Source organism: Enterobacter cloacae complex sp. P12RS (genome assembly GCF_014895875.1).
Taxonomy (GTDB): Bacteria; Pseudomonadota; Gammaproteobacteria; order Enterobacterales; family Enterobacteriaceae; genus Enterobacter; species Enterobacter bugandensis.
Genome location: NZ_JADBQO010000019.1, coordinates 55745 through 108235, shown reverse-complemented (window position 1 = coordinate 108235; position 52491 = coordinate 55745). Strand labels below are relative to the sequence as shown.

48 protein-coding genes and 1 pseudogene (1 of these 49 running past the window's edge) are annotated in these 52491 nt (G+C 57.5%); 34 read left to right on the top strand and 15 right to left on the bottom strand.

Translation table 11 applies throughout. The features are described from left to right. Positions 1-269 precede the first annotated feature (269 nt). On the top strand, positions 270-1223 hold the full coding sequence (locus IM284_RS13470) for a nickel/cobalt transporter (RefSeq protein WP_047366883.1): 954 nt from the start codon (positions 270-272) through the stop codon (positions 1221-1223). A 33-nt stretch (positions 1224-1256) separates the two neighbouring features. Here IM284_RS13470 and proP read toward each other — a convergent pair whose 3' ends face one another. Then, positions 1257-2759 carry a glycine betaine/L-proline transporter ProP gene (proP, locus tag IM284_RS13465; protein ID WP_041911505.1) on the bottom strand — a complete coding sequence of 501 codons (1503 nt, stop codon included), beginning with the start codon at positions 2757-2759 and terminating at the stop codon, positions 1257-1259. A gap of 649 nt (positions 2760-3408) precedes the next feature. Here proP and kdgT point away from each other — a divergent pair. Continuing rightward, on the top strand, positions 3409-4401 hold the full coding sequence (gene kdgT / locus IM284_RS13460) for a 2-keto-3-deoxygluconate transporter (RefSeq protein WP_028015220.1): 993 nt from the start codon (positions 3409-3411) through the stop codon (positions 4399-4401). Positions 4402-4456: 55 nt separating this feature from the next. Here kdgT and IM284_RS13455 read toward each other — a convergent pair whose 3' ends face one another. Beyond that, the gene (locus IM284_RS13455) at positions 4457-5332 is read right to left on the bottom strand and encodes a diguanylate cyclase regulator RdcB family protein (RefSeq protein WP_028015219.1); all 876 of its coding nucleotides are present in this window, start codon (positions 5330-5332) and stop codon (positions 4457-4459) included. Further along, a complete protein-coding gene (gene crfC / locus IM284_RS13450) occupies positions 5329-7683 on the bottom strand; it encodes a clamp-binding protein CrfC (protein ID WP_047366882.1) in 2355 nt (784 codons plus the stop codon). Before crfC ends, IM284_RS13455 begins: the two co-directional genes overlap by 4 nt. Before the next feature lie 593 nt (positions 7684-8276). On the opposite strand from crfC, the gene IM284_RS13445 reads away from it, so the two are divergent. The 16 genes and pseudogenes from IM284_RS13445 to phnP all read left to right on the top strand — a co-directional run bounded on the left by IM284_RS13445 (position 8277) and on the right by phnP (position 19928). After that, entirely contained in the window at positions 8277-8612 is a 336-nt protein-coding gene (locus IM284_RS13445; protein WP_047366881.1) for a zinc ribbon domain-containing protein YjdM, read from the top strand. Positions 8613-8693: 81 nt separating this feature from the next. Continuing rightward, positions 8694-9131 (top strand): VOC family metalloprotein YjdN, encoded by a 438-nt coding sequence (yjdN, locus tag IM284_RS13440; RefSeq protein WP_028015216.1) that lies wholly within the window; start codon positions 8694-8696, stop codon positions 9129-9131. Between the two features lie 136 nt (positions 9132-9267). Further along, positions 9268-10056: a phosphonate ABC transporter ATP-binding protein gene (gene phnC / locus IM284_RS13435; protein WP_047366880.1), complete on the top strand. Its 789-nt coding sequence runs from the start codon at positions 9268-9270 to the stop codon at positions 10054-10056. 23 nt (positions 10057-10079) lie between these two features. After that, positions 10080-11097 (top strand): annotated as a pseudogene (gene phnD / locus IM284_RS13430) (phosphonate ABC transporter substrate-binding protein). Between the two features lie 51 nt (positions 11098-11148). Continuing rightward, a complete protein-coding gene (gene phnE / locus IM284_RS13425; protein WP_028015213.1) occupies positions 11149-11928 on the top strand; it encodes a phosphonate ABC transporter, permease protein PhnE in 780 nt (259 codons plus the stop codon). A gap of 20 nt (positions 11929-11948) precedes the next feature. Continuing rightward, the gene (gene phnF / locus IM284_RS13420; RefSeq protein ID WP_047366878.1) at positions 11949-12674 is read left to right on the top strand and encodes a phosphonate metabolism transcriptional regulator PhnF; all 726 of its coding nucleotides are present in this window, start codon (positions 11949-11951) and stop codon (positions 12672-12674) included. Next, the gene (gene phnG, locus IM284_RS13415; RefSeq protein WP_028015211.1) at positions 12675-13127 is read left to right on the top strand and encodes a phosphonate C-P lyase system protein PhnG; all 453 of its coding nucleotides are present in this window, start codon (positions 12675-12677) and stop codon (positions 13125-13127) included. Further along, a complete protein-coding gene (gene phnH, locus IM284_RS13410) occupies positions 13124-13708 on the top strand; it encodes a phosphonate C-P lyase system protein PhnH (protein WP_193055826.1) in 585 nt (194 codons plus the stop codon). Before phnG ends, phnH begins: the two co-directional genes overlap by 4 nt. Then, complete coding sequence (locus IM284_RS13405) at positions 13708-14772, top strand: carbon-phosphorus lyase complex subunit PhnI (protein WP_047366877.1); 1065 nt, start codon at positions 13708-13710, stop codon at positions 14770-14772. Before phnH ends, IM284_RS13405 begins: the two co-directional genes overlap by 1 nt. Then, entirely contained in the window at positions 14765-15610 is an 846-nt protein-coding gene (gene phnJ, locus IM284_RS13400) for an alpha-D-ribose 1-methylphosphonate 5-phosphate C-P-lyase PhnJ (protein ID WP_041911512.1), read from the top strand. Before IM284_RS13405 ends, phnJ begins: the two co-directional genes overlap by 8 nt. Further along, a complete protein-coding gene (gene phnK / locus IM284_RS13395) occupies positions 15607-16362 on the top strand; it encodes a phosphonate C-P lyase system protein PhnK (protein ID WP_045261067.1) in 756 nt (251 codons plus the stop codon). Before phnJ ends, phnK begins: the two co-directional genes overlap by 4 nt. A gap of 9 nt (positions 16363-16371) precedes the next feature. Continuing rightward, complete coding sequence (gene phnL / locus IM284_RS13390; protein ID WP_047366876.1) at positions 16372-17052, top strand: phosphonate C-P lyase system protein PhnL; 681 nt, start codon at positions 16372-16374, stop codon at positions 17050-17052. Then, positions 17049-18185: an alpha-D-ribose 1-methylphosphonate 5-triphosphate diphosphatase gene (gene phnM / locus IM284_RS13385; protein WP_047366875.1), complete on the top strand. Its 1137-nt coding sequence runs from the start codon at positions 17049-17051 to the stop codon at positions 18183-18185. Before phnL ends, phnM begins: the two co-directional genes overlap by 4 nt. After that, on the top strand, positions 18182-18733 hold the full coding sequence (gene phnN, locus IM284_RS13380; protein ID WP_120247327.1) for a ribose 1,5-bisphosphokinase: 552 nt from the start codon (positions 18182-18184) through the stop codon (positions 18731-18733). Before phnM ends, phnN begins: the two co-directional genes overlap by 4 nt. Next, on the top strand, positions 18726-19160 hold the full coding sequence (gene phnO / locus IM284_RS13375; RefSeq protein WP_193055825.1) for an aminoalkylphosphonate N-acetyltransferase: 435 nt from the start codon (positions 18726-18728) through the stop codon (positions 19158-19160). The genes phnN and phnO overlap by 8 nt, the downstream gene beginning before the upstream one ends. Positions 19161-19169: 9 nt before the next feature. Then, the gene (gene phnP / locus IM284_RS13370; RefSeq protein ID WP_047366872.1) at positions 19170-19928 is read left to right on the top strand and encodes a phosphonate metabolism protein PhnP; all 759 of its coding nucleotides are present in this window, start codon (positions 19170-19172) and stop codon (positions 19926-19928) included. Positions 19929-19980: 52 nt separating this feature from the next. On the opposite strand, the gene yjdP is transcribed toward phnP, so the two are convergent. Both yjdP and IM284_RS13360 read right to left on the bottom strand, forming a co-directional pair. Further along, a complete protein-coding gene (gene yjdP, locus IM284_RS13365; RefSeq protein WP_028015201.1) occupies positions 19981-20304 on the bottom strand; it encodes a DDRRRQL repeat protein YjdP in 324 nt (107 codons plus the stop codon). A 69-nt stretch (positions 20305-20373) separates the two neighbouring features. Next, positions 20374-22653, bottom strand: a complete 2280-nt coding sequence (locus tag IM284_RS13360) for an ATP-binding protein (RefSeq protein WP_047366871.1) — start codon at positions 22651-22653, stop codon at positions 20374-20376. A gap of 125 nt (positions 22654-22778) precedes the next feature. On the opposite strand from IM284_RS13360, the gene IM284_RS13355 reads away from it, so the two are divergent. The 6 genes from IM284_RS13355 to IM284_RS13330 are packed head-to-tail and all read left to right on the top strand — an operon-like array spanning position 22779 to position 28874. Continuing rightward, positions 22779-24299: a sugar ABC transporter ATP-binding protein gene (locus IM284_RS13355; RefSeq protein WP_028015199.1), complete on the top strand. Its 1521-nt coding sequence runs from the start codon at positions 22779-22781 to the stop codon at positions 24297-24299. Beyond that, positions 24296-25291 (top strand): ribose ABC transporter permease, encoded by a 996-nt coding sequence (locus tag IM284_RS13350; RefSeq protein WP_047366870.1) that lies wholly within the window; start codon positions 24296-24298, stop codon positions 25289-25291. The genes IM284_RS13355 and IM284_RS13350 overlap by 4 nt, the downstream gene beginning before the upstream one ends. 30 nt (positions 25292-25321) lie before the next feature. Continuing rightward, complete coding sequence (locus IM284_RS13345) at positions 25322-26263, top strand: ABC transporter substrate-binding protein (protein ID WP_047366869.1); 942 nt, start codon at positions 25322-25324, stop codon at positions 26261-26263. Positions 26264-26312: 49 nt separating this feature from the next. Next, a complete protein-coding gene (locus IM284_RS13340; RefSeq protein ID WP_047366868.1) occupies positions 26313-26999 on the top strand; it encodes a D-lyxose/D-mannose family sugar isomerase in 687 nt (228 codons plus the stop codon). Between the two features lie 10 nt (positions 27000-27009). Further along, the gene (locus IM284_RS13335; RefSeq protein ID WP_047366867.1) at positions 27010-27870 is read left to right on the top strand and encodes a ketose 1,6-bisphosphate aldolase; all 861 of its coding nucleotides are present in this window, start codon (positions 27010-27012) and stop codon (positions 27868-27870) included. Beyond that, positions 27870-28874 carry a carbohydrate kinase family protein gene (locus IM284_RS13330; protein WP_047366866.1) on the top strand — a complete coding sequence of 335 codons (1005 nt, stop codon included), beginning with the start codon at positions 27870-27872 and terminating at the stop codon, positions 28872-28874. The genes IM284_RS13335 and IM284_RS13330 overlap by 1 nt, the downstream gene beginning before the upstream one ends. On the opposite strand, the gene IM284_RS13325 is transcribed toward IM284_RS13330, so the two are convergent. Then, positions 28871-29602: a response regulator gene (locus IM284_RS13325; RefSeq protein WP_048960190.1), complete on the bottom strand. Its 732-nt coding sequence runs from the start codon at positions 29600-29602 to the stop codon at positions 28871-28873. The genes IM284_RS13330 and IM284_RS13325 overlap by 4 nt on opposite strands. Before the next feature lie 257 nt (positions 29603-29859). Between IM284_RS13325 and fdhF the strand changes: the two genes are divergently transcribed. The 3 genes from fdhF (at position 29860) to IM284_RS13310 (ending at position 33276) form a co-directional block, all read left to right on the top strand. Beyond that, the gene (fdhF, locus tag IM284_RS13320; RefSeq protein WP_080350978.1) at positions 29860-32007 is read left to right on the top strand and encodes a formate dehydrogenase subunit alpha; all 2148 of its coding nucleotides are present in this window, start codon (positions 29860-29862) and stop codon (positions 32005-32007) included. Between the two features lie 320 nt (positions 32008-32327). Then, complete coding sequence (locus tag IM284_RS13315) at positions 32328-32480, top strand: Hok/Gef family protein (RefSeq protein WP_047366864.1); 153 nt, start codon at positions 32328-32330, stop codon at positions 32478-32480. Positions 32481-32601: 121 nt separating this feature from the next. After that, a complete protein-coding gene (locus IM284_RS13310; protein WP_045261055.1) occupies positions 32602-33276 on the top strand; it encodes a tetratricopeptide repeat protein in 675 nt (224 codons plus the stop codon). An 80-nt stretch (positions 33277-33356) separates the two neighbouring features. Here IM284_RS13310 and gltP read toward each other — a convergent pair whose 3' ends face one another. After that, positions 33357-34670 (bottom strand): glutamate/aspartate:proton symporter GltP, encoded by a 1314-nt coding sequence (gene gltP, locus IM284_RS13305; RefSeq protein ID WP_028015187.1) that lies wholly within the window; start codon positions 34668-34670, stop codon positions 33357-33359. A gap of 423 nt (positions 34671-35093) precedes the next feature. On the opposite strand from gltP, the gene acs reads away from it, so the two are divergent. The 3 genes from acs (at position 35094) to actP (ending at position 39147) form a co-directional block, all read left to right on the top strand. After that, positions 35094-37052, top strand: a complete 1959-nt coding sequence (acs, locus tag IM284_RS13300; RefSeq protein ID WP_047366863.1) for an acetate--CoA ligase — start codon at positions 35094-35096, stop codon at positions 37050-37052. A gap of 134 nt (positions 37053-37186) precedes the next feature. Continuing rightward, complete coding sequence (locus IM284_RS13295) at positions 37187-37501, top strand: DUF485 domain-containing protein (protein ID WP_028015185.1); 315 nt, start codon at positions 37187-37189, stop codon at positions 37499-37501. Then, complete coding sequence (actP, locus tag IM284_RS13290) at positions 37498-39147, top strand: cation/acetate symporter ActP (protein ID WP_047366862.1); 1650 nt, start codon at positions 37498-37500, stop codon at positions 39145-39147. Before IM284_RS13295 ends, actP begins: the two co-directional genes overlap by 4 nt. A gap of 32 nt (positions 39148-39179) precedes the next feature. Here actP and IM284_RS13285 read toward each other — a convergent pair whose 3' ends face one another. Continuing rightward, positions 39180-39869, bottom strand: a complete 690-nt coding sequence (locus IM284_RS13285) for an LrgB family protein (RefSeq protein ID WP_045630755.1) — start codon at positions 39867-39869, stop codon at positions 39180-39182. Beyond that, entirely contained in the window at positions 39862-40272 is a 411-nt protein-coding gene (locus IM284_RS13280) for a CidA/LrgA family protein (protein WP_047366861.1), read from the bottom strand. Before IM284_RS13280 ends, IM284_RS13285 begins: the two co-directional genes overlap by 8 nt. Before the next feature lie 102 nt (positions 40273-40374). On the opposite strand from IM284_RS13280, the gene IM284_RS13275 reads away from it, so the two are divergent. Next, a complete protein-coding gene (locus IM284_RS13275; RefSeq protein WP_041911529.1) occupies positions 40375-41262 on the top strand; it encodes a LysR family transcriptional regulator in 888 nt (295 codons plus the stop codon). A gap of 81 nt (positions 41263-41343) precedes the next feature. On the opposite strand, the gene IM284_RS13270 is transcribed toward IM284_RS13275, so the two are convergent. The 4 genes from IM284_RS13270 to soxR all read right to left on the bottom strand — a co-directional run bounded on the left by IM284_RS13270 (position 41344) and on the right by soxR (position 46208). Beyond that, positions 41344-42990 (bottom strand): Na+/H+ antiporter, encoded by a 1647-nt coding sequence (locus IM284_RS13270; protein ID WP_028015180.1) that lies wholly within the window; start codon positions 42988-42990, stop codon positions 41344-41346. A 153-nt stretch (positions 42991-43143) separates the two neighbouring features. Then, positions 43144-44493 carry a guanine/hypoxanthine transporter GhxP gene (gene ghxP / locus IM284_RS13265; RefSeq protein WP_028015179.1) on the bottom strand — a complete coding sequence of 450 codons (1350 nt, stop codon included), beginning with the start codon at positions 44491-44493 and terminating at the stop codon, positions 43144-43146. Positions 44494-44790: 297 nt separating this feature from the next. Continuing rightward, entirely contained in the window at positions 44791-45462 is a 672-nt protein-coding gene (locus IM284_RS13260) for a glutathione S-transferase family protein (RefSeq protein WP_028015178.1), read from the bottom strand. Positions 45463-45749: 287 nt separating this feature from the next. Then, positions 45750-46208, bottom strand: a complete 459-nt coding sequence (soxR, locus tag IM284_RS13255; RefSeq protein WP_023331806.1) for a redox-sensitive transcriptional activator SoxR — start codon at positions 46206-46208, stop codon at positions 45750-45752. Positions 46209-46306: 98 nt separating this feature from the next. On the opposite strand from soxR, the gene soxS reads away from it, so the two are divergent. Continuing rightward, positions 46307-46633, top strand: a complete 327-nt coding sequence (gene soxS, locus IM284_RS13250) for a superoxide response transcriptional regulator SoxS (protein WP_008503387.1) — start codon at positions 46307-46309, stop codon at positions 46631-46633. Positions 46634-46639: 6 nt separating this feature from the next. Here the strand turns inward: soxS and IM284_RS13245 are convergent, their stop codons facing one another. Then, entirely contained in the window at positions 46640-48205 is a 1566-nt protein-coding gene (locus IM284_RS13245) for an EAL domain-containing protein (RefSeq protein WP_028015177.1), read from the bottom strand. Positions 48206-48861: 656 nt separating this feature from the next. On the opposite strand from IM284_RS13245, the gene IM284_RS13240 reads away from it, so the two are divergent. Next, on the top strand, positions 48862-49143 hold the full coding sequence (locus tag IM284_RS13240; RefSeq protein WP_028015176.1) for a YjcB family protein: 282 nt from the start codon (positions 48862-48864) through the stop codon (positions 49141-49143). Positions 49144-49203: 60 nt separating this feature from the next. Here IM284_RS13240 and ssb1 read toward each other — a convergent pair whose 3' ends face one another. Next, positions 49204-49734 (bottom strand): single-stranded DNA-binding protein SSB1, encoded by a 531-nt coding sequence (gene ssb1, locus IM284_RS13235; RefSeq protein ID WP_006810470.1) that lies wholly within the window; start codon positions 49732-49734, stop codon positions 49204-49206. 251 nt (positions 49735-49985) lie between these two features. Between ssb1 and uvrA the strand changes: the two genes are divergently transcribed. After that, positions 49986-52491: the 5' portion of an excinuclease ABC subunit UvrA gene (uvrA, locus tag IM284_RS13230; protein WP_041911534.1), read on the top strand. The gene runs 317 nt beyond the window's last position; 2506 of the gene's 2823 nt are visible here — the first part of the coding sequence; it begins with the start codon at positions 49986-49988; its stop codon lies off the right edge, out of view.

Genomic DNA, 52491 nt, shown 5'->3' with positions numbered 1-52491 from the left:
TTTTTCTCTTCAACCGACCGGGTTAACTGTGAAGTGATTCACATCCGCCGTGTCGATGGAGGCGCATTATAGGGAGTTCTCCGCAGCCCGCAACAGAAAAGTTGCAAAAAAATGACTGACTGCTGCATTCCCCAGCAAAACCCCGCCTTATACCCTTTTACGCACAGACTTATCCACAATTACAGCAAGATCCTGATGCGATCCTGCGAACTGAAAGAGAAGATCAACTATACTAGCGGCAAATATTCTTCTCCGCAGAGCTCCCCCTGATGAATACACAACGCCTGCCTCGCGACTGGCGCCTCCCTACGGCCGGATTGATGCTGCTGGCCATCCTCTTCGCCGCTTTTACGCTGCATACGCACTGGAACGCCTTTATCCAGTGGTGCCTTGCCACGCAGATTACGCTGCACCGTTATCTGGTGATGTATCTACTGCAGCTTAATAACAACCAGTACAGCGGTGGATTATGGCTCTTAACAGGCGCTTTCTTTTATGGCGTCCTTCACGCCATCGGGCCGGGGCACGGGAAGTTCATCGTGACAACCTACCTGAGCACAAATAAGGAGAGCGAACTGGCCGCACGCACCGTTCCCTTTCTTGGCAGCCTGATGCAGGGCATCAGCGCCATTCTGTTTGTCTTTATTCTGGCAGTAGGATTTAACCTCGCGTCAGGGGATATCAGCACCAGCCGCTGGTATGTCGAGAAGATAAGCGCCGTGCTGATTGGCGCATTTGGTGCTTTCATCATTTACCAGGCGCTGAAAAGCCTGCGGCCTCAAAGAATGAGGATCTCAGCCATCACTCCCCTTCATCAGCACGATGAACACTGTGGCTGTGGTCATCACGGCGTGGGCGCAGATCTGACACAAGGTGACTGGAAAACGCGTCTGGGCGTCATTCTGGCGATTGGCGCACGTCCGTGCAGCGGTGCGATCATGATTCTGATGTTTTCGAACGCGCTGGGCATTGTCACCTGGGGAATGGCGGCCGTTATGACCATGTCTTTAGGAACGGCACTCTCTATTATGGGGCTATCACTGGCGGTTCGTTATGCCCGTGAACGCACGGTGGCATGGTTCGGGGGAGATAGCGCGTTCAGATGGCTGGTGCCGGCAGTTAAAATTGCCGGAGGTATCATCCTGATCCTGTTCGCGACCGTCCTGTTCCTGACAGTCATCCCCATTAGCGCCAACGGCGACTACATCGCCGCCGGATGCTAATAAAAGAAAACCCGCCGTTGGCGGGTTTCTTTATTACTCGTTAATGCGTGGATGTTGATCAACAAGACGGGAGCGTTTCTTCTGCAGCTCTTCAATCTCTGCGTCGATATCCTCAATTTTTTGCTCAACGTTATCGTAGTGCTCGCGCAGGATTTCTTTCGCTTCCTGAATATCAGATGCCGCAGGTGTCGCCCCTTTCAGAGGACGGTTCGCCGTCTCCTTCATGGTCAGGCCGGTCGCCAGGCCGACTACCGCAATAACCATCAGGTAGTAGGCTGGCATCATCAGGTTCTGCGTGCTTTCCACCAGAGAGGCGGCAAGCGTAGGCGTCAGGCCGGCAATCAGAACGGAGATGTTGAACGCCGCCGCCAGCGCACTATAACGAATGTGCGTCGGGAACATCGCAGGTAATGTGGATGCCATCACCCCGATAAAGCAGTTCAGGATCACCGCCAGCATCAGCAGACCCGCGAAAATCAGACCCAGCACGTTACTGTTGATCAGAATAAACGCCGGGATCGCCAGCGCGAACAGCGCTACGCTACCCAGAATGATAAACGGTCGGCGGCCAAAGCGGTCACTCAGCAGACCCATAATCGGCTGTACAAACAGCATACCCACCATGATGGCGATAATAATCAGCACGCCGTGATCTTCCGAGTAGTGCAGGTTATGCGACAGATAGCTCGGCATGTAGGTCAGCAGCATGTAGTAAGTGACGTTGGTGGAAATCACCAGACCAATACAGGTCAGCAGGCTGCGCCAGTGCTTTGTCGCGATCTCTTTAAAGGACACTTTCGGGCCGTCCTGCAGCCCTTCGCGGTCGCCCTGCTCCAGTTTCTCAACGTGCTGCTGGAACGCAGGTGTCTCTTCCAGCGCATGTCGCAGATAAAGACCGATAATACCCAGCGGGAGCGCGATAAAGAACGGAATACGCCAGCCCCAGTCGAGGAAGTTCTCCTCACCGACCACGGTTGAAATCAGAACCACGACGCCCGCACCCATCACAAACCCGGCAATCGAACCGAAGTCCAGCCAGCTGCCCATAAAGCCGCGCTTACGGTCAGGGGAATACTCCGCGACGAAGATCGACGCCCCGGTATACTCGCCCCCGACGGAGAAGCCCTGCGCCATCTTACAGAGCAACAGCAGAATAGGTGCCCAGATGCCGATCGTGGCATAGGACGGTATTAGGCCGATACAGAACGTACTGATCGACATAATGACAATGGTGATAGCGAGTATTTTCTGGCGACCGTATTTGTCACCTAGCATACCGAAGAACAGACCACCCAGCGGGCGGATCAGGAAAGGAACGGAGAATGTACCCAGCGCGGCAATCATCTGCAGGCTTGGGTCAGCACCGGGGAAGAACACTTTACCTAATGCATAGGCAACAAAGCCGTAGACACCGAAATCGAACCATTCCATCGCATTACCGAGCGAGGCGGCGGTGATCGCTTTACGCAGTTTAGCGTCATCAATAATGGTGACGTCGCGAAGCGTAATGGGTTTAACCTTTTTCCTTCTTAGCATAGCTTTCCTCGTAGACTTAGCCCTGTCCGTTCCACAGCCAACTCGCACTCTGTGAACCCGAGATCCGCTCCGTGCGAACCTCCATCTTCAAGCGTAGCAGGTTTACTTACATTGACGTTTACCGTCGATACAACCGAACCTGTTGACGCCTGTCTGGGCAGTTAATGACCTTTTTACCCTACCAGCGTTTATATTTGTGATCAACTTCACACATATATTTATACTGCGTCAGGTGAAGACAGTTTTTGTCAACTAACGCAAATAAGTACTTTCTCAACCTTCCAGAGTCCCCATTTTCGCCCTCATCCTTTTTCTTTTCCCAACAAAATAAAAAGCCATATTTTTTACAAGAGATTTACATAAATTTTCAGCTCTCACAACGCGCCGTAAAGTTTACATTCAATATGTGATGAAGATAACTAAAACACCGTTTTATTTTCATTGAATCAATATTCCATCGATCGCATGATAATTCCTGAAACATAGCGACGCATGTTTTCTGACGAGAGAAAACGAGAGCGCTGACTGAATTTCGGTGCAGGGTTATCACAAACCAATCATCAAGAGCACCCTTCATCAAATTGAATTTAATGATTTTTTTATTCGCAGCTGCCGCTCACCACGAGAGGCGAAATTGTGAGGGTTAGAGATGAAGATTAAAGCCACGATAGAACGCATACCGGGTGGTATGATGCTGGTGCCGCTGGTACTCGGTGCTATTCTGAATACATTAGCACCTGAAACCGGGGCTTATTTTGGTGGTTTCACAAAGGGGATGATTACGGGTACCGTTCCCATCCTGGCGGTCTGGTTCTTTTGTATCGGCGCATCCATTAATTTGCGGGCAACCGGTACCGTATTACGCAAATCCGGAACGCTGGTGATAACCAAAATAGCGGTTGCCTGGGTGGTCGCAATGATATGCGCGATGTTCATTCCTGAAAATGGAATTCAGACCGGTTTCTTCGCCGGGTTATCCGTCCTGGCGATTGTCTCGGCGATGGACATGACCAACGGCGGGCTGTATGCCAGCCTGATGAACCAGTATGGAACGAAAGAGGAGTCCGGCGCGTTTGTTTTGATGTCTCTGGAGTCCGGCCCGCTCATGACGATGCTGATCCTGGGGTCCGCTGGCCTGGCTTCTTTTGAGCCCCATCATTTTGTCGGCGCGATCCTGCCATTCCTGATCGGCTTCGCACTGGGCAATCTGGATCACGATCTGCGTGATTTCTTCAGCAAAGCCACGCCGGTGCTGATCCCATTCTTTGGCTTTGCGCTGGGTAACACCATCAACCTGAACGTGATTCTGGATACGGGACTGCTGGGGATTGTGCTGGGTGTCGCGGTTATCATCATCACCGGTATTCCGCTGATCATTGCTGACCGCGTAATCGGGGGAGGAAACGGCACGGCGGGCGTCGCCGCCTCTTCAGCCGCAGGCGCTGCCGTTGCAAACCCGGTGATTATCGCCCAGATTAACCCGGCCTTCGAACCGGTGGCCGCGTCCGCGACGGCACTGGTTGCCGCCAGCGTGATTGTCACCGCAATCCTGGTGCCCATCATCACGGCGCTATACGCGAAACGCTACGGAAATGTGCAAGAGATCCCGCCTGAACCGAAACCGATAGAAATGAATCACTAACACACCGCGCCAGCCATCCTCTCTCCCCTGGGGGGAGAGGGTCAGGATGTGGGGTTCAACCAAAAATCTCTTCCACCATTGCATCCACCAGCCGTTTTGCCGAACACAGCCTCGGCATACCCAGCGCGACAGTCTGCCAGTTTTGCGTCACTGACCAACTCACCGGGTGTATATCCGCCTGACACCAGTCGCCCAGCCAGCCCAGCATGTCTTTGTGATCGATTAAACCCGCCGAAGCGGGTGTGGTCAGCCATTGATGATAGAAATGGCGCGTTGTGGGAGACGCATTGATGCCCTGCGCGAGGTAGTTGGCGGCCATGCTGCGTAAATTATCCTTGAGCATGGCCGACACATCGTTGTTCGCCAGACGGCAGGCATCGCCAAATGCTCCCCAGCGCAGCTCTTCCAGAACAATGAAGCAGCGCCCGGCTAAAGACCAGCCATCATAGTGACCGGCTCGCCAGCGGGTGAAAATTTGTTCACTGTGCTCGCCCGCCTGTACCGTCAGTCCACGCTGGGTCAGAGCCTTTTCTTTATAGGCGGCACGTTGGGTAAAATGAGAGGAGAGCTCCGCATACTGTTCAAGCAGGCCGGGAGATGGCTGAGCGCGCAGGTGGGCCTGCTGGCACAGTGCAGTCAGTTTATCGGCCATCAGCGTCAGCGCAAGATGGCCTGGATCCAACATGCCGGCGAGTTTTTCCGCCAGCCCCAGGCGCAGGGCCGCGTTCTCGTTAAGCATTCCCGCCATCGCCCAGGGCCGTAGCCGGGTATGCGTCATGATCTCCTGAGTCAAACGTTCACGAAACTGCAGCTGCTGCGGCCCCAGATGGGGATGGCGCGCCGCGTCCACGCCCTGCACAAGATCGACCATAAACCTGGGATGAATACACTCCAGCGTCCGCCCGGGACCGTCCAGTAGCTGTGTTGTCATGGTTGCTCTGCTGCGAATAGAGTTTGAATGTCATCGCGTAACAGTCGGGTATCTTCCTGAATCCACGTCGCAGTCGTAATGCTTTGCTTCAACAGCTGGCTGAGCGCTCGGGTTGAATGCTCATTTTGTTGACGCACTGCGAGGCTATCACGCAAGCTTTCCTGTAACCCGGTCAGGCATAACGAAAATTCTGCAAAGAACGTCGCCATTCCGGCCGTAACAGAGACATCGACCTGCGCGGACAAAGCTTTACGTATTTGTTCACAAAACTGATCAATATGTTGCTTAAATTTGTCATGCAGTTGCGCAATGTCGATAACATAGTGCGTGCGCGTGACCACATACTCATCCCAGCCCCAGCCCGGATTATTGAGCCAACGCGAAACGGTTTCACGCATACTGCTCCCGGCGGAAAGTTGACCTGCCGGGCGGTTATCCTGTGCAATGGCATCGTTAAACAGTGCCCGCGTATTGAAGTCAAGCTGGTTTGCCTGAAAAGCCGGGAAGCTGATCCGCGCCCGGAAGCCGGCATGGCTCAGATGCTCTTTTATACGCGTTTCAATGGGGCGGATAGCTTCATTCAGCGAGCGCGCCAGCGTAGATTCCAGCTGATCGAAGCGTAACGCCAGCTCCCGGGCGATTTTTGCCTGCGCATCCAGCATGATGAGTTCACAGGAGGAGCGAATTTTACTCAGGACGATCTGCGCCTGACCTTCATCATCCAGAACCAGCGGTTCCCGCTCTTGCAGTTTGTCACTGCGGCGATTCAGCCGCTCAATGCCTGCCAAATCAAGAATATTTTGAGGGCTGAACACATGGCCCACGGCCTGGTGAAGTGCCGATTTTTCGGCCTCCATAAAGTCCGCGGTCGCGTTCAGCGCCTGGTCAACTTCATGTTTCACCTCATCACTCACCGCGCTCTGTCGCGTCTGCAGCAGCGCCATATCCTCTTCAAGACGTGCGATGTTCAGTTCCAGCCCCTCAAAGGCCACCGTCAGCCCCTGATAGCGGAAGTCGAGATACTCCCGGGCATTTTGCGCGTAGTTGAGCAGCTTATGCGAGGCCGAGCGCAGCGCGAATAGCGAGGCATTGGCATAGGCGGCGTAAATCAGTTTGCGTATTGGCTGTTCAAACAGCGAATCTTCCCAGAGCAAATCGGCTGCGTGACGGATATGGTTTATATCGTCCAGGTCCGCCGAACGCCAGCGGCGTCCGAGTGCGGCTTCGGCAAAATCCTGCACCCAGGGCTGCTCCTGATGATCCGGCAGGCGTCCACGGGCATTCATCTCGTTGCGGGCGCGGTTTGCCAGATACGCCCACATAGAGGAAACAGGGTAGATCTGGCCAGGCGAAATAGTGCCTTTCATTAAGGTACCGGAGATCATTGCCCTGACCTGCTCTTCATCGTCGCTATTGCGATCCTTCTGGTCGAATTTATTCACCAGCGCATACAGAGGCACTGATTTCCCCGCAACCGAAATAGCCTGACGAACCTCTTCATCAGAAATAGATTTAAGCTGGGTATAATCCATCACCGCCAGCACCGCCGACGCGCGGGCTAGCTGTTCGCTAAGCATTTTTTGCAGATGCGGTTGTCCGGCCTCATTGGGGCCGGGGGTATCGAGCAGCGTCAGTTGCCCGAGGTGCGCATCCAGACCCGCAAGATGCACGAACTCCACTTCAATCACCGGAATATGTTCGATGGCCGCGTATTCAGAGAACGGAAACGCCACGCCCAGCGCCTGGGAGAGCCTCACCAGGTCATTGAGACTTTTCAGGCAATGAAATATTGGCTGCGCCCCGAGATGATGCTTTTCAAAGGCCTCGCCTTTCTCAATACGCTCCAGCAGCGTATTCATGTCCTTATCAATTTCCAGTTGCAGAGCCAGCTTGCCGCGATCGTAATCGCCAAGCTTTTTCTGCAGCAGGTGAATCAAATCATCAATAGGAGAGACATGTGAGAAGTGGAGCACCGGCTCTTTCTGACCTGGCGTATGACGGATCAGCGTAGGCAGCGCCGTCATTGGGCGGTTGCGGTTCGGCAACACTTCGGTACCCACAATGGCATTAATGGTGGTCGATTTCCCCGCTTTCATCGTGCCAACGATAGCCAGAACCATTTCCAGACGTGTTATTTTGCGTAATTCATTATTCAGCGTTGCCTGCTGCGCTTCGACGCCTCGCGCACTAAAATGCAAAGGCAGCACGTTGTTCTTTTCACCTGTAATAGCAGCCGTCGTGCTCTCCAGCTTCGCTGTCGGCATTGATTTCAGGGTATCGAGATTTTGCAGGGCAAGCTGTAACAAACGCTCAGCTTCCTGACTTAATTCAAAAATGGTCTGTGTGTGCATGATAAAAGCCTTTCCTTAACGCAAATTTATTACTTTTATTAAGCCACTTGTATTAATTATGATGTTCAGGCTTATATGATCACGTGTGGAAAACATGTTCACCAAAATATAACTAATTGAAGATAATCAGAAATAAATGGCTATCCCTGCATGGCGTGTAAAGCTCTCCTCAAGGCCTGAAAGCCAAAAGATAAAAAGCCTGGCCCATTTTAAGAAGCTTCAGGATATATCATCATTATTTACCCACCTAAAAAGAGAGGGATAGGCCGCCAACATAAGAAATGCATGGCAGTAAAGTTCGAAGATAAATAACAATGCGTTGCTTCACCTTATCCGAAATGAAGGTGCGTAGCAATTTGCCGCAATAAAATATTCGATATATTTAGCGACTTCTCTTTCCACCGTGTTAATGACGTTAGCATCGCTTAGCTGACTGACAGTAAGTGTCACTCGCAACACATTTTCTGCGTTTTTTAAATTCACAATAGCACCGACAAAAGTGTGGATTTGCGTTATACTTGCCGCCTTTTTCGGCACTCTGCCGTCATTTAGCTGGCACTTTCCAGCGCGTTAACACTTTTGAGGATACCGACATGCAACTCCCACACTGCCCAAAATGCAATTCTGAATACACCTACGAAGATAATGGCATGTTCATCTGCCCGGAATGTGCACACGAATGGAATGATGCCGAGCCAGCGCAGGACGCTGATGCACTGATCGTCAAAGATGCCAACGGTAATCTGCTGGCGGATGGCGACAGCGTCACCGTGGTGAAAGATCTTAAGGTGAAAGGCAGCTCTTCCATGCTGAAGATCGGCACCAAAGTGAAGAATATCCGTCTGGTGGAAGGCGATCATAATATCGATTGCAAAATTGACGGCTTCGGTCCGATGAAACTGAAATCTGAGTTCGTGAAAAAGAACTGATTTAACCCGCCCGGTAGCGCTTCGCTTACCGGGCTTTCGGGAACTACACTTAACGGGCTTTTCTTACGTGAGGTAAAGATTATGCCGTTAAGTCCCTACATCTCTTTTGCCGGCAACTGTGCAGAGGCTACCGCCTTCTATCAGCAGGCCGTCGGCGCAGAACTCCTCTATAAAATCACCTTCGGCGAAATGCCAAAAAGCGATAACAGCGAAGAAGGCTGTCCGTCCGGCATGCAGTTTCCGGATTCGGCTATCGCTCACTCCAACGTTCGCATTGCGGGCAGCGATATCATGATGAGCGACGGGCTGCCGCCGGGCAGCAGCGCACAATACGCGGGCTTCACGCTGGTGCTCGACACGCAGGATGTGTCAGAAGGCAAGCGCTGGTTCGACAACCTTGCCGATGGCGGGAATATCGACATGGCCTGGCAGGAAACCTTCTGGGCGCACGGCTTCGGTAAGGTCACCGACAAGTACGGCGTGCCGTGGATGATTAACGTCGTTAAGCAGCAGCACTAATTTTCGGGCGGTGGGCGGTCTGCCTCCGCCTGTCATCAAACTCCCCTCAACTCTTCAAACTCCCGCAACCTGCACTTAACCCAAATGTCATATTGATGCGCCAGCATGAGGCCACATTTATCGTGAGGCCCAGCACATGCACACTGTTATCCGCGTCGAGAAACTGAGCAAGACCTTCAATCACAACAAGGCGCTGCATGCCGTTGATCTGACCGTCCAGCAGGGCGAAATGGTGGCGCTGCTGGGGCCGTCAGGTTCAGGAAAATCCACCCTTCTGCGTCACTTAAGCGGCCTTATTACCTGCGATAAAACGCCGGAAAGCCGCGTCGAGCTGCTGGGTAACACCGTGCAGCATGCAGGCCGTCTGGCGAGCGATATTCGCGAAAGCCGCGCCCGGACGGGCTACATCTTTCAGCAGTTCAACCTGGTGAACCGCCTGACGGTGCTGGAGAACGTGCTGATTGGCGCGCTCGGCAGCACCCCGTTCTGGCGCACCTGCCTGCGCTGGTTCTCCCCATCACAGAAGCAGGAAGCCTTACAGGCGCTGACCCGCGTCGGCATGGCGCACTTCGCCCACCAGCGCGTGTCCACGCTGTCCGGCGGGCAGCAGCAGCGCGTCGCTATCGCCCGCGCCCTGATGCAGAAAGCCAAAATCATTCTCGCCGATGAGCCCATCGCCTCGTTGGATCCGGAGTCGGCCCGCATCGTGATGGAAACCCTGCGCGACATCAACCAGAACGACGGCATCACCGTGGTGGTGACGCTGCATCAGGTGGATTACGCCCTGCGCTACTGCGAGCGCATCGTCGCCCTGCGTCAGGGCCACGTGTTCTTCGATGGCGCCAGCCATCAGTTTGATAACGAACGTTTTGACCATCTCTACCGCAGCGTAAACCGCGTCGAAGAACGCGCGCAGGCTGCTTAACGTCCCGATAACGAGGAATGGAAATGAACTACAAAGCCGTTGCCGCGCTGGCCTTCACCAGCATGTTCAGCATCAGCACCCTGTTAAGCCCGGCGTACGCCGAAGAGCAGGAAAAAGCGTTGAACTTTGGCATCATTTCAACGGAATCACAGCAAAACCTGAAGCCGCAGTGGGAACCGTTCCTGAAAGATATGGAAACCAAACTGGGGATCAAAGTGAACGCCTTCTTCGCCCCGGACTACGCGGGCATCATCCAGGGGATGCGCTTTAACAAAGTGGACATCGCCTGGTACGGCAACCTTTCCGCCATGGAAGCGGTGGACCGCGCCAACGGTCAGGTCTTTGCCCAGACCGTTGCGGCAGATGGTTCTCCAGGATACTGGAGCGTGCTGATCGTCAACAAAGACAGCCCGATCAACAACCTCAACGACATGATCGCCAAACGCAAAGATCTGACCTTTGGCAACGGCGATCCGAACTCCACCTCCGGCTTCCTCGTCCCTGGCTACTACGTCTTCGCGAAAAACAACATCTCCGCCAGCGACTTTAAGCGCACCGTCAACGCCAGCCCACGAAACCAACGCGCTGGCCGTGGCGAACAAGCAGGTGGACGTTGCCACCAACAACACCGAAAACCTCGACAAGCTGAAAACCTCCGCGCCGGACAAGCTGAAAGCGCTGAAGGTCATCTGGAAATCCCCGCTGATCCCCGGCGACCCGATCGTCTGGCGCAAAAACCTCTCCGAAAGCACCAAGGACAAGGTCTACGACTTCTTTATGAACTACGGCAAAACGCCGGAAGAGAAAGCGGTTCTGGAACGTCTGGGCTGGGCACCGTTCCGCGCGTCCAGCGATCTGCAGCTGGTCCCGATTCGCCAGCTGGCGCTGTTTAAGCAAATGCAGGCCGTGAAGGACAACAAAGGGCTGAAGGAAGAGGAGAAGACCAGCAAAGTCTCTGAAATCCAGGCCCAGCTGGAAGACCTCGACCGCCTGACCGCCGCGCTGGGTGCGATGACGAGCGTGAATAAAGCGGTGCAGTAACACAAGTCCCCTCTCCCTTGGGGGAGAGGGAGAACAGATTAAGGAGCCAACATGCAAACCATCACCCTCCCGCCGCCGAAGCGCAGCTGGTTCTCGCTCATAAGCTGGGCCATCCTGCTGGCGGTACTCGTTATCTCCTGGAAGGGCGCGGAGATGGATCCGCTGCTGCTCTTCAAAGATTCCGGCAACATGGCGACCTTCGCCGCCGACTTCTTCCCGCCGGATTTCAGCCAGTGGCAGGACTACCTCAGCGAAATGGCGATCACCCTGCAAATCGCCGTCTGGGGCACCGCCCTCGCCGTCGTTCTCTCCATTCCGTTCGGCCTGATGAGCGCCGAGAACATCGTACCGTGGTGGGTTTACCAGCCGATGCGTCGCCTGATGGACGCCTGTCGCGCCATCAACGAAATGGTCTTTGCGATGCTGTTCGTGGTCGCCGTTGGCCTGGGTCCGTTCGCCGGCGTGATGGCACTGTTCATCCACACCACCGGCGTGCTCTCCAAGCTGCTCTCGGAAGCGGTCGAAGCCATCGAGCCCGGCCCGGTGGAAGGTATTCGCGCAACCGGCGCCAACAAAATCGAAGAGATCCTCTACGGCGTCCTGCCGCAGGTGATGCCGCTGCTGATCTCCTACTCGCTGTACCGCTTCGAGTCCAACGTTCGCTCCGCCACCGTAGTCGGTATGGTGGGCGCAGGCGGGATTGGCGTCACCCTGTGGGAAGCGATTCGCGGTTTCCAGTTCCAGCAAACCTGCGCCCTGATGGTGCTCATCATCGTCACCGTCAGCCTGCTGGATTTCCTCTCTCAACGCTTGCGTAAGCACTTCATCTGATTAGCGAGGCTTTGATTGGTATGCACTTATCCAGACATCCGACCAGTTACCCTACCCGCTGGCAAGAGATTGCGGCCAGGCTCGAAGTGGAGCTGCGCACGCATTACCGCTGCGGTGACTACCTGCCCGCCGAGCAGCAGCTTGCCGACCGCTACGAAGTGAACCGCCATACCCTGCGCCGCGCCATTGACCAGTTGGTGGAGCGCGGCTGGGTCCAGCGCCGTCAGGGCGTCGGCGTGCTGGTGCTGATGCGCCCGTTTGACTACCCACTCAACGCCCAGGCGCGTTTTAGCCAGAACCTGCTGGATCAGGGTAGCCATCCGACCAGCGAAAAGCTGCTCTCGGTACTGCGCCCGGCCTCCCGCCACGTGGCGGACGCGCTCGGGATTCAGGAGGGTGACAACGTCGTACACCTGCGTACGTTGCGCCGGGTCAACGGCGTGGCGGTCTGCCAGATTGACCACTACTTCGCGGACCTGGCCCTCTGGCCCGTGCTGCAACATTTCGCCAGCGGTTCCCTGCATGATTTCCTTCAGGACGCGACGGGTATCGCGCTCAAACGCACCCAGACGCGCATCAGCGCCCGCCGCGCGCAGGCGAAAGAGAGCAAGGTGCTGGAGATCCCCAATATGGCCCCGCTGCTCTGCGTGCGCACCCTCAACCACCGTGACGGCGAGATTAACGCGACGGAATACTCCGTCAGCCTGACCCGCGCCGACATGATTGAATTCACCATGGAGCACTGAATGCACTTCGACACCTCCACCCGACAGCGCTGGATGCGCGTGCTGGCCCATAGCCAGCCTGCTGCGCTGGCCGCCCGCATGAACGCACTCGGCCTGACGCCGGACTACGACACGATCCGCGCGCCGGAGATCGGCCTGGTGCAGATCCAGGCACGCATGGGCGGCACCGGCGAGCGCTTCTTCGCCGGCGATGCCACCCTCACCCGCGCGGCTATCCGCCTTAACAGCGGCACGCTGGGTTATAGCTACGTACTTGGGCGAGACAAAACGCACGCCGAGCGCTGCGCGGTGATCGACGCGCTTTTACAGGAACACCCGCATTTCCAGACGTTAATGGAAACCCTTATTGCCCCGCTGGAAGCCGACCGCGCCGCACGCCTTGCCGCGCGTCAGGCCGAAGTGAACACCAGCCGGGTCGACTTCTTTACGCTCGTTCGCGGAGACAACGCATGACGCTTCAACCTGCTTTTACCCTGGCCGTCCAGGATGCCCAACAGAGTTTCCGTCGCCTGCTGAAGGCCATGAGCGAGCCGGGGGTGATTGTCTCCTTGCACCAGCTCTCGCAGGGCTGGCTGCCGCTGAACCTCGCCTCCACCAGCGTGCTGCTGACGCTGGCGGACAACGACAACCCGGTATGGCTGTCAGGCGCATTGCTGAACGATATCGCCAGCCAGAACCTGCGCTTTCACACCAGCGCGCCGCTGGTCGATCAGCCCCAGCAGGCGGTCTTTGCCGTCGCCGACGAACAGATCAGCCATGAACAGCTTAACGCCCTGAGCGAAGGCAGCGCCGTCGCACCGGAAACCAGCGCCACGCTGATTTTGCAGGTCTCCAGCCTGAGCGGTGGCCGCATGCTTCGCCTGACGGGCGCAGGCATCGCCGACGAGCGGATGGTCGCGCCTCAGCTACCGGAGTGCATCATCCATGAGCTGACCGAGCGCCCGCACCCGTTCCCGCTCGGCATTGACCTGATCCTGACCTGCGGCGAGCGCCTGCTGGCAATCCCGCGGACTACCCACGTGGAGGTGTGCTGATGTACGTAGCCGTCAAAGGAGGCGAAAAGGCGATCGCAGCCGCCCATGCGCTGCAGGCGCGCAGACGACGGGGCAATGAAAAGCTTCCCGAGCTGAGCGTCGCCCAGATTGAGCAACAGCTTAACCTCGCGGTTGACCGCGTGATGACCGAGGGCGGCGTTGCTGACCGCGAGCTTGCAGCGCTGGCGCTGAAGCAGGCCAGCGGCGATAACGTGGAAGCCATCTTCCTGCTGCGTGCCTGGCGCACCACCGTTCCCCGTCTGGCAGTCAGCGAGCCGGTGAACACGGCGGAAATGCGCCTGGAGCGCCGAATCTCTGCCGTTTATAAAGACATTCCCGGCGGCCAGCTGCTTGGCCCGACTTACGACTACACCCATCGTCTGCTGGACTTCACGCTGCTGGCGAACGGCGAAGCCCCAACGCTCAGCACTTCAGACGTCGAACAGGAACCGTCTCCGCACGTCTTCAGCCTGCTGGCAAACCAGGGGCTGGCGAAAGCGGAAGAAGACACTGGCGCCACGCCGGACGACGTCACCCGCACGCCGCCGGTCTACCCGTGCTCACGCTCGTCCCGCCTGCAACAGCTGATGCGCGGCGACGAAGGGTATCTGCTGGCGCTGGCCTACTCCACACAGCGCGGCTACGGGCGCAACCACCCGTTCGCGGCAGAGATCCGCAGCGGCTATCTCGACGTCGAAATCGTGCCGGAAGAGCTGGGTTTTGCGGTGAACGTCGGCGAACTGCTGATGACCGAGTGCGAAATGGTCAACGGTTTCGTCGCGCCAGAGAATGAAGACCCGCATTTTACCCGCGGCTACGGGCTGGTGTTTGGCCTCGGCGAGCGCAAGGCGATGGCGATGGCGCTGGTTGACCGCGCCCTGCAGGCGCCGGACTACGGCGAGCACATTGCCGGCCCGGCGCAGGACGAAGAGTTCGTGCTGGCCCACGCGGACAACGTCGAGGCCGCAGGCTTTGTCTCGCACCTCAAGCTGCCGCACTACGTCGATTTCCAGGCCGAACTGGAACTGCTGAAACGCCTGCAACGGGAGCGCGCCAATGGCTAACTTAAGCGGCTACAACTTTGCCTATCTGGATGAGCAAACTAAACGCATGATCCGCCGCGCCATTTTAAAAGCGGTGGCTATTCCGGGCTATCAGGTGCCGTTTGGTGGCCGTGAAATGCCGATGCCGTACGGCTGGGGCACGGGCGGCATTCAGATCACCGCCAGCGTGATTGGCGAAGCGGACGTGCTGAAGGTTATCGACCAGGGCGCGGACGATACCACCAACGCCGTGTCGATCCGCAACTTCTTTAAGCGCGTGACGGGCGTCAACACCACCGAAAAAACCGAAGACGCGACGCTGATCCAGACCCGCCACCGCATTCCGGAGACTCCGCTGACGGAAGATCAGATTCTGATTTTCCAGGTGCCGATCCCGGAGCCGCTGCGCTTTATCGAGCCGCGCGAAACCGAGACCCGCACCATGCACGCGCTGGAAGAGTACGGGATCATGCAGGTCAAACTGTATGAAGACATCGCCCGCTTCGGCCATATCGCCACCACCTACGCCTACCCGGTGAAGGTCAACGGGCGCTACGTCATGGACCCGTCGCCGATCCCAAAATTCGATAACCCGAAGATGGACATGATGCCTGCCCTGCAACTCTTTGGTGCCGGACGTGAAAAACGCATCTACGCGGTACCGCCGTATACGCGTGTCGAAAGCCTGGATTTCGACGATCACCCGTTTACGGTGCAGGAGTGGGACGAGCCGTGCGCCATCTGCGGATCCAAACACAGCTATCTCGATGAAGTGGTGCTGGACGATACGGGCAAACGGATGTTTGTCTGCTCCGACACCGATTACTGCCGCCAACAGAGCGAGGCGAACGGCCAATGAAACCGCTGCTTTCGGTTAATAACCTGACCCACCTTTATGCGCCGGGAAAAGGCTTCAGCGACGTGTCGTTCGAGCTGTGGCCGGGCGAAGTGCTGGGCATTGTCGGCGAGTCCGGCTCCGGCAAAACCACCCTGCTGAAGTCCATCTCCGCGCGCCTGACGCCGCAACACGGCGAGATCCTGTATCAGGGACGCTCCCTCTACGACATAAGCGAGGCCGAGCGCCGTCGCCTGCTGCGCACCGAGTGGGGCGTGGTGCATCAGCACCCGATGGACGGCCTGCGCCGTCAGGTGTCGGCGGGAGGCAATATCGGCGAACGGCTGATGGCCACCGGCGCGCGCCACTACGGCAACATCCGCGCCACCGCACAGCACTGGCTGGAGGAGGTGGAGATCCCCGCCTCGCGCATTGACGACCTGCCAACCACCTTTTCCGGCGGTATGCAGCAGCGTTTGCAAATTGCCCGCAATCTGGTCACCCATCCAAAGCTGGTGTTTATGGATGAACCCACCGGCGGGCTGGACGTCTCCGTGCAGGCCCGCCTGCTCGACCTGCTGCGCGGCCTGGTGGTGGAGCTGAACCTGGCGGTGGTGATTGTCACCCACGATCTGGGCGTTGCGCGCCTGCTGGCGGACCGCCTGCTGGTGATGAAGCAGGGTCAGGTGGTGGAAAGTGGGCTGACCGACCGCGTGCTCGACGACCCGCATCATCCATACACCCAGCTGCTGGTGTCCTCGGTATTACAGAATTGAGAGGCCAACATGATCCACGTTGAAAATGTCAGTAAGACCTTTGTGCTCCACCAGCAAAATGGCGTACGCCTGCCGGTGCTGCAAAACGCCTCGTTAGAGGTGAGTCAGGGTGAATGCGTGGTGCTGCACGGCCACTCCGGCAGCGGTAAATCGACCCTGCTGCGCTCCCTGTACGCCAACTATTTACCGGACGAAGGCCACATCCACATCCGCCATAACGAAGAGTGGGTCGATCTGGTTCAGGCCCCGGCGCGCAAGGTGCTGGAAGTGCGCCGCTCAACGATCGGCTGGGTCAGCCAGTTCCTGCGGGTGATCCCGCGGATCTCCGCCCTGGACGTGGTGATGCAGCCCCTGCTGGATCTCGGCGTGCCGCGCGAAACCTGCGCCGCCAGGGCCGCCAGCCTGCTGACGCGCCTCAACGTGCCGGAGCGCCTGTGGCACCTCGCCCCGTCGACCTTTTCCGGCGGCGAGCAGCAGCGCGTGAATATCGCGCGCGGGTTTATCGTCGACTATCCGATTTTACTGCTGGATGAACCCACCGCCTCGCTCGACGCTAAAAACAGCGCAGCGGTGATAGCGCTGATCGAACAGGCCAAAGCGCGCGGGGCGGCGATCGTCGGGATCTTCCACGACGACGCCGTCCGCAATCGCGTGGCGGACAGGCTGCACCCGATGGGGACAAACGCATGATTATCAATAATGTCAGGCTGGTGCTGGAAAATGAGGTCGTGAAGGGTTCGGTTGAAATCCAGGACGGCGTCATCCGCGCCTTTGCCGAAACCCAAAGCCGTTCTCCTGAAGCGATGGACGGCGACGGCGGCTGGCTGCTGCCGGGGCTGATTGAGCTGCATACCGATAATCTGGATAAATTCTTCACCCCGCGCCCGAAGGTGGACTGGCCCGCCCATTCGGCGATGAGCAGCCACGACGCGCTGATGGTCGCCAGCGGCATCACCACGGTGCTGGACGCGGTGGCGATCGGCGACGTGCGCGACGGCGGCGATCGTCTGGAAAATCTGGAGAAGATGATCAACGCCGTGGAGGAGACGCAAAAGCGCGGCCTCAACCGCGCCGAGCACCGCCTGCACCTGCGCTGCGAGCTGCCGCACCACACCACCCTGCCGCTGTTTGAAAAGCTGGTCGGACGCGAGCCGGTGTCGCTGGTCTCCCTGATGGATCACTCCCCGGGGCAGCGCCAGTTCGCCAACATTGAAAAGTACCGTGAATACTATCAGGGCAAATACTCGCTCAACGACGCGGAGATGGCGCGCTACGAAGAAGAGCAGCTGGAGCTTGCGGCACAATGGTCGCAGCCGAACCGTCTCTCCATTGCCGCGATGTGTCGGGACCGGAATATCGCGCTGGCCAGCCATGACGACGCCACGCACGATCACGTGCGCGAATCCCATCAACTAGGCAGCGTGATCGCCGAATTTCCCACCACGTTCGAAGCGGCTGAAGCCTCCCGCAAACACGGCATGAACGTGCTGATGGGCGCGCCGAACATCGTGCGCGGCGGATCGCACTCCGGCAACGTGGCGGCAAGCAAACTCGCTTCCCTCGGCCTGCTGGATATCCTCTCGTCTGACTACTACCCCGCCAGCCTGCTGGACGCGGCCTTCCGCGTTGCAGACGACGAGGACAACCGCTTTACGCTGCCGCAGGCGATTCGACTGGTGACGAAAAACCCGGCCAGCGCGCTCAACCTTCACGACCGCGGTGAGATTGCCGAAGGCAAACGGGCAGACCTGGTGCTGGCGCACCGCAAGGGCGAGCACGTTCATATCGACCACGTCTGGCGTCAGGGAAAAAGGGTGTTCTGATGGGAAGACTCATCTGGTTAATGGGCCCGTCCGGCTCGGGAAAAGACAGCCTGCTGTCGGCGTTACGGCAGCGGGAACATTCACAGCTGCTGGTGGCGCACCGCTACATTACCCGCGCGGCGAACGCTGGCAGTGAAAACCATATCGCCCTGAGCGAGCAGGAGTTTTTTACCCGCGCCGGGCAAAATCTGCTGGCGCTGAGCTGGCACGCGAACGGCTTTTATTACGGCGTCGGCATCGAGATCGACCTCTGGCTGCACGCGGGCTTCGACGTGCTGGTTAACGGCTCGCGCGCGCATCTGCCGCAGGCAAAAGCCCGGTACGAAGCGGCGCTGCTGCCGGTCTGTTTGCAGGTTTCTCCGGATATTCTGCGCAACCGCCTGCAAAGCCGGGGGCGCGAAAATGCGCGTGAGATCGACCAGCGGCTGGAACGTGCGGCGCGCTACACCCCGTCGGGCTGTCACGTCCTCAATAATGACGGAAGTTTGCTACAGTCAGTCGAGACCTTTTTATCGCTTATTCGCCAGAAGGAGAGACAGCATGCCTGACTGCCAGCTTCGCCCCGCCACCGCCGACGATGCACAAATTGTTTACGCCCTGATCTGTGAACTGAAGCAGGCAGAGTTCGATCACCAGACGTTTCACACCGGATTTCTGGCCAACCTTCAGGATCACAACATGCGCTACCAGCTTGCCGAGCTGGACGGACAGGTCGTCGGCATGATCGGTCTGCACATGCAGTTTCACCTGCACCATGCCCGCTGGATCGGCGAGATCCAGGAGCTGGTGGTGATGCCGCAGGCGCGCGGGTTAAAGATTGGCAGCCAGTTACTGGCATGGGCAGAAGACGTTGCGAGGCAGGCCGGTGCCGAGCTAACGGAGCTCTCCACCAGCGTGAAGCGCACGGACGCCCACCGCTTTTACGTTCGTGAGGGATATACGCAGAGCCATTTTCGCTTCACCAAACCGCTGTAGAGGTGCGTTATGAGTCTGACCATCACGTTAACGGGAACCGGAAGCGCACAGCTGGTCCCGGTCTTTGGCTGCGACTGCGCGGCGTGTCGCAGGGCGCGCCTGCAGGACAACTATCGCCGTCGCCCCTGTAGCGCGGTGGTCAAATTCAACGATGCTGTCACCCTGCTGGATGCGGGCATTCCGCACCTGATGGACGATTGGCCGGCGGGGAGCTTCCAGCAGTTTTTGCTCACGCACTATCATATGGATCACGTCCAGGGGCTGTTCCCCCTGCGCTGGGGCGTGGGCGCAACCATCCCGGTCTTCGGCCCGCCGGATGAAGCGGGCTGTGACGACCTGTTTAAACACCCCGGTATTCTGGATTTCAGCCACACGGTCAAGCCGTTCGTGATGTTTGAGCTGCAGGGGCTGCGGGTCACGCCGCTGCCGCTCAACCATTCAAAACTGACCTTCGGGTATCTGCTGGAATCGGCCCATAGCCGCGTGGCGTGGCTTTCTGATACCGCCGGGCTGCCGGATAAAACGGTGACGTTTCTGCTCAACAATCAGCCACAGGCGATAATCATCGACTGCAGCCATGAACCGCGTCCGGAGACACCGCGCAACCACAGTGATTTAAATACGGTGATTGCCCTGAACGAGGTGATTGGCTGTCCGCAGGTGATCCTGACGCACATTAGCCATCAGTTTGACGCATGGATGATGGATAACCCGCTGCCGGACGGCATTGAAGCGGGATATGACGGGATGGTACTTGTGCTGGATTAGGTTTTCTCCCTCTCCCGTGGGAGAGGGTTGGGGTGAGGGCAACAGGCCGCACTTAGCCGCGATCGTAATCGTCTTCCAACCTGCGCTCGTCCTCTTCTAACCGACGCCTGTCGTCGTCCAGCTGGCGCTGACGCTCGTCTAAGCGGCGGCGTCTGTCTTCGAGCTGCCGACGACGATCGTCGTACTGTCGGCTGTCGATTTGACGGCTGCGGTCGTAACGATCGTCGTCATCGTCATTACGGCTGCTGCTGGGGTTGTAGGCATCGTTGATCGCCTGCTGAATGTTGCCAATGGCGTCATCAATCACATCGGCATGCGCCAGTTGGCTGGTTAAAGTCAGCAGACCAAATAACAGGACGGTAGAGTAACGTTTCATAAGGCCAGACTCGCAGGGGAACTGGCCTTACGGTAATGAATGGCTGGGAACCGGGGTAGCGGAGGAATCTCAAATTACCATCACCTTCCGCAGCGCCTGCGCCAGCTGCTGGCGGGTAAACGGCTTACGCAGTAACGGAACGTCCGGCAGCTGCGGGTTATGCGCCGGGCGCAAATCCTGCCCGCTGATCAGCAGCACCGGAAGCTGCGGATAATGGCTGCGCACATGGTTAATCACCTCGGCCCCGCTCAGGCTTCCGGGCAACATCAGATCGCTGATAAACATACCAATATCCGGCGACGCCGCCAGCATGCTCAGGGCCTGCTCGCCGCTGTCCGCTTCGAGCGTCAGGTAGCCAAGCTGATGCAGCTGTTCGCACAGGGTCTGGCGAACGTCCGCCTCATCTTCCAGCACCAGTACAAGCCGCTCGTGATCCACGGACGTTGTGGCAGCCAGCGCTTCATCCTCCGAAACGGCGGGCAGCGTCGAGCGCGGGAGGTGGAGCCGCACGGTCGTTCCTTGTCCCGGCGCGCTTTCGATCTCTACCCGCCCCCCGGACTGACGCACAAAACCGTACACCATCGACAGGCCCAGCCCGCTTCCGCTTCCGGTCTGCTTGGTGGTGAAGAACGGTTCAAAAACCCGGGATTTCACCTCCTGCGACATCCCGCTGCCGCGATCGATGACCTCCAGCGCTACCATATCCTGCCTGCGTCCGTCGCTGCGGGTCACGCGCTGGTTCCAGGTGCGAATTTTGATCGCCCCGCTCTGGCCTTCCATCGCATCCCGGGCGTTCATCACCAGGTTGATAATGGCGTTCTCCAACTGGCTGACGTCAATCCACGCGGGCCATGCCGGGGTTTGCGCTTCAATCTCCAGGGTAAGCGTGGCGGGCAGCGAGTGGCGCATCAGTTCCCGAAGGTTTTCCAGCAGGGGCAGCATCTCTACTGCATGCGGCGTCAGGGACTGTTTGCGGGAAAACGCCAGCAGCCGCTGGGTCAGCAGCGCGCCGCGTTCGGCAGCCTTCAGCGCACGGGTAATGCGCGGCGCGTCGTTTGATTCGGGGTCTGTCAGCTCAAGGCTGCCGATAATTACCGCCAGCAGGTTGTTAAAATCATGCGCCAGCCCGCCGGTCAGCTGTCCGACGGCCTTCATCTTCTGGCTGTGCAGCAGCGCCTCTTCCAGCCCCTGACGCTCGATGCGGTCAATCTCCATCTGCGTGGTTTTCTCTTTCAGCAAACGCGTGGTGTGCTCAAGCGAGGCGGTGTTGCGGGCAAAAACGTTAAACGCGCGCGCCAGCTCGCCCAGCTCGTCGCGCCGCTGCAGCGCAGGAACAGAAACATCCTGTTCACCGTGGGCAAGTCGCGACATCGCCCGGGAGATGGCCGTCAGGTTGGAGCCCAGATTGCGGTAGATATACCAGCAGGCGCAGCCGGTGATGATCAGCGCCAGCACGGCGAAGATGCTGATAAACACGCTGATGGATTGCAACTCGTGATGGCTCTGGGCCGTGCGAAACCGGGAAGCCTGCGCCACCTGCTCAACGTACTGATTAATATCGCTATTAAGGATCGCCACCAGCGCCTTAATGTGGAACATATACCAGCTGATGGACAGATCGCTCTCCTCCAGCTGCTTCGACAGCGGGGCAAGCTTGCGCAGCTCGGCGTTAAAATCGGGCAGAACGCCCTCCACGACCGGCTGTATGGCGCTTCGGGGCAGCGTGGCGGTCACGGCGTCCAGCTGCTGAACGGTAGCACGCGGCGAAGGTGTATCAATCGCGGCCGCGATCAGCCGATCCATCTCCATCAGCTGCCGCGCGTCCGGCACGTTGCTGCCGAAGCGGCGGTTGATGTCCTGAAGATGGCGTAAATAGCTCTGGCTTTGATAGAGCGAGCTCAGCAGCGCGTTACGCTCAAGATGCCGCTTTTGCCCACGCTCCAGCATCCCCGTTACGCTTTGCTGTAATTCATTGCTTCTGCGAATAATCCGCGCCACCAGCGCCGGCTCCTGCTGCGCCAGCGGGGCATCCGCCAGCTGTTCCAGCGAGCGGCGCAGCGCCGTTTGCATCTGCTTCAGCCGCTCGGCCTCGCCTTTGTACTCCAGCGCCCCCACTACCTGCGAAAGCCGCACCGCCGCCGTTGCCACGTTGGCCGTGTCGCGCGCGAGGTTCATGCTCCCGGTCATGTCGTCCAGCGTTTGCTGTTGGACCTGCTCCTGGATCTGGCTGGCATGACGAAAGCCGAGCACCGCCACGCCGCTCACCATCAGCGTGACGGCGACCACCAGCAGGTTAAATATCAGCAGGCGACCGCGGGCGCTGGAGAAGAACGGGGGGCGTGAAGACATGTTGACTCCGTAACTGTGATCCACATTCGCTATTCATAACTATGACAAATATGAACAGCTTCTGACATTTTGCATTTACGCACCTGTGATGAAGTGCAGATATCGACATTCACAGGAGATCCGCCATGAGCAGAACCCCGGTTTTAGAGATGCGCCACATTGCCAAAACCTTTGGCAATTTCCACGCGCTCAAGGGCGTGGATTTGACGGTCTTCCCCGGTGAGATCCACGCGCTGATGGGGGAAAACGGCGCGGGAAAAAGCACGCTGATGAAGATCCTCGCGGGGGCCTATACCGCCACCGGCGGCGAGATCCTGATCGACGGCCAGCCGTTTCACATCAAAGGGCCGAAGGACGCGCTGGCCGCAGGCATTACCCTGATTTACCAGGAGATGCAGCTCGCCCCCAATCTGACCGTCGCTGAAAATATCTTCCTCGGCAGCGAGCTGTCGCGCGGCGGGCTGGTGCAGCGCAAGGAGATGGCCGCCCAGGCGCAGGCGGTGATTGACCGTCTCGGCGCGCAGTTCAGCGCTACCGACCTGGTGATGAAGCTGACCATCGCCGAGCAGCAGCAGGTGGAAATCGCCCGCGCGCTGCACCGCAACAGCCGCATCCTGGTGATGGACGAACCCACCGCCGCCCTCTCCTCCCGCGAAACCCATCGCCTGTTTGAACTGATTTTGCGCCTGCGCGATGAAGGCATGGCGATTATCTATATCAGCCACCGCATGGCGGAAGTTTATGAACTCTCTGACCGCGTGAGCGTTCTGCGCGACGGGCAGTACGTCGGCAGCCTGACGCGCGACAAGCTGAACGCGTCTGAACTGGTGAAGATGATGGTGGGCCGCCCGCTCAGCGATCTGTTCAACAAAGAGCGCGATATCCCTCTCGGCAGCCCGCGTCTCAACGTGCACCACCTCACCGACGGTAAAAAAGTGCAGCCGTGCAGCCTGCAGGTGCGCTCCGGTGAAATCGTCGGGCTGGCGGGGCTGGTCGGGGCCGGACGCTCCGAGCTGGCGCAGTTGATTTTCGGCGTGCGCAAGGCCACCGGCGGGATGATTGAGGTGGACGGCGAGCCGGTGGTGATCCACTCCCCGCGCGCGGCCATTGAAAACGGGATTGGTTTTCTCACCGAGAACCGCAAGGAGCAGGGGCTGTTTCTGGAGCTGGCGGCGCAGGAGAACATCACCATGGCGACGCTGGAGCGCGACGCCACCTTCGGCATGCTTAACCGCAAAAAAGCCCAGTCCATTTCCGATGATGCTATCGCCCTGCTTAACATCCGCGTGCCCCATTCTCAGGTGCGCGCGGGCGGGCTCTCCGGCGGCAACCAGCAAAAGCTGCTGATCTCGCGCTGGGTGGCGATTGGCCCGCGCATTCTGATTCTCGACGAACCCACGCGCGGGGTAGACGTCGGTGCCAAAAGCGAGATCTACCGCATCATGAACCAGATGGCGCGCAAGGGGGTGGCGATTCTGATGATCTCCAGCGAGCTGCCGGAAGTGGTAGGCATGAGCGACCGGGTGTACGTAATGCGGGAAGGCAGCATTGCGGGTGAACTGCACGGGCGCGACATCTCTCAGGAAAATATTATGACGCTGGCAACCGGCGTGAACGACACACATCATCAGGCGGTGCAATCATGACAACTCCAACCCATCCGCAGCAGGTGGCGAAATCCGCCTCCGCCAAAAAAATGCTGATGAGCGATCTGATGCAAACGGTCGGCATTTTGCCGATTTTAATCCTGCTTGTGGCGGTGTTTGGCTTTATCGCCCCGAACTTCTTTACCGAAAGTAACCTGCTCAACATTACCCGTCAGGCGTCGATCAACATCGTGCTGGCGGCGGGGATGACCTTCATCATTCTGACCGGCGGGATTGACCTCTCCGTGGGCTCGATTCTCGGCACCACGGCGGTGGCGGCGATGGTGGTCTCGCTTATTCCTGAATTCGCGATGCTCTCCATTCCGGCGGCGCTGATGCTCGGCATGGTGCTGGGGCTGTTCAACGGCGCGCTGGTGGCCTTCGCCGGGCTGCCGCCGTTTATCGTCACGCTCGGCACCTATACGGCGCTGCGAGGCGCGGCGTATCTGCTGGCGGACGGCACCACGGTGATTAACTCCAGCATCAGCTTCGAGTGGATCGGCAATAACTATCTCGGCCCGATTCCGTGGCTCGTCGTCATTGCCCTGGCGGTCATCGCTATCTGCTGGTTCATCCTGCGCCGCACCACGCTCGGCGTTCATATCTACGCGGTCGGCGGCAACATGCAGGCGGCGCGCTTAACCGGCATCAAGGTCTGGCTGGTGCTGCTGTTTGTCTACGGCATGAGCGGCCTGCTCTCCGGCCTCGGCGGGGTGATGAGCGCCTCGCGCCTCTACAGCGCCAACGGCAACCTCGGCACGGGTTACGAGTTGGATGCGATTGCGGCGGTGATCCTCGGCGGCACCAGCTTCGTCGGCGGGATCGGCACGATCACCGGCACGCTGGTGGGGGCGCTGATCATCGCCACCCTCAACAACGGCATGACGCTGATGGGCGTCTCCTACTTCTGGCAGCTGGTGATCAAAGGGGCGGTGATCATCATAGCGGTGCTAATCGACAAATACCGTACCCGACATCATCAAAGTGCATAACAACAATACCCTACAAGCGAGGAAGACAAGATGCGTTTGAAACCCTTAGTGACCGCGCTCTGTGCTGGCGCCCTGCTGGCCGCAACGCCGTTTGCGCAGGCAAAAGATCTGAAGTCCATCGGCGTGACGGTGGGCGACCTGGCTAACCCGTTCTTCGTGCAGATCACCAAAGGTGCCGAGCTGGAAGCACGCAAGCTGGCTGGCGATAACGTCAAGGTGACGCTGGTTTCCAGCGGTTACGATCTGGGCCAGCAGGTGTCGCAGATCGATAACTTCATCGCCGCGAAGGTGGACATGATCATCCTCAACGCTGCGGATTCCAAAGGGATCGGCCCGGCGGTGAAGCGAGCCAAAGAAGCGGGGATCGTGGTCGTGGCGGTGGACGTGGCGGCGGAAGGGGCCGATGCGACCATCACCTCCGATAATACCCAGGCGGGGGAAATGGCCTGTAAGTACATTACCGACCGCCTGAAAGGCAAAGGCAACGTGGTGATCATCAACGGACCGCCGGTCTCCGCGGTGCAGAACCGCGTGGAAGGCTGCCAGACGGAATTCAAAAAACATCCGGAGATCAAGGTGCTCTCGGACAACCAGAATGCCAAAGGCAGTCGTGAAGGCGGGCTGGAAGTGATGACCTCTCTGCTGGCGGCCAATCCGAAGATCGACGGCGTGTTCGCGATTAACGATCCGACCGCGATCGGCGCCGATCTGGCGGCGAAACAGGCCCAGCGCAACGAGTTCTTTATCGTCGGCGTGGACGGTTCCCCGGACGGTGAAGAGGCGCTGAAGCGCGAAAACTCCCTGTTTGTGGCGACCCCGGCGCAGGATCCGCAGGTGATGGCGGCGAAGGCGGTGGAGATCGGCTATGACATTCTGCAGGGCAAACCTGCGCCGAAAGAGCCTGTGCTGATCCCAGTGACGATGATCGATAAAAAGAACGTCGGCACGTATAAGGGGTGGACGGTTAAATGATCCTTTTCCCTCTCCCGGTGGGAGAGGGAACTGTTTTCAAGGAGTCCCCATGAAACGCTCCGACATCAATGAAATCCTCGGCCACACGCGGCAGTTCTTTTCCATGCACGACGTGCATCTCCCGCCGTTTGCCAGCTTTCCACCCACAAAATGGCAGCAGCTTGATCGGGCCGCGTGGCAGGAAGTGTTCGACCTTAAGCTCGGCTGGGACGTGACCGCTTTCGGCAGCAACAGCTTTGCCGCACAGGGTCTGACGCTGTTTACCCTGCGCAACGGCTCCCCCAACGGCGTGCCGTATGAGAAATGCTACGCCGAAAAAATCATGCACGTGCGCGACGGCCAGGTGACGCCGATGCATTTTCACTGGCGCAAGCGGGAAGACATCATTAACCGGGGCGGCGGGAACCTGATCATTGAGTTATGTAATGCCGGGATGCATGAGGAGACCGAAAACACCGACGTGACCGTCACGATTGACGGCTGTCGGCAAACCCATGCTCCCGGCAGCCAGCTGCGCCTCACACCAGGGGAAAGCATCTGTCTCACGCCCGGTCTGTATCACAGCTTCTGGGGCGAACGCGGCTTTGGCGACGTGCTGGTGGGCGAAGTGTCGTCGGTGAATGACGACGAGCACGACAACCACTTTTTGCAGCCCGTTGCCCGCTATAACAACATCGAAGAAGACGAACCGGCGGTGCTGGTGCTGTGCAACGAGTACAACCTGTTTCGGAGATAAGGAGTGAATGATGCCACTGATTTCTCTTGCCGACGGTCTTGAGCACGCCAGGAAACATCGCTACGCGCTGGGCGCGTTCAACGTGCTCGACTCCCATTTTCTGCGCGCGCTGTTTGCCGCCGCAAAGCAGGAACGCTCGCCGTTTATCATCAACATCGCCGAAGTGCACTTTAAGTATGTTTCCCTGGATTCGCTGGTCGAAGCGGTTAAGTTCGAAGCCGCCCGCCACGATATTCCCGTAGTGCTGAATCTCGACCACGGCCTGCATTTCGAGGCCGTCGTGCGCGCCCTGCGCCTGGGGTTTAGCTCGGTGATGTTCGACGGCTCGACGCTGAGCTACGAGGAGAACATTCGCCAGACCCGGGAAGTGGTGAAGATATGCCACGCGGTGGGCGTCTCGGTGGAGGCGGAGCTGGGCGCGGTCGGCGGGGATGAAGGCGGCGCGCTGTACGGACATGCGGATGAAGCGTTCTTTACCGACCCGCAGCTGGCGCGGGAGTTTGTCGATAAGACCGGCATCGACGCGCTGGCGGTCGCCATCGGCAACGCGCACGGCAAATACAAAGGCGAGCCGAAGCTCGATTTCCCGCGCCTGGACGCCATTCGTCAGCAGACGGGGCTGCCGCTAGTGCTGCACGGCGGCTCCGGGATTAGCGATGCCGACTTCCGCCGCGCCATCGAGCTGGGCATTCATAAAATCAACTTCTACACCGGCATGTCGCAGGCCGCGCTCGCCGCCGTTGAGCAGCGTATGGCGAACCGCCAGCCGCTGTACGATGAGTTTGCCGAACTGCTGCTGGGGATAGAAGAGGCGATAACCGATACGGTCGCCGAGCAGATGCGCATCTTCGGCAGCGCGGGGCAGGCATAATGGAACGCAAAGGCATCATCGCCGCAGGCAACATGCTGGTGGATCACGTTCACCAGATCGTGCAGTGGCCGGAGCGCGGCTGGCTGGCGGAAATCACCCACAGCGAACGCTCCACCGGCGGCGCGCCGCTCAACGTGCTGCTGACGCTGGCGAAAATGCACGTTGGCCTGCCGCTGCAGGCGGTGGGGCTGATCGGGGAAGACGGCGACGGGGACTACATTCTGGCGATGCTCGACCAGTACCACGTCAACCGCCAGCGCGTGCAGCGCACCACCTTCGCCCCAACCTCCATGTCGCAGGTGATGACCGATCCCAGCGGGCAGCGCACCTTTTTCCACTCGCCGGGCGCCAACCGTCTGCTGGATCTTCCCGCCTTCGATCGTCTCGATGGATCGATGAAGATCTTCCATCTCGGCTACCTGCTGCTGCTCGACAGCCTGGATATGCCGGATGACGAGTTTGGCACCCGCAGCGCGCGGCTGCTGGCGCAGATGCGCGAGCAGGGGTATGAAACCTCCCTTGACCTGGTGTCCCGCAAGGGCGACCCGCGCTATCAGCCACTGGTACTCCCTGCCCTGCGCCATCTGGATTATCTGGTGATTAACGAGCTCGAGGCTGGTGAGTTTAGCGGGCTGGAGATGCGCAACGCCGACGATGCGCTGAACATCGCCCATATCGCCGATGCCGCGGCGCAGCTGCTGGCGGCAGGCGTTCGTCAGCGGGTGGTAATCCACTGCCCGGAAGGGGCATGGGGTGAAACACCGGGAGAAGCAGGCCGATGGGTTCCGTCGTGGAAGCTGGAGCAGAACGAGATTATCGGCAGCGTCGGCGCGGGCGATGCCTTTTGCGCGGGCTTTTTTTACGGCTGCCATGAATCGCTGCCGCTGACAGAAAGTATTTATCTGGCGCACGCCTGCGCGCGGGCAAGCCTGCTGGCGGCCAATGCGATTGACGGCGCAAAAACGCTGGCCGAACTGCAGCTGTTTATTAAAGAGAATACTTAGGCCGCTTTCTCGCTATGAGACACATCGGCGGCAAAAACGTAGCCCAGACCGCGCATGGTTTTGATGAGCTTAGGCTGATGCGGGTTGACCTCGATTTTTCGCCGCAGGCGCATGATCAACACGTCAATCGTGCGGTCGAATACCTCGGTACTTTCGCTGTGGGTGAGCTCAAGCAGCTGCTCGCGGCTCAGTACCCGGCGGGCATTTTGCGTGAGCGCCAGCAGCAGGCCATATTCACCCTGAGTCAGTGGCACGGCGTTACGCTGCGGATCAATCAGTTCACAGCGGGCGGTGTCCAGCGTCCAGTCGTTGAAGGTTATCCCCGCCGCACGTGGCATCGGCGCTTCGGCTGCCAGCGCTCCGGTACGACGCAGCACGGCCTTAACGCGAGCCACCACCACGCGTGGATTAAACGGTTTGCCAATATAATCGTCAGCCCCCATCTCCAGCCCCACCACCACATCTGATTCACTGCCCAGCCCGGTTAACATGATCACCGGTAGCGCCGGGCGCTGCTTTTGCAGCTGCAGCAAAACCTGCAGGCCGTTGATGTCCGGCAGCATCATATCCAGCAGAACAAGGGCGATAGCCGGCTCCTGCTGGACCTGTCGCAGCGCATCCTGGCCGTTGTGGCAGACAAGCACGCTAAAGACATGCTCGCTCAGCACATCCTGCAGCAGTTCACACACTGCCATATCGTCATCAACCACCAGAATCGCCGGTTTCATCATATGCTTCCGTCAGGGGATTATGTTAAGTCTGAACCATTCTGCCGTCGGCTCCAGTGAAATGGATTTTTCCGTGACGGAAATTCAACCCATGTCACATCCGCCGCTCATTCGACACGTCAATTTTGACGATTGTCTGCTTTTCGTCAGGGATTTCGCCGGGAATGCACCGTAAAGCCGGTGAGTAACCCCACTAAAAACATGGCATAGAAGCTGCATTAGTCAGTGCGAAAGATTTGATTAACTGGAGCAGACTGATGAAAAAAGTCGTCACGGTTTGCCCTTATTGTGCCTCAGGTTGCAAGATCCACCTGGTGGTCGATAACGGCAAAATCGTCCGGGCGGAGGCCGCGCAGGGGAAAACCAACCAGGGCACGCTGTGCCTGAAGGGGTATTACGGCTGGGATTTTATTAACGATACACAAATCCTCACCCCGCGCCTGAAAAACCCTATGATCCGCCGCGAGCGCGGCGGCAAGCTGGAAGCCGTCTCCTGGAACGAGGCGCTGGATTACGTCGCCACGCGCCTGAGTGCCATTAAGGCCAAGTATGGCCCGGATGCCATTCAGACCACCGGCTCCTCACGCGGGACCGGGAATGAAACCAACTATGTGATGCAAAAATTCGCGCGCGCCGTTATTGGTACCAATAACGTCGACTGCTGCGCTCGCGTCTGACACGGCCCATCGGTTGCAGGTCTGCACCAGTCGGTCGGTAACGGCGCAATGAGTAATGCTATCAATGAGATAGATAACACCGATCTGGTGTTTATTTTCGGTTATAACCCGGCGGATTCTCACCCTATCGTCGCGAACCACGTGATTCGCGCTAAACAGAACGGGGCGAAAATCATCGTCTGCGATCCGCGCAAAATCGAAACCGCGCGCATTGCGGATATGCACATTGCGCTGAAAAACGGCTCGAATATCGCGCTGTTGAATGCGATGGGGCACGTCATTATTGAGGAGAACCTGTACGACCAGGCGTTTGTCGCCACGCGTACGGAAGGGTTTGAAGAGTACCGGAAAATTGTCGAAGGCTACACGCCGGAGTCGGTAGAGGCGATAACCGGCGTGAGCGCGCAGGAGATCCGCCAGGCGGCACGGATGTATGCCGGAGCGAAAACCGCCGCCATCCTGTGGGGCATGGGCGTGACCCAGTTCTACCAGGGCGTGGAAACCGTGCGCTCCCTGACCAGCCTCGCGATGCTGACCGGGAATCTGGGCAAAGCGCACGTCGGCGTTAACCCGGTTCGCGGCCAGAATAACGTCCAGGGTGCCTGCGACATGGGCGCGCTGCCGGACACGTATCCGGGCTACCAGTACGTGAAGTACCCGGAAAACCGCGAGAAGTTCGCGAAGGCCTGGGGCGTGGAGAGCCTGCCGGCACACACCGGTTATCGCATCAGCGAGCTGCCGCACCGCGCGGCGCACGGTGAAGTGCGGGCGGCCTACATCATGGGTGAAGATCCGCTCCAGACCGACGCCGAGCTGTCTGCGGTGCGCAAAGGCTTTGAGGATCTGGAGCTGGTGATTGTCCAGGATATCTTCATGACCAAAACCGCGGCGGCGGCGGATGTGATTCTCCCGTCGACCTCCTGGGGCGAGCATGAAGGCGTCTACACGGCGGCGGACCGCGGCTTCCAGCGCTTCTTTAAGGCGGTCGAGCCGAAGTGGGATTTGAAAACGGACTGGCAGATCATCAGCGAAATCGCCACCCGCATGGGCTACCCGATGCACTACAACAACACCCAGGAGATCTGGGACGAGCTGCGACACCTGTGCCCGGACTTTTATGGGGCAACCTATGAAAAAATGGGTGAGCTGGGCTACATCCAGTGGCCGTGCCGGGACGAGTCGGAGGCCGACCAGGGGACGTCGTATCTCTTTAAAGAGAAATTTGACACCCCGAACGGGCTGGCGCAGTTCTTCACCTGCGACTGGGTTGCGCCGATCGATAAACTCACCGACGAATACCCGATGGTGCTCTCTACCGTGCGTGAAGTAGGCCACTACTCCTGCCGTTCGATGACCGGCAACTGCGCCGCGCTGGCGGCGCTGGCGGACGAACCGGGCTACGCGCAGATCAACACCGCCGATGCGGAGCGCCTCGGCATTGAGGATGAAGCGCTGGTGTGGGTGAATTCGCGCAAAGGCCGCATCATTACCCGCGCGCAGGTCAGCGACCGTCCAAACAAAGGGGCGGTCTATATGACCTACCAGTGGTGGATTGGTGCCTGTAACGAGCTGGTGACGGAGAACCTCAGCCCGATAACCAAAACGCCGGAGTACAAATACTGCGCCGTCAACGTTGAGCCGATTGCGGATCAGCACGCGGCGGAACAGTATGTGATCGACGAATATAACAAGCTGAAAGCACGGCTGCGTGAAAGCGCAATGGGTTGAAGCCGTTAATTAATCGTTGAATAAAGGGAGTGAGTTATTCACTCCCTTTTTATTTCCGCTTAAAACATTAAAAATATAAATTATTATTCTGGAAATCGGCTCGCAAAATAATGTAATTCGCGCAGAACAGAATTACATCTTTGCATTTTAATTCAGAAGGATAAGATGTGCGGCGGGTGCTAAAGACTTTCTGTCTTGAGCATTGTTGAGGGACAGAAAGTGGAAAGCCCCGGGAAATTTTCATTCACCCGAGGCTACCCCTCAACTACCAACAGGTTGAGAGTAGCCTCTTATTCTTTTTTTGACAAGGAGTAAAAGGCATGACGCCATTAAAAACTGCGTTAGGCATCGTCTTTATTATCTGCCTGACGATAGTGATATTTACCTTTATTACTCGCGGTAGACTGTACGAGTTTTCAATAAAGAGTGAACATCAGGAGGTGGCGGCGAAATTAGCCTGCGTGGCAGGCTAACCTCTACGGGCGAAACCACGGTTTCGCCCGGCTTGTGGGATGCTGAGGTCTTAATGCACCCATTTTTTTCTTTTGCTACCGCGATTATACTGCGCGGCGTGTACCCAGATGATAAGAATCCATGAAAGCCATTTTTCTGTTGTTATTATTTTTTACGTCGTTCGCCCGCGCGGATGAGATAGGCAGCCAGTATCAGAAGCAGGCGGAAGCCGGCGATGCCCGCGCCCAGTATTATCTCGCCGATACCTACTTCAGCTCCGGTGACAGAAAGCAGGCAGCGCTGTGGGCCGAGAAAGCCGCAAAAGGCGGTGATGTCGACGCCATGGGGTTACTCTCGCAGATCCTCTTTACGCAGGGGGATTACGCTCAGGCTAAAGCGCTGGCGCAGCAGGCCACCATCGCCGGCAGCAAGCGCGGCACGATTATGCTGGCGCGTATTATGGTGAACACGCAGGCGGGTAAAACCGACTATCCTCAGGCCATCAAGCTCCTGCAAACGGCGGCCGAAGATATCGACAACGACTCGGCGGTCGATGCGCAGCTGCTGCTGGGGCTGATTTATGCCAACGGCGTAGAGGTGCCGCAGGATGACGTACAGGCGGCGTCATGGTTTAAGCGTAGCTCGTCGCTGTCACGTACGGGCTATGCGGAATACTGGGCAGGAATGCTGTTCCAGCAGGGTGAGAAAGGCTTTATCACGCCGAATAAGCAGAAAGCGCTCTACTGGCTAAACCTGAGCTGTACCGAAGGGTTTGATACGGGGTGTGAAGAGTTTGATGCGTTGAGCGGAGAATAACGTGCCGGGTGGCGGCGTCGCCTTACCCGGCCTACAAAACCCGTAGGCCCGGTAAGCGCAGCGCCACCGGGCTTAGGATGTTACTGGTCAGCCGTCTTATCAAAACGACCCAGCACTTCGCGTTCATACGCCAGCGCTTTTTTACGGTCGAATTTGTGTTCCCACTTGGCGATAACCAGCACCGCCAGCGCGTTACCCACCACGTTAAGCGCCGTACGCGCCATATCGAGGATACGGTCCACACCGGCGATAAACGCCAGGCCTTCCAGCGGAATACCCACGCTGCCCAGCGTCGCCAGCAGCACCACGAAGGAGACGCCCGGCACGCCTGCGATGCCCTTTGAGGTCACCATCAGCGTCAGAACCAGTACGATCTCCTGCCACAGCGACAGGTCAATGCCGTACAGCTGCGCGATAAAGATCGCCGCAATACTCTGGTACAACGTCGAGCCATCCAGGTTAAAGGAGTAGCCGGTCGGCACCACGAAGCTCGTTATCGACGCTGGCGCACCGTACGCCTCCATCTTCTCAATGATGCGCGGCAGCACGCTCTCAGAGCTTGCGGTGGAGTACGCCAGAATCAGTTCATCCTTCAGGATGCGGATCAGGATCCAGATACTCAGCCCGCACAGGCGCGCCACAATCCCCAGCACCACCAGCGCGAAGAACAGAATGGCGAAGTGCACCAGGATCACCAGCTTCGCCAGCGGCCACAGGGAGGCAAAACCAAAGTTCGCCACGGTCACGGCGATAAGCGCGAACACCCCAACCGGCGCGTAGCGCATCACCATGTGGGTCACTTTGAACATGGTTTCGGAGATTGAGCGGAACACGGTGACCAGCGGCTCACGGTGTGTTGCCGGCAGGGAGGAGAGCCCCAGACCAAACAGCACCGAGAAGAAGATGATCGGCAGCATCTCGCCTTTCGCCATGGAAGCAATGATGTTGGTCGGCACCAGCGACAGGATAGTCCCCATCAGACCGTGGGAATGGCTCTGCACGTCAGCGGTGGTGCTTTGGTATTTCGAAATATCCACCGTCGCCAGCTGCGACATATCGATCCCGGAGCCTGGCTGGAATACGTTCGCCAGCGTTATGCCGAGGATAATCGCAACCGTGGTGATCACTTCGAAATAGAGAATAGTTTTCGCGCCAATGCGGCCTAACTGCTTCGCATCGCCGACGCCCGCGATACCGACCACCAGCGTCGAGATCACAATAGGCACCACAATCATCTTAATCAGATGAATAAAAATATCGCCTGCCGGAGAGAGCAGGTTCGCAATCAGCCACTCGCGGCTGTCGCTATGATAATGAAGATAACTGCCCAGCAAGATGCCCAGCACAAGGGCCAGCAGGATCTGCCAGGCCAGGCTGACTTTCAAATTTTTCATAGAAACTGACTTCCTCAATGAAATCTCCGCACCAGCAAAACTGCATGAATATGGAGACATACTGAAAGGGTATGAATTGTGTTGCGTTGGTTTATGGGATTTTTTAACGCGGCGTATGAGTATCATTTGCACGACCTGTTGCGCAAGCCTTAAAGAACGACGCATTTCACTATCAAAAGCGGTTATGACGCGAGTTTGTCATAATTCTGATAAATAACCTTTTGTTATAAAAACGCTTTTTTATAAAGAATTGTGAATAATCGGCATCGTGAATTATTTCCCTTCAAAGTTTCATTCGCTCAATTTTCAACCTGTTCAAACAATGCGTGATCTGTCGCCCAAATACTAAACAAAGCTTGTAAAGCCCCTACTATTAACGTTTTTGCGACATATTATTAACATCTTACAAGGAGAAAAAAAGCCATGAGCCAAATACACAAACACGACATTCCCGCAAACATTGCGGACCGTTGCCTGATCACCCCGGAGCAGTACCACGAGAAATATCAGCAATCTGTTACCAGCCCGGACGCCTTCTGGGGCGAGCAGGGTCACATCCTTGACTGGATCAAACCTTATCAGAAGGTGAAGAATACCTCTTTCGCGCCAGGCAACGTCTCCATTAAATGGTATGAAGACGGCACGCTGAACCTGGCGGCGAACTGCCTGGACCGCCATCTTGCCGAACGCGGCAACGAAACGGCCATTATCTGGGAAGGCGACGATGCCTCTCAGAGCAAACATATCTCTTATAAAGAGCTGCACCGCGACGTCTGCCGCTTCGCCAACGTGCTGCTGGACCAGGGGATTAAAAAAGGCGACGTGGTGGCGATCTACATGCCGATGGTGCCGGAAGCGGCAGTAGCTATGCTCGCCTGCGCGCGTATCGGCGCGATCCACTCCGTCATCTTCGGCGGCTTCTCCCCTGAAGCGGTTGCCGGGCGCATCGTTGACTCGAACTCGAAGCTGGTGATCACCGCCGACGAGGGCGTACGCGCCGGGCGCGGTATTCCGCTGAAGAAAAACGTCGATGAAGCGCTGAAAAACCCGAACGTAAAATCCATCAATAACGTCATTGTCCTCAAGCGTACCGGCGGCAAGATCGACTGGCACGAGGGGCGTGACCTGTGGTGGAGCGACCTGATTGAAAAAGCGAGCGACCAGCATCAGCCGGAAGAGATGAACGCGGAAGATCCGCTGTTTATTCTTTACACCTCCGGCTCAACCGGTAAACCGAAAGGCGTACTGCACACCACCGGCGGCTATCTGGTCTATGCGGCCACCACCTTTAAATACGTCTTCGACTACCATCCGGGCGACATCTACTGGTGTACCGCCGACGTGGGCTGGGTCACCGGACACAGCTACCTGCTGTACGGCCCGCTGGCCTGCGGCGCAACGACGCTGATGTTTGAGGGCGTACCGAACTGGCCGACCCCGGCGCGCATGTGTCAGGTGGTCGATAAGCACCAGGTCAACATTCTTTACACCGCGCCAACGGCGATCCGCGCGTTAATGGCGGAAGGCGATAAGGCCATCGAGGGCACCGACCGCTCCTCATTGCGCATCCTCGGCTCCGTGGGCGAGCCCATCAACCCGGAAGCCTGGGAGTGGTACTGGAAGAAAATCGGTAACGAGAAGTGCCCGGTGATGGACACCTGGTGGCAGACCGAAACCGGCGGCTTCATGATCACCCCAATGCCGGGTGCCACGCAGCTGAAGGCCGGCTCGGCAACCCGTCCGTTCTTCGGCGTGCAGCCTGCGCTGGTGGATAACGAAGGTAATCCGCAGGAAGGCGCCACCGAGGGTAACCTGGTGATCACAGACTCCTGGCCGGGCCAGGCGCGCACGCTGTTTGGCGATCACGAGCGCTTCGAGCAGACCTACTTCTCGACCTTTAAAAACATGTACTTCAGCGGCGACGGCGCGCGCCGGGATGAAGACGGTTATTACTGGATCACCGGACGCGTGGACGACGTGCTGAACGTTTCCGGCCACCGTCTGGGTACGGCAGAAATTGAGTCCGCGCTGGTGTCGCATCCGAAGATTGCCGAAGCGGCGGTGGTCGGCATTCCTCACAACATCAAGGGCCAGGCGATCTACGCCTACGTCACCCTGAACCACGGTGAAGAGCCGTCGCCGGAGCTGTATACCGAGGTGCGCAACTGGGTACGTAAAGAGATTGGCCCGCTTGCCACGCCGGACGTACTGCACTGGACAGACTCGCTGCCGAAAACCCGTTCCGGCAAGATTATGCGCCGTATCCTGCGCAAAATCGCGGCAGGCGATACCAGCAACCTCGGCGATACCTCAACGCTTGCCGATCCTGGCGTGGTGGACAAACTGCTCGAAGAGAAGCAGGCCATCGCAATGCCATCGTAGTGTTTTCTCCCTCTCCCCGTGGGAGAGGGCCGGGGTGAGGGCATTAGACCGCACCTTCCTCCCCTCACCCTAACCCTCTCCCCATAGGGGAGAGGGGATAAAACAAACCAACCTTACCTCTGGAGATTTCTGTGATGAATAACGATATTTGTCAGCAGATAGAGAATAGTGCGCACTACAGGGAGCTCGTCGATAAGCGGCAACGGTTTGCCTTCACCCTTTCCATCATCATGCTGATTATCTATGTCGGCTTTATTCTGCTGATCGCCTTTGCGCCGCACTGGCTGGGCACCCCGTTACATGAGGGCACCAGCGTGACGCGCGGTATCCCCATTGGCATTGGCGTGATCGTGATTTCGTTTGTGCTGACCGGCGTCTACGTCTGGCGCGCGAACGGTGAGTTCGATCGTCTTAATAAAGCGGTACTGCAAGAGGTAAAAGCATCATGAAGCGAATCCTGACGGCGCTAGCCGCCACACTTCCCTTTGCCGCCCACGCGGCGGATGCCATTACCGGCGAGGTACAGCGTCAGCCAACCAACTGGCAGGCGATTATCATGTTCCTGATTTTCGTGGTGCTGACGCTGTACATTACGTACTGGGCGTCGAAACGCGTTCGCTCCCGTAACGATTACTACACTGCGGGCGGCAACATTACCGGCTTCCAGAACGGCCTGGCGATTGCGGGTGACTTTATGTCCGCCGCCTCGTTCCTCGGGATCTCCGCGCTGGTGTACACCTCCGGCTATGACGGCCTGATCTACTCCCTCGGCTTCCTTGTCGGCTGGCCGATTATTCTGTTCCTGATTGCCGAGCGCTTGCGCAACCTGGGACGTTACACCTTCGCTGACGTGGCATCCTATCGCCTGAAGCAGGGGCCGATTCGTACCCTCTCCGCCTGCGGCTCGCTGGTGGTGGTGGCGCTGTATCTGATCGCCCAGATGGTGGGCGCGGGCAAGCTTATCGAACTGCTGTTTGGCCTGAACTACCACGTCGCGGTGGTGCTGGTGGGCGTGCTGATGGTGATGTACGTTCTGTTCGGCGGCATGCTGGCCACCACCTGGGTGCAGATCATCAAAGCCGTACTGCTGCTGTTCGGCGCGAGCTTTATGGCCTTTATGGTGATGAAACACGTCGGCTTCAGCTTCAATAACCTGTTCACCGAAGCGATGGCTGTCCACCCGAAAGGAGAAGCGATCATGAGCCCGGGCGGGCTGGTGAAAGATCCGATCTCCGCGCTCTCTCTCGGTCTCGGCCTGATGTTTGGTACCGCTGGCCTGCCGCACATTCTGATGCGTTTCTTCACGGTGTCAGACGCGCGTGAAGCGCGTAAGAGCGTCTTCTACGCCACCGGTTTCATGGGCTACTTCTACATTCTTACCTTCATTATCGGCTTCGGCGCGATCATGCTGGTGGGCGCGAACCCGGCGTTTAAAGACGCGGCGGGTGCGCTGATTGGCGGTAACAACATGGCGGCGGTGCACCTGGCCGACGCGGTGGGCGGCAACCTGTTCCTCGGCTTTATCTCCGCCGTGGCCTTCGCCACCATCCTTGCGGTGGTCGCCGGGCTGACGCTGGCGGGCGCGTCTGCGGTATCGCACGACCTCTACGCCAACGTCTTCCGTAAAGGCGCGAGCGAGCGCGACGAGCTGAAGGTTTCCAAAATCACCGTGCTGGTGCTGGGCGTGGTCGCTATTCTGCTGGGGATCCTGTTTGAGAAGCAGAACATCGCCTTTATGGTGGGACTGGCCTTCTCAATTGCGGCAAGCTGTAACTTCCCAATCATTCTGCTCTCCATGTACTGGTCCAAACTGACCACCCGTGGGGCGATGATAGGCGGCTGGCTCGGCCTGCTGACAGCGGTAATTCTGATGATCCTCGGCCCGACCATCTGGGTGCAGATCCTCGGTCACGAAAGCGCTATCTTCCCGTACGAGTACCCGGCGCTGTTCTCCATTGCCGTGGCGTTTATCGGTATCTGGGTCTTCTCGGCTACCGACAACTCGCCGGAGGGTAACCTGGAGCGTGAGAAATTCCGCGCCCAGTTTATCCGCTCACAAACCGGCCTCGGCGTTGAGCAGGGCCGCGCACACTAAGCCTTTCTCCCCGGTTGCTCTGGCCGGGGAGCTTAAAACATCACCCACGCCACCAGCGGCGCAATTAACACCATCGTCACGCCCGAGAGCATCATCACCAGGCTTGCCACCACGCCCTCCTGCTGACCGAGTTCATACGAACGCGCCGTGCCTGCCCCGTGAGATGCCGCGCCAAACCCTGCTCCTTTCGCCATCCCTTCACGGATAGAGAGCCGCAGGAACAGTACATCTCCCACCGCCATGCCAAAGACGCCCGTCACCACCACAAACAGCGCCACCAGGTCCGGCTGCCCGCCGAGCGGTTTGGCGGCCGCCAGCGCAAACGGCGTGGTCACCGAGCGCACGGCCAGGCTGCGCTGAATTTCATCGGAGAGGGTAAACAGCCGCGCCAGCCAGACGGAGCTACAGACCGCCACCACCGTCGCGGTGACGACGCCCGCGCTGAGCGACATCCAGTGGCGTTTGATAATCGCCAGGTTGTCATACACCGGCACCGCAAAGGCGATAGTCGCCGGGCCGAGCAGCCACAGCAGCCAGTGGGATTCACCAATGTAGTTCTGCCAGGAGATATGGCCGAAGACCAGCATCAGCACCAGCAGGATCGGCGTGAAGACCAGCGGCATCAGCGGCAGCGTGCGAAAGCGGCGATACAGGCGTTTGTTGGCAAAGTAGATGGCGACCGTCACGATCAGGCACAACACGCTTATCTGAAAGTTAGTCATGCTTTTGCCTGCTGATTTCGAACCGGTACACCTTATCCACCACCCAGGCGGTGGCACCCAGCACCATCAGCGTGCTCAGGGCAATAACCGTGAAGATGCGCCAGCCGTCGACCATCAGCAGCTGCGCATAGTTCACCACCGCCACCACGGCCGGAACGAAGAACAGCAGCATCTCCGCCAGCAGCCAGCGCGCGCCGGCGCGCACCCAGCTGAGGGGCAACGCGCGGCAGAGGATCAGCACCAGCATCAGCACCATTCCCACCAGGTTGGCGGGTAAAGGCAGGTGCAGCCAGTCGACAAGGTATTCCGCAAAAACAAACAGTCCCGCGTAGAGCAGTACCTGAACTGGTACCTGGAGTCGTTGCACAACGGCAGGCGTAACACGGCTTAACGCCACGGCCATGGTTTTTTTCCTCAGAATTGAGACGAGGCGCCAGTATAGTGAGCGTACGTCATCGACTGAAATGAATTAAAATCATCGAAGGTATAGTTTCGAGGAATAATCATGGACATAAGAACGCTGCGCTATTTTGTCGAGGTGGTTCGCCAGCAAAGTTTTACCCGCGCAGCGGAGAAGTTGTTCGTTACCCAGCCAACCATCAGCAAAATGCTGAAAAACCTCGAAGACGAGCTGAACTGCACCCTGCTGATCCGCGACGGACGCAAGCTGCTGCTGACCGATACCGGACGCGTGGTGTTCGAGCGCGGGCTGGCGATCCTGGCGGAGTTTCGCCAGCTTGAGGCCGAGCTTGCGGACATCAACCACCTGACGAAAGGTCTGCTGCGGCTCGGCATTCCGCCGATGGTTGGCATGATGATGGCCGGGCCGATAAGCCTGTTCCGCCAGCGCTACCCCGGCGTTGAGCTTAAAATATCTGAGTTTGGCGGCCTGACCGTGCAGCAGGCGGTGATCAACGGCGAGCTGGACGTGGCGATGACGGCCCTTCCCGTGGAGGAAGAGAGTGGGCTGGCAACGCTGCCGCTGTTCAGCCATCCACTGTGCGTGCTGGTGCCCCGCTCCGGCGACTGGCTGAAGATAGACTCAGTGAAGCCCGATCTGCTCGGCGAACACCCGCTGCTGATCTACAACGAAGACTTCGCCTTAAGCCGCCAGTTGATGACTCTGTTTAACCACCATAACGTGAAGCCGCGTATTGCGGTACGCAGCGGCCAGTGGGATTTCCTCGCGGCAATGGTGCAGGCGGGCGTGGGAATTGCCATTCTGCCACAGCCGATCTGCGAGCGGCTTGATAAAAACACGCTGCGCTGGATCCCGCTGGAGAGTGACCTGCACTGGCAGTTGGGGATGATTTGGCGTGAAGGAGTGTATCTTTCGCACAGCGCACAGGCGTGGCTGCAATGTTGTGAGGGGTTTTGGGTGCGGTCTGAATAGTGCCGGGTGGCGGCTTCGCCTTATCCGGCCTACGGTTCAAATGTAGGCCCGGTAAGCGTAGCGCCACCGGGCAACAACGCGCTACTGATTCTCTATTAACAGCGCTTCTAACAGGTCCAGATCGTGCAGCAGCTTTTGCAGCGTCTCGTTGCTGATCTGACGCGTCGCGCGCAGGTGATACAGCTCGGCACGCTCGGAGCGCAGCGCCGCCAGGCGGAAACGACGCTCGAGGTTCTCTTCCTGCAGCGAGCTTTCCACGTCGTTACGTCCGTCAGCACGACGGCGCAAATTACCAATCACGCGTGAACTGACTTCCTTCAGCAGCTGGTTATCAATGTTCTCTTCGGCATCGGCAGCCAGACGCTCCTCCATCTTCTCAATGGCGACAATCGCGACTTCTGCCGTCGCCGCACGGGCTATCCGCTCCTCTTTGTGCTGTTGGGTCGAGTCACCGGCATCAATGTGCTGGAGTAAAATCGGCAGCATAATCACGCCGACAAACAGCGAGAAGAGAATCACGCCCGCCGCCAGGAACACCAGCTCGTAGCGCGCCGGGAAGACGTCGCCCGTCGGCAGCAGCAGCGGAATAGAGAGCACACCGGCGAGGGTTATCGCCCCGCGTACGCCCGCGAAGGAGGCAATCAGCAGCTCGCGCGTGGTCCAGGAGCCGAACTCCATCGGCTTTTTGGTCAGGAAGCGGACGCTGAACTTTTTCATCGTCCACAGCCAGCCGAAACGCACCAGCATTAATGCCATGTAGATCAGCACGATATCGGTAAACAGCATCCAGACTTCAACGTTTGGATCCGCCTCCGCCGCGATCAGCGAGGATTCCATAATGCCCGGCAGCTGCAGGCCCAGCAGCAGGAAGACCATGCCGTTAAAGACAAACTCCAGCATCGCCCAGGTGCTGTTGGCGCGCAGGCGCATCGCCAGCGGCGCGCGGCGCATCACGCCGGAGCGGGTGATGGTCATCCCCGCGGCTACCGCAGCCAGAATGCCCGAGACGCCGATATGTTCAGCGATAAGGTAAGAGGCAAACGGCAGCAGGAACAGCAGAACGATTTGTGTCGCCGGTTCATCGCCGCCCCAGCGGCTGAGGAAGCGCAGCGAACGACCGTACAGCCAGCTCACCACGAAGCCCGCGAGAATACCGCCAATCGCCACCTTGAAGAATTCCAGGGTCGCGCCACCAATGGTAAAGACCATGGTGCCCATGGCTACCGCCACGGCAAACTTCAGGGCCACCAGGCCGGAAGCGTCGTTCATCAACGCCTCGCCCTGCAAAATGCCCATTATTTTCTTCGGAATGCGCCCTTCACCCACAATGCCGGAAAGGGCCACGGCGTCGGTCGGCGACAGCACGGCGGCCAGCGCAAAGGCGGGAATTAACGGGATACCCGGTACGGCCCAGTAGATCAGGAAACCAATCCCGACCACGGTAACGACCACCAGCGCCAGCGCCAGGCCGAAGATCTCTCGCCCGTGCTCAAGAAATTCGCGCGTCGGCGTTTTCCACCCATCGGCAAACAGCAGCGGCGGGATAAACAGCACGAGGAACAGTTCCGGATCGAACTCCACGTGCAGACCGAACGTCGGCCACGCAAGCAGCGCGCCGATGGCTATTTGCATTAAAGGCAGGGGGACCTGGAAGGGCAGTACGCGTGTAACCACCCCGGATAATGAGACCACAAGGGTCATGATGAGTATTGTGAAGAAAATTTCCATGCGTTCCCTGTTTGCTGTGTTTCTTTTTAAGCCAAACCTGAGGCGTCGTGCCTCTTATTCTATCCTCTCCAGAGTAACGCAAAAGGCAACGGGATGAGTCCTGAAAATAAAAACGGGCGGCCTGAGCCACCCGTTTTCGCATCAATGGATAACTCAGATTGCCCAGCCGCCCGCGTAGAAGGCGACCAACGCAACGGCGATCACCACGGTGCCGATGTTCAGCTTGCGCCACTCTCCGGAAACCAGACGACCAATCACCAGCGACGCGAAACCGATCATGATGCCGGTCACGATGTTACAGGTCAGGACGATAAACACTGCGGTAATCAGGCCGGACATCGCATCCACGAAGTCCGCAAAATCGATTTTCGCCACGTTGCTCAGCATCAGCAGGCCGACGTACATCAGCGCTGGCGCGGTCGCATACGCAGGCACCAGGTAGGAGAGCGGAGAGAGGAACAGGATCAGCAGGAACAGCACGCCGACGGTGATGGCCGTCAGGCCGGTTTTACCGCCTGCCGCCGTACCCGCTGCAGATTCGATGTACACCGCCGCAGGCGCCGCCCCCACCAGACCAGAGAAGACGCTGCTCAGGGAGTCGGTGGTCAGCGCTTTGCCGCCATCAATAATCTGACCGTCTTTATCCAGCAGGTTGGCCTGACCGGCCACCGCGCGAATGGTACCGGTGGCGTCAAATACCGCGGTCATCACCAGCGCCAGCACGCTTGGCAGGATCACCGGGTTCAGCGCGCCGACGATATCCAGGCTGCCGATCAGGGAGTTGCCTTTGTCATCGCTCAGCGACGGCATGGCGAAAATACCGGAGAAGTGAACGGTCGGATCGAAAATCAGGCCGACAATAGAAATGCCAATAATGGTCAGCAAAATGCCGCCCGGCACCTTCAGTTTTTCCAGGCCGATAATCACCGCCAGACCGATGAGCGACATAATGACCGGGAAGCTCGCGAAATGACCGAGCGCTACCGGCAGGCCGTCCAGCGGGTTCTTGATGACCAGACCCACGCCATTGGCAGCGATCAGCAGCAAGAACAGGCCGATACCGATACCGGTTCCGTGCGCCACGCCCTGCGGCAGGTTGCGCAAAATCCAGCTACGGATGCCGGTGGCAGAAATAACGGTAAACAGTACGCCCATCAGGAACACGGCGCCGAGGGCAACCGGTACGCTGATCTGCTGGCCCAGCACCAGACTGAACGCGGTAAAGGCGGTCAAAGAGATGGCGCAACCAATCGCCAGCGGCAGGTTCGCCCACAGGCCCATTACGATGGAGCCCACGCCAGCCACCAGGCAGGTGGCGACAAAGACAGCCGCAGGCGGGAAGCCCGCCTTGCCCAGCATGCCCGGCACCACGATGACGGAGTAAACCATCGCCAGAAACGTGGTCAGACCGGCAACGACTTCCTGGCGCACGGTGCTGCCACGAGCCGAAATTTTAAACATGGCGTCAAGTGAACCGCCGGTACGCGCAGATGGCGTAGACATAGAAAACATCCCCTGAGAGTTTTTATAGAACGTCCATAAGCGTGGTGGAGACACCGCTGCCAGCTAAAACGTCAAATCCGTATGTTGCGTTTGCGACGAAAGGGCGTCACAAAAAAAGCAAACGTTTAGCTCCGCGCTTATAAAACGGGTGGTCAAATTAAGGCAAACGATTATCCAGCCTAATACCCGCCCTTTTCAACTGAACTTTGTCGTTTTTCGCTAAAATTCACTTATGACGATGAAGAAATAAACAGAGGATGCGCAAACGTTATCGTCTATGCGCAATTTGTTTACATTTCAATCCTCGCCCGGGATCGTTAACGGGCCACCTTGTTGCAGGGTTCTTTGCCAGCCAGGGCTAGTTTCCACTTTTTGCTTCCATGCCTGAATATGCGGAAGATTAGCAATGCCGCCGCGCGCCAGCAGGGCAAAGAGGGGGAAGCTCATCTGAATGTCGGCCATGCTTAACGTCTCTCCGGCAAACCAGCTGTTTTTAGCAAGATGTGAGTCAATAAAGCGCGCATGGGTCTCCAGCTGGGGGTTGAGATACGCTTTCTGTACCCCCTGCCCCAGCGCCTTACCCAGCGTTCGGATGCCAAACGGCACGGGCGGTTTGCCCAGGCTGCTGAAGACCAGCTTCATGAGCAGCAGCGGCATCAGCGACCCTTCTGCGTAATGCAGCCAGAAGCGGTATTGCACCTTATGCGCGGGGTCTAAAGGCTTCAGCCGCGATTCGGCATCATAGGTTTCCTGCAGATACTCCAGAATGGCGCCTGACTCCGCAAGGATCAGCCCGTTATCTTCAATGACCGGCGATTTGCCCAACGGATGCACCTTTTTGAGGGACTCGGGTGCCAGCATGTTCTTTTCGCGCTGGTAGTGAACAATCTCATAAGGCAGGGCGAGCTCTTCCAGTGCCCAGATCACGCGGTGCGAGCGCGACTGGTTAAGGTGATGTACCGTGAGCATGATTTTCTCCTGTTATTCATACTTTTTAACTATAGAAAATCGAACAACACCGCGAAAAAATTTCGTCTAAAAAACGGCTAGCGCGGCTGGCGAAAAAACGGGTCTTGCATAGAATTAAAGTGTCAGCACAATCCGGAACCTCCCCAACCAGCTCGACACGAGGGGTGCTGATGTCGGGGGAAACCCTCCCGTGAACCAGCGGGATAGAGAGAAAGACAAAGACCGGGAAAAACTAAAGCGCCCTTAGTGGCGCTTTAGTTCTTTATTATGCTTTTTGCCGCAAGAACTCAATCCTCCTCCAGCAGCCGCGCCCCGGTCCCCTGCTCGCCCAGCCTGTCGCCAGGGTTACGTAGCGGGCAGTCGCTACGGGACAGGCAGCCGCAGCCGATACAGCCGTCCAGCTCGTCACGCAGCGCCACCAGCGTGTGGATACGCCTGTCCAGCTCTTCACGCCACTGGGACGAAAGCTCTTTCCACTCTTTCGGGCTAAGCGTGTGCCCTTCCGGCAACACGCCGAATGCCTCACCGATCGTCGCCAGGGGAATGCCGATGCGTTGCGCAATTTTGATAATCGCCACGTAGCGGAGCACGTCACGGGTATAGCGGCGCTGGTTTCCGCCGTTACGGATGCTTTTAATTAACCCTTTGCTTTCATAGAAGTGGAGCGCCGATACCGCAACGCCGCTTCGCTTTGCCACTTCGCCGGGGGTTAACAGCGCTTTAATGCGCGGCAATCTCTTTTCCATAAAACCTCTTTACCTCAAGTTAACTTGAGGAATTATACTCCCCCGCAGAGAAAACGACGAATCAACCGAGAAAGTTGTATCTACAGAGGGGCAACCTTATGTCGCATCAGCAAATTATTCAGACACTTATTGAATGGATTGACGATCATATCGACCAACCGTTGAACATTGATGTGGTCGCAAAAAAATCGGGCTATTCGAAATGGTATTTACAGAGAATGTTCCGCACGGTCATGCACCAGACGCTGGGGGAGTACATTCGCCAGCGCAGGCTCCTGCTGGCGGCGCAGGCGTTACGCTCAACGCAGCGGCCGATTTTTGATATCGCGATGGATCTTGGCTATGTTTCGCAACAAACCTTTTCCCGCGTGTTTCGCCGCGAGTTTGACCGTACGCCGAGCGATTATCGCCACCAGTTGAATTAATGCATATCAGTGCAAAGGTTGCTGCTGCCAGGTCATAAACTCCTGGGGCGGCATCGCTTTCGCGAAGTGCCATCCCTGACAGAACTCAACGCCGCGCTTCAACAGCCAGCTCACCTGCTCAGCCGTCTCAACCCCTTCCGCAATGGTTTTAAGCCGCAGGCTTTGCGCCATCTCGATAATATGCTCGGCGATCAGGTGGCTGGTACTGTTGGTGGTTAAGGTGTCGATAAACGATTTATCGATTTTCAGAATATCCACGTTCAACGAGTAGAGGTTGTGCAGGTTGGAATAACCGGTCCCGAAATCATCGATCGCCACTTCATAGCCCGCCTGACGGAAGGCCTGAATCACCGGCGTGGTTTTTGGCACATCGATAAAGCCGCGCTCCGTCACTTCAATTTTAATTTGCTGGGCGCGTACGGCGTAGTGCCGGGCCTTGTCAGAAATCATGGCGATCAGCCGCGAGGAGTGAAAGTCCGTGGCCGACAGGTTGATCGAAATATAGAGATGCGGATGCGCCGCCAGGAAATGGCCCAGATCGCTGAATACCTCCTCAACGACATAATCCGTAATCCGCTCGCTCATTCCCTCTTTTTCCGCAAGCGGAATAAACTCAGCCGGGCTCATTACCTGCCCATTGAAACCAGGCCAGCGCAACAGCGCCTCTGCCCCCACACACTGGTTGTTCTTGATATCAATAATCGGCTGATAGTGCACACAAAGCTGGCGCTTGTTCAGCGCCCGGTGCAGTAAGCGCCCCGGCGAATTAAGCTCACGATGGGTGCGGGACCACACCAGCAAAATAATAATGCTGCAGATCATTCCCAGCGGTAGCGTCAACGTCGCCTGGTGATAGAGCGTTTCATAAAAACGTTTATCTGACGTCGACACGATGGCGGCAATAGGCCGATTTGTCGATTTCACGACCGTATAGAAACGGTTATCTTTTTGAAATACCGATTCCTTATCCCGAATCATCGAATTTAATAAAGTCGCATTGGCTTTCTGGCTGACGGAAAAGAAGGCATTAGTTACCGTGTCGTATACCCCCCATGCGAGGGAATGATCGGTAGACATCACTTCACTGTAAGAAAGCGGATTGACCACCACGACATAATTTCCGCGCTGCATGTATGTCATTTTATAGCCAGTATAAAATGGCGTATCGCGAAAATAATAGATAGCAACGTCAGGTTTACGCGTGTAATTAGCGACCGGAATGACGTAGGGTTGATCCGGTGTAAAAACGGTCGAACAAAGAAAATTCTGACCTTCTGCATAAATTAAATCGGCGACAAACAGGCGGCCACGAACAACGTTCAACATATATTGACGATGTTCCGGCGTACAACGTTCACCCTGATATTTTTCTGCCTCGCCCCTGGCCAGTTCAACTTGTTGAATTACCAGTTCTGTTTTGTCTAAAGCCAGTTCAGCAAATGTCCGTAGCTGAGCGCTCGTTTCCGACTCGGCTCGTAGCTGGGCAAACCATAGAGCAAGCATCACCGGCAGCATAACTACCATGATGATCCCTACCACTCTGAGCATTTTGCGCCGCGCGCTACGATTCATTTCCCGCCCTATATCCCTGCATGTTGTACGCCTGTAGTAATGAAGGCCGGATGCTTTGTTAAACAGGTGATTACGTTGCATGAATCATGCGAAGTTAGCAACTGACTTTTAGTATTAAAAATCTTAAATTTCGTTATGACGATAATATTTTCCCGTAAGCTAAACTGTAAGTATTCGTTCCGTTTTAATTAAGGAAAATAATTATCCATCGCGTACGGGAGGTTTGAAGAGAACACAACAGAGGATCGCTGATTAAGCAAAACTTCTGGCGGCATGAAAAAAGTACAACACCAACGTGACGTTTTATCCTATTTCTGCGGGTATATTTTGTTCGTTGTTTTATAAATAATCAGACATCACCACAATATTATCAGAAAATAATGCGCCCCCTAAAAACGGCACGGCTGGCCGTCTCTCTGCCTCCAGATGCTCTTCCCCACTTACCCGACGGGATTACCTCAGCGCGTTGTGGATCCGCCTCCCCCTGTGCGAAGGCGGTCCCGAACCGCATGCTCTTTTTTTCGGGTAATAAAATCCCCTTTTTTGGCTACGCAGACACTGGCGAATAAATCAACAAATGTGATATAGTTCACACATATTGTGTAACGAGAAACACTGTTTCATTCAGTTCGTCTGTTTTGTAGAGGATGGGTTTTATGGCAACCATTACTACCAGCATGGTTCTCCTGCGCTGGCCCTTGTTGAGCGCGGTTTTGATGTTTTTAGCCAGCACGCTGAACATTCAGTTTCGTAAATCCGACTACGCGGGTCTTGCCGTCATAAGTACCCTTTTAGGGCTTGGCGCGGCCTGCTGGTTCGCAACGGGCCTGCTGGGCATTACCCTGCTGGATATGGCCGCGGTCTGGGAAAATATAAAAGTGGTGATGGTTGAGGCGATGAACCACACCCCACCAGACTGGCCGATGGTGATTACCTGATCCCTTCAGCAATAAAAAAACCCAGACGATGTCTGGGTTTTTTGTTTTAGCATCCGTTGATCAGAACGGGATATCGTCGTCGAAGTCCATTGGCGGTTCGTTAGACGGAGCAGGAGCAGACTGCTGCTGCGGACGAGACTGCGCGCCGCCGCTGAACTGGTTGCCGCCCTGCGGCTGCTGAGGCTGACCCCAACCGCCCTGCTGCTGGTTCTGACCGCCACCTGCCGGTGCGCCACCGCCCTGACGGCCACCCAGCATTTGCATGGTACCGCCCACGTTCACCACCACTTCCGTGGTGTATTTTTCCTGACCGGATTGGTCGGTCCATTTGCGGGTACGCAGCTGGCCTTCGATATAGACCTGAGAACCTTTACGCAGATACTCACCGGCTACTTCTGCCAGTTTGCCAAACAGCACAACGCGGTGCCATTCGGTCTGCTCTTTCATTTCACCGGTCGCTTTATCACGCCAGGATTCGGAAGTAGCCAGCGTAATGTTGGCAACTGCGCCACCACTCGGCATGTAGCGTACTTCCGGGTCCTGGCCCAGATTACCGACGAGAATCACCTTGTTTACGCCTCTGCTGGCCATGTTCGTGTCTCCTGAATACGTTTCTTAATAGTGTAAACGCGCGAGTGTACCATTTCCACGCGGCAATTTGCATAGTTGCGTGGTCGGTTCAGAAATCTCCCGCGAACTCGACATTGTTACACAGTGAATCAGAAAATGCATTCCAATACTGTATATTCAAACAGGTCATTTTGTGTCATAATTAGCCGTTTCTGACAGCCGTTTGTCCTTCAAACAAACCAGGCAATCCGTGTTCCAACCGGGAAAGGTGAATGGATAAGATCGAAGTTCGGGGCGCCCGCACCCATAATCTCAAGAATATCAACCTCATAATCCCTCGCGACAAACTCATCGTCGTGACCGGGCTTTCGGGGTCTGGCAAATCCTCACTGGCTTTCGACACTTTGTATGCCGAAGGACAGCGTCGTTACGTCGAATCACTTTCTGCGTACGCGCGTCAGTTCCTGTCGCTGATGGAAAAACCGGATGTCGATCATATTGAAGGGTTATCGCCTGCTATCTCTATTGAGCAGAAGTCTACCTCGCATAACCCGCGTTCAACGGTCGGTACCATTACCGAAATTCACGACTACCTGCGTCTGCTGTATGCCCGCGTGGGTGAGCCGCGCTGCCCGGACCACGATGTCCCGCTGGCGGCACAGACCGTGAGCCAGATGGTGGATAACGTGCTGTCGCAGCCGGAAGGCAAACGCCTGATGCTGCTGGCACCGATCATCAAAGAGCGTAAAGGCGAGCACACCAAAACGCTGGAGAACCTGGCAAGCCAGGGCTATATCCGCGCCCGTATCGACGGCGAAGTGTGTGACCTGTCCGATCCGCCAAAGCTTGAGCTGCAAAAGAAACACACCATCGAAGTGGTGATTGACCGCTTTAAGGTGCGTGACGATCTCGCCACGCGTCTGGCTGAATCCTTTGAAACCGCGCTGGAACTCTCTGGCGGCACGGCCGTGGTCTCCGACATGGACGACCCGAAAGCGGAAGAGCTGCTCTTCTCCGCCAACTTCGCCTGCCCGATTTGCGGCTACAGCATGCGCGAGCTGGAACCGCGCCTGTTCTCGTTCAACAACCCGGCGGGCGCGTGCCCGACCTGTGACGGTCTGGGCGTGCAGCAGTATTTCGATCCGGATCGCGTGATCCAGAACCCCGAGCTGTCGCTCGCGGGCGGCGCGATTCGCGGCTGGGATAAGCGTAACTTCTACTACTTCCAGATGCTGAAATCGCTGGCGGAGCACTACAAATTCGACGTTGAAGCGCCGTGGGCGAGCCTGAGCCCGAACGTGCACAAAGTGATCCTGTTCGGTTCCGGCAAAGAGAACATCGAGTTCAAATACATGAACGATCGCGGCGATACCTCCGTGCGTCGCCACCCGTTCGAAGGGGTGCTGCACAATATGGAGCGCCGCTACAAAGAGACCGAATCCAGCGCGGTGCGCGAGGAGCTGGCGAAGTTCATCAGCAACCGCTCCTGCGCCACCTGCGAGGGCACGCGTCTGCGTCGCGAAGCGCGCCACGTGTTTGTGGAAAACACGGCGCTGCCGACCATCTCAGACATGAGCATCGGCCACGCAATGGACTTCTTCAACAACCTGAAGCTTTCCGGCCAGCGTGCGAAAATCGCCGAAAAAGTGCTGAAAGAGATCGGCGATCGCCTCAAGTTCCTCGTGAACGTTGGCCTGAACTACCTGACGCTTTCCCGCTCGGCGGAAACGCTCTCCGGCGGTGAAGCCCAGCGTATCCGTCTGGCGAGCCAGATTGGCGCGGGCTTAGTCGGCGTGATGTACGTGCTGGATGAACCGTCCATCGGCCTGCACCAGCGCGACAACGAGCGTCTGCTCGGCACGCTGATCCACCTGCGCAATCTCGGCAACACGGTAATCGTGGTGGAGCACGACGAAGACGCAATTCGCGCCGCAGACCACGTGATCGACATCGGCCCGGGCGCGGGCGTGCACGGCGGCCAGGTGGTGGCGGAAGGTACGCTGAAGGACATTATGGCGGTGCCCGAGTCGCTGACCGGCCAGTACATGAGCGGCAAGCGCAAAATTGAAGTGCCAAAACAGCGCGTCGCGGCGAACCCGGAAAAAGTGCTGAAGCTCACAGGGGCACGCGGCAACAACCTGAAGGACGTCACCCTGACGCTGCCGGTTGGCCTGTTTACCTGCATTACCGGCGTGTCCGGTTCCGGTAAATCGACGCTGATCAACGATACGCTGTTCCCAATTGCGCAGACGGCGCTGAACGGCGCGACGCTGGCCGAGCCTGCACCGTACCGCGATATTCAGGGGCTGGAGCATTTCGACAAGGTTATCGACATCGACCAGAGCCCGATTGGCCGTACGCCGCGTTCCAACCCGGCGACCTATACCGGCGTCTTCACGCCCGTACGTGAACTCTTCGCCGGCGTACCGGAAGCGCGTTCGCGCGGGTATACGCCAGGACGTTTCAGCTTTAACGTGCGCGGCGGCCGCTGTGAAGCGTGTCAGGGCGACGGCGTGATCAAGGTTGAGATGCACTTCCTGCCGGATATCTACGTGCCGTGCGACCAGTGCAAAGGCAAGCGCTATAACCGCGAAACGCTGGAGATTAAGTACAAAGGCAAGACCATCCACGAAGTGCTGGACATGACCATCGAAGAGGCGCGCGAGTTCTTTGACGCCGTCCCTGCGCTGGCGCGTAAGCTGCAGACGCTGATGGACGTAGGCCTGACCTACATTCGCCTGGGGCAGTCAGCAACAACCCTGTCCGGCGGTGAGGCGC

What these genes read in the sequence shown, in the direction of transcription:
- IM284_RS13405 (WP_047366877.1), top strand. Translation starts at nt 13,708, where the DNA reads ATGTACGTAGCCGTCAAAGGAGGCGAAAAGGCGATCGCAGCCGCCCAT.
- IM284_RS13285 (WP_045630755.1), bottom strand. Translation starts at nt 39,869, where the DNA reads ATGACTAACTTTCAGATAAGCGTGTTGTGCCTGATCGTGACGGTCGCC.
- actP (WP_047366862.1), top strand. Translation starts at nt 37,498, where the DNA reads ATGAAGCGAATCCTGACGGCGCTAGCCGCCACACTTCCCTTTGCCGCC.
- IM284_RS13335 (WP_047366867.1), top strand. Translation starts at nt 27,010, where the DNA reads ATGCCACTGATTTCTCTTGCCGACGGTCTTGAGCACGCCAGGAAACAT.
- IM284_RS13245 (WP_028015177.1), bottom strand. Translation starts at nt 48,205, where the DNA reads ATGAATCGTAGCGCGCGGCGCAAAATGCTCAGAGTGGTAGGGATCATC.
- yjdN (WP_028015216.1), top strand. Translation starts at nt 8,694, where the DNA reads ATGCCGTTAAGTCCCTACATCTCTTTTGCCGGCAACTGTGCAGAGGCT.
- phnH (WP_193055826.1), top strand. Translation starts at nt 13,124, where the DNA reads ATGACGCTTCAACCTGCTTTTACCCTGGCCGTCCAGGATGCCCAACAG.
- soxR (WP_023331806.1), bottom strand. Translation starts at nt 46,208, where the DNA reads ATGGAAAAGAGATTGCCGCGCATTAAAGCGCTGTTAACCCCCGGCGAA.
- phnC (WP_047366880.1), top strand. Translation starts at nt 9,268, where the DNA reads ATGCACACTGTTATCCGCGTCGAGAAACTGAGCAAGACCTTCAATCAC.
- phnE (WP_028015213.1), top strand. Translation starts at nt 11,149, where the DNA reads ATGCAAACCATCACCCTCCCGCCGCCGAAGCGCAGCTGGTTCTCGCTC.
- IM284_RS13270 (WP_028015180.1), bottom strand. Translation starts at nt 42,990, where the DNA reads ATGGAAATTTTCTTCACAATACTCATCATGACCCTTGTGGTCTCATTA.
- IM284_RS13455 (WP_028015219.1), bottom strand. Translation starts at nt 5,332, where the DNA reads ATGACAACACAGCTACTGGACGGTCCCGGGCGGACGCTGGAGTGTATT.
- IM284_RS13325 (WP_048960190.1), bottom strand. Translation starts at nt 29,602, where the DNA reads ATGAAACCGGCGATTCTGGTGGTTGATGACGATATGGCAGTGTGTGAA.
- IM284_RS13240 (WP_028015176.1), top strand. Translation starts at nt 48,862, where the DNA reads ATGGCAACCATTACTACCAGCATGGTTCTCCTGCGCTGGCCCTTGTTG.
- phnK (WP_045261067.1), top strand. Translation starts at nt 15,607, where the DNA reads ATGAAACCGCTGCTTTCGGTTAATAACCTGACCCACCTTTATGCGCCG.
- phnO (WP_193055825.1), top strand. Translation starts at nt 18,726, where the DNA reads ATGCCTGACTGCCAGCTTCGCCCCGCCACCGCCGACGATGCACAAATT.
- IM284_RS13275 (WP_041911529.1), top strand. Translation starts at nt 40,375, where the DNA reads ATGGACATAAGAACGCTGCGCTATTTTGTCGAGGTGGTTCGCCAGCAA.
- phnG (WP_028015211.1), top strand. Translation starts at nt 12,675, where the DNA reads ATGCACTTCGACACCTCCACCCGACAGCGCTGGATGCGCGTGCTGGCC.
- IM284_RS13445 (WP_047366881.1), top strand. Translation starts at nt 8,277, where the DNA reads ATGCAACTCCCACACTGCCCAAAATGCAATTCTGAATACACCTACGAA.
- phnP (WP_047366872.1), top strand. Translation starts at nt 19,170, where the DNA reads ATGAGTCTGACCATCACGTTAACGGGAACCGGAAGCGCACAGCTGGTC.
- crfC (WP_047366882.1), bottom strand. Translation starts at nt 7,683, where the DNA reads ATGCACACACAGACCATTTTTGAATTAAGTCAGGAAGCTGAGCGTTTG.
- yjdP (WP_028015201.1), bottom strand. Translation starts at nt 20,304, where the DNA reads ATGAAACGTTACTCTACCGTCCTGTTATTTGGTCTGCTGACTTTAACC.
- IM284_RS13310 (WP_045261055.1), top strand. Translation starts at nt 32,602, where the DNA reads ATGAAAGCCATTTTTCTGTTGTTATTATTTTTTACGTCGTTCGCCCGC.
- IM284_RS13340 (WP_047366868.1), top strand. Translation starts at nt 26,313, where the DNA reads ATGAAACGCTCCGACATCAATGAAATCCTCGGCCACACGCGGCAGTTC.
- IM284_RS13360 (WP_047366871.1), bottom strand. Translation starts at nt 22,653, where the DNA reads ATGTCTTCACGCCCCCCGTTCTTCTCCAGCGCCCGCGGTCGCCTGCTG.
- IM284_RS13355 (WP_028015199.1), top strand. Translation starts at nt 22,779, where the DNA reads ATGAGCAGAACCCCGGTTTTAGAGATGCGCCACATTGCCAAAACCTTT.
- phnF (WP_047366878.1), top strand. Translation starts at nt 11,949, where the DNA reads ATGCACTTATCCAGACATCCGACCAGTTACCCTACCCGCTGGCAAGAG.
- IM284_RS13315 (WP_047366864.1), top strand. Translation starts at nt 32,328, where the DNA reads ATGACGCCATTAAAAACTGCGTTAGGCATCGTCTTTATTATCTGCCTG.
- IM284_RS13470 (WP_047366883.1), top strand. Translation starts at nt 270, where the DNA reads ATGAATACACAACGCCTGCCTCGCGACTGGCGCCTCCCTACGGCCGGA.
- phnL (WP_047366876.1), top strand. Translation starts at nt 16,372, where the DNA reads ATGATCCACGTTGAAAATGTCAGTAAGACCTTTGTGCTCCACCAGCAA.
- phnM (WP_047366875.1), top strand. Translation starts at nt 17,049, where the DNA reads ATGATTATCAATAATGTCAGGCTGGTGCTGGAAAATGAGGTCGTGAAG.
- ghxP (WP_028015179.1), bottom strand. Translation starts at nt 44,493, where the DNA reads ATGTCTACGCCATCTGCGCGTACCGGCGGTTCACTTGACGCCATGTTT.
- IM284_RS13295 (WP_028015185.1), top strand. Translation starts at nt 37,187, where the DNA reads ATGAATAACGATATTTGTCAGCAGATAGAGAATAGTGCGCACTACAGG.
- IM284_RS13260 (WP_028015178.1), bottom strand. Translation starts at nt 45,462, where the DNA reads ATGCTCACGGTACATCACCTTAACCAGTCGCGCTCGCACCGCGTGATC.
- proP (WP_041911505.1), bottom strand. Translation starts at nt 2,759, where the DNA reads ATGCTAAGAAGGAAAAAGGTTAAACCCATTACGCTTCGCGACGTCACC.
- IM284_RS13345 (WP_047366869.1), top strand. Translation starts at nt 25,322, where the DNA reads ATGCGTTTGAAACCCTTAGTGACCGCGCTCTGTGCTGGCGCCCTGCTG.
- ssb1 (WP_006810470.1), bottom strand. Translation starts at nt 49,734, where the DNA reads ATGGCCAGCAGAGGCGTAAACAAGGTGATTCTCGTCGGTAATCTGGGC.
- phnJ (WP_041911512.1), top strand. Translation starts at nt 14,765, where the DNA reads ATGGCTAACTTAAGCGGCTACAACTTTGCCTATCTGGATGAGCAAACT.
- kdgT (WP_028015220.1), top strand. Translation starts at nt 3,409, where the DNA reads ATGAAGATTAAAGCCACGATAGAACGCATACCGGGTGGTATGATGCTG.
- IM284_RS13280 (WP_047366861.1), bottom strand. Translation starts at nt 40,272, where the DNA reads ATGGCCGTGGCGTTAAGCCGTGTTACGCCTGCCGTTGTGCAACGACTC.
- acs (WP_047366863.1), top strand. Translation starts at nt 35,094, where the DNA reads ATGAGCCAAATACACAAACACGACATTCCCGCAAACATTGCGGACCGT.
- soxS (WP_008503387.1), top strand. Translation starts at nt 46,307, where the DNA reads ATGTCGCATCAGCAAATTATTCAGACACTTATTGAATGGATTGACGAT.
- IM284_RS13330 (WP_047366866.1), top strand. Translation starts at nt 27,870, where the DNA reads ATGGAACGCAAAGGCATCATCGCCGCAGGCAACATGCTGGTGGATCAC.
- IM284_RS13350 (WP_047366870.1), top strand. Translation starts at nt 24,296, where the DNA reads ATGACAACTCCAACCCATCCGCAGCAGGTGGCGAAATCCGCCTCCGCC.
- gltP (WP_028015187.1), bottom strand. Translation starts at nt 34,670, where the DNA reads ATGAAAAATTTGAAAGTCAGCCTGGCCTGGCAGATCCTGCTGGCCCTT.